Raw genomic sequence first — 55567 nt, forward strand, 5'->3', positions numbered from 1 at the left:
GCGAGGCTTCGCCTCGCCAAGGCCCGGCCTTTGGCCGGGGTCCCAGGCGCTGCGCGCCTGGGAAGTGAGGCGCGTCTCGCTGCGCTTGACGGGGCCCGGCTTCGCCGGGCCTGGGCCGGCCCTTCGGGCCGGGGTCCTGCGCTTCGCTTCGGACTGGTTCGGGGCCTCGCTTCGCTCGGTCCCGAACGGCCCGCTGCGCGGGCCGGGGTGACCCCGTTTCACGGGGTCCGGCTCACGAGAGGGGGTCTGGCGGGGCTCTCAAGGGCGCAGCGTGGGCCTCCATGGAGCCGGAGAAGGGGGCGGGGCCTGCACGGCACTGCGGAGTTTCTCCTTCAAGGACTTCGGTGGGGCCTCACTGGCGTCCTGGAAGTGCATGTGTCGGCCGACGGTCACCCGTATGTGACACCCGCGACCTCGCTGCACGATGGACACCACCCATGCCCCATCCCTGGTCAGGAAGGCGCTACGCCCCGGCATATCCCCGGGCCTGGAGTGATCCGCGAGTTCCTTCGGCAGGTAGTTGCGAGCCGCGTCCTCGGCTACCTCCGCGGCACGATCCTCACCGCCATCGATGAAGTAGCTGCCCGCCAGCCTCCACCGATACATCTGCAGTTCCGTGCCCTCGACCCGTCTGGCCTCATGCATGTTCTCCTCGATGAGGACATACCACTCGTCAGTCATGGCCGAAGGCTAACTCCCCATGTGACGAGCGGTCGGGGCGGGCCAATCGATAGCAGTGGGGGGCCGGCGTCAGTCAACCGACTGTCGGTGGGCTCCCCCGTCCTGCTCATTGTTGGGGCGATGGCCGCTCAGGGCAGTCGCAGGTATCGCGACCGTCCGGCATGGGTCGCCGGCACTGCGGACAGTGGAAAGCCGGCGGCCCCGAAGGAGGAACAGTCGGAGGAGGACTGGTCGGCCAGCCCCGACGACGCCACCAAACCGCATTGAAGATCCGCATACCTCATCCTGCGCCGCGACAACGAAGAACACCACACCCGATCCCCAGCACGGTCGGCGGCGAGCGACTGTCCCTACTCCTTCAACGCCTCGGCCTCCAGCCGGTCCAACTGAGCCTTGGCCGACTCCTTGCTGCGCAGCAGCCTCCACGTTTCCTTACCGCACTCCCAGAACGCCGCCAGGGCGCAGAGCACGGCCAGCAACCGGAACGGAAGCCACCAATCCTCACTGGTCACCGCTGTCTCGCACGCGATCAATCCCAGGAACAAAGGACCCAGAATCTTCCGCAGCCACAGTTCGACCCCGTCCAACAACTTCCCCACCCCAACCACGAACCCAGCCACCACTTTGATGCCTGCCTTCATGATCAGGCACTCACCGGGCCCCTCCGACTCCGCCTCCAAGACCAGGGCCTCCAAGCGGGCCAGCAGGCATGGCAGGGGCGGCATCTGTCGCCGACGACCCATGAGGTCCCTCGCAAGGGAGGTGGTAGCACTGCGGATCAGCGGCGGTCGGCGCTCGTTCGCGTCGAGCTCCGCTCCAACAGCTGCATCCGATTGATGCAGCATGTACCGTTGGCAGAAACAGGTGACATGTGGTGGATATTTGAGGAGCTGGGTACTGGATGCCTGTCTATGAATACCATCCGGATGAAATTGCGCGGCTTTCCGTGGTCAGGCGGGCCACCGGCCTCACTCTGAGCGAGGTGGAGGAACAGCACCTGGCTGCCCAGGACCGCGAAGACCGGGCCCTCGCTGCACCGCAGGAGCCGCGGAAGCCGACCGAGCTGGACATCGCAATGTCTCAGAGATTCGAATGGACCCGGATCAAGCACGTCATGACGAAGCAGCACATGGACGTGTACTCACCGGACCAGGACCCCAAGGTCGCTCGCAGGGAAGAGCTGCGTGCGCAGCGTAAAGCTGTCGAGGCTGCCTGGAGCGAACAGGCCGATGGCGGGCTGCCGGTGGAGGTGCTGCGGCACCGCGTCTACCGGATCACAGCCCGACCGGACACCGCCCCCGCGGGCGAAGGGGCGCTGGTTCGCCACGTCTTCGCGGCCTCCGCGGGTTCGGCCGTCGAGCACGCCCGGCACCTGTTCGACCGACCCGGCAGCACCTACCAGGACGGCGAGTACAGGATCACCTCCGTCGAGCAGGTCCTTCCCGAACCAGGGGAATTCTTTTGATCCAGCTCCGAGAACATCAGATGGACCAGAAATCGGCATTCCGAAAATGGGTCGGATTCCCTGCAAGGTCACCTGTCCCCCCGCAAGGAGCCCGCGGGACGATCGTGTCGGCGACCGGATCGGGCAAGACCATCACCGCCGCCGCCGGCGCGTTGGAGTGCTTCCCCGACGGTCGGATCCTCGTCACCGTCCCCACCCTGGACCTGCTCGCCCAGACCGCCCAGGCCTGGCGCCTGGTGGGCCACCGAGCGCCGATGGTCGCGGTGTGCTCGCTGGAGAACGACCCGGTCCTCAGCGAGCTGGGGGTGCACACCACCACGAACCCGATCCAGCTCGCCCTCTGGGCCGCGTCCGGGCCGGTCGTCGTGTTCGCCACGTACGCCTCCCTGGTAGACCGCGAGGACATCGACGCACCGGTGGGCCAGCGGAAGGTTCGCGGGCCGCTGGAGGCCGCTCTGGCGGGCGGGGAGCGGCTTTACGGTCAGCATCTGGCCGGCTTCGACCTCGCCATCGTGGACGAGGCCCACGGCACCGCCGGCGACCTCGGACGGCCGTGGGCCGCCATCCACGACAACACCCGGATCCCGGCGGACTTCCGGCTCTACCTGACCGCGACCCCGCGCATCCTGGCCGCGGCCCGGCCGCAGAGGGGCGCGGAGAGGCAGGAGGTGGAGATCGCGAGCATGGCCGACGACCCGGAGGGGACGTACGGCGCCTGGCTGGCCGAGCTGGGGCTGTCCGAGGCGATCGAGCGCGGCATCCTCGCCGGGTTCGAGATCGACGTCCTGGAGATCCGCGACCCCTCCCCCGTTCTCCGCGAGTCCGAGGCGGCGCGGCGGGGCCGGCGCCTGGCGCTGCTGCAGACCGCGCTCCTGGAGCACGCGGCGGCGTACAACCTGCGTACGGTGATGACGTTCCACCAGAAGGTGGAGGAGGCGGCCGCGTTCGCGGAGAAGCTGCCGCAGACGGCGGCCGAGCTGTACGCCACCGATGCCTCCGACGCCGACCTGGCGGCCGCGGGGCGTCTGCCGAAGTCCTCGATCGACGCGGAGTTCTACGAGCTGGAGAGCGGCCGCCATGTCCCGCCGGACCGGGTGTGGTCGGCGTGGCTGTGCGGCGACCACCTCGTCACCGAGCGGCGCGAGGTCCTGCGGCAGTTCGCAGGCGGCATCGACGCGAACAACCGGCGCGTACACCGAGCGTTCCTCGCGTCCGTGCGCGTGCTCGGGGAGGGCGTCGACATCACCGGCGAGCGGGGTGTGGAGGCGATCTGCTTCGCCGACACCCGCGGCTCCCAGGTCGAAATCGTCCAGAACATCGGCCGGGCACTCCGACTCAACCGCGACGGATCCACCAAGGTCGCCAGGATCATCGTGCCGGTGTTCCTGGAGCCCGGCGAGGACTCCACCGACATGGTCGCCTCCGCCAGCTTCAAGCCGCTCGTGGCCGTGCTCCAGGGCCTGCGTTCGCATGACGAACGTCTGGTCGAGCAGCTCGCCTCCCGCGCCCTCACGAGCGGCAGACGCAAAGTCCACCTCCAGCGTGACGAGGACGGGCGAATCATCGGGGCCGGCGGCGCGGGCGACGACGAGGACCAGGTGGAGGACGACGACACGCAGGCCGCCGCCGAAGCCGCCCTGCTGCACTTCTCCAGCCCGCGCGACGCCGCGACCATCGCCGCGTTCCTGCGCACCCGGGTCTACCGGCCCGAATCCCTGGTGTGGCTGGAGGGCTACCAGGCCCTGCTGCGCTGGCGGAAGGAGAACGAGATCACCGGCGTCCACGCCGTCCCGTACGACGTGGAGGTCGAGGTCGGCGTCACCAAGGACTTCCCCCTCGGACGGTGGGTGCACCAGCAACGCAAAGCCCTGCGCACCGGGGAACTCGAAGACCGGCGCAAGGAACTGCTGGACGCCCCCGAGGCCGGGATGGTCTGGGAGCCCGGCGAGGAAGCATGGGAGAACAAGCTCGCCGCGCTCCGGTCATACCGGAAGGCCACCGGCCACCTCGCACCCCGGCAAGACGCCATGTGGGGCGAGGACGACGCCATGGTGCCCATCGGCCAGTACATGGCCAACCTCCGCCGCAAAGGCGCGAAAAACGGCCTGGGCAAGGACCCGGACCGCGCCGCGGAACGCGCAGCACAGCTCACCGCGATCGACCAGGACTGGGACTGCCCCTGGCCACTCGACTGGCAGCGGCACTACCGCGTCCTGGCGGACCTGGTCGACGCCGACGGACAGCTGCCCGACATCGCCCCCGGCGTCCTCATGGACGGCGACGACATCGGCAAGTGGCTCCAGCAGCAGAAACAGCCGGCCACCTGGACACGGCTCCTGCCCGAACAGCAGACACGGCTCACCGCACTGGGCGTGGCACCCGCCCAAGCGCCGCCACCGGCCCCGACAGCAGCTCGTGGAGCGAAGGGCCCGGGCAAGCCGCAGCAGGCGTTCCAACGCGGCCTGACAGCCCTCACACAATGGGTCGAACGGGAAGGCGCCCACCGGCCGGTCCCCCGCGCCCACAGCGAGGAGATCACCGTCGAGGGCGAAGCGGAACCGGTGATCGTGAAGCTCGGCGTATGGGTCTCCAACACCAAAACCCGACGCCACAAGCTCACCGCCGACCAGCTGGACGCCCTCGCGAAGCTCGGCGTCGACTGGGCCTGATCCGGTTCCGGCGTTGCCCTGGAGTCGCGAGGCCCCAGGGCCGCGATGGGGTCTCGTGCGGAGAGCGGGCTTCGTACTGGGTTGTGGGTGGGGCCGCGCCCGTCTGTGGTCAGAACGAGCGCGGCCGTGTTTCAGGCCCAGTCGAGGGAAGCCAGGGAGTCGGGGGAAGGGTAGGTGTAGCCGAGCTTGGCAGTGTCGAGGACATCTGCGGTGGTCATCTCGCAGTGGGGCAGGCGCGCGGCAGCGTCGGCTGCTCCTCCGTGCGCCGCCTGCCGGTCCGCGAATATCTTGGCGACGAGCTTGCGCGCGTCCGCTCGCGAGCGCGGCTCCCCGGCCTTGTGCTTGGCCTCGAGTCGCTGCGCGAGCTCGATCTCCTCCCGTGTGAGCGGTGCGACTGGGCTCACCGATCACCTGCGCGGAACTCGAGCGGTGCGTAGACGTCCACGGAGATGGCCGAGGCACCGGGGCCGCCGTCCGTGGTCCAGGTCTGGAACGACACCGACTGGCTCAGCGTGATGCAGGGCTGCCCGGGGACATCCGTCTCCGGCGCCCAGTAAGCGAACCGGAACGGGTTGCGGCTCAGCGCCCGTTCCTCACGGTCGCGCCAGTAGGCGAGATGGGGAGGCTCGGGGAAGTCGGGGGAGTCCCACTGCCCGGACCAGGTCGGGGCACCCAAGGCGGCTTCGGCGGCCTTGAGGTAGGTGGACCACGTCTCCGCCGCTGCCGTGTGTACGTCCGGGTTCTCCTCCCCGGAGCCTGCGGTGATGTGCCATCCCTGGTGTCTGAGGCTCGCCAGGGGGCTCCAGTCGCCGCCCAGCACAGGGAACAGCGTCCAGTCTCCTCCGCTGCGCGTGCGGACCCAGAGGCTGCGCTCGGTCGTCTGAGGCTCCCAGCCGTAGCGCTCGCACCATGCGTAGAATTCCGGCGTCCCGCCCTGCGGCGGGCCCGACCAGACCGACGGCCAGTCGTCGACCGCGCGCAGGCCGGTCAGTTCGGCGGCAAGGTCCTGGGGCGTCCGGCCGGTGGTCTCCGTCAGCATGTGTGGCTCCTTCGTGCGTGGCGTGCGGTTGACGGTATCTGGTCAGGAAAGCAAGATCCCCAACACGAAGACGGCGACGACGATCGCGCCCATGATGAGGCGGACCTTCGGGTCCTCCCGCTCCCACAGTTCGTGGACCACGGCCCAGCCGGTCAGTCGCGCCGCGCGGCCGTTGTGGATGCTCGGACCGTCTGTCGGGTCGTCAGGGCGCGCGTCGGTTGCGGAGTCCTCGGCTTCGGGGGCGTGGAAGGCGTCCGCCCCCGTCACCCCTTGCTGCTCCTGTGCGACCACCACCAGGCCCTCCAGGAGGTCCGGCATGGTGTGCGGCGTGAGGGGGTACGCGACCGTGCCGTGCGGGGTGCGCAGGCAGAGCTTCGACTGCCAGGGGTTTCCCGGGCGGGTGCGTTGCAGTCGCCGGTGCTGCGTCACCGCTTCGAGTGGCTTGTTCGTCACCGGCCCCGGGGAGCCTTGCGGGGAAGCACGCACCTCTGTGGTCCTCGTCGGCTATACCGGAGCGGGGCCGACTGCCCTGCCCGCCGTAGGAGAAGGAGTCCCCTGCCTCATGAGCGACGCCACGAACGCCCGTCCCACCACCCGTGCCGCCCTCGTGATCACGATCGTCGCCTTCGTCATCGGCATCGCCTACATGGGCTTATTGGCCTTCATCTCGGTTCCTTCGCTCACTGACTACATGGGAGGCCGGGATATCGACTTCCCGGTGGTTCTGGCCATCGCGGCCATCGCCGACCCCGCCCTGTTCTGGGCCTTCATCGGGCTCGGCAGCGGGCTGAGCAAGACGGGCTGGGCGGCCGGACTCGCCCTCACCGGCATCCTCACCACCCTCACCTACGGGTGGCTCCTCGCGTCCTCCCACGGCCACGGCTTCACCTACTGGCTATTCCTCACCATGATCGTCGCCTCCACCCTCGGTGCCTTCTGTGTGACTCCCTACGCCCTCGTCCGCGGCTCCGTCGGACGCCGCTGACCCACCGCGCCGGAGCCAAGGACACCGCACGGGCTCGCCCTACGACGGCCCCTCGTCCGGCGCACCCCACCAGCCGGCGAGCCGGCGCGTTCGCAGCTCAAAGCCGTGCGTCGGATATCGAATGACGACCAGCGGGTGTACGCCGACGCAGACGTCAGGAGTCCGTACACATCCGCCTGCGGAGAACCGCCAGGGGCTCAGGGCCTCAACACAGCCAAGGGATCGCCTGCGGGCAGCAACGCCAGGGACTCCAACAAAGCCAGCAGGCATGACCGAACACCCAACCGAGAATCAGACAACCGACCAACACCCTCGAGCAACCCAACAACCAGAAACCAACAGCCAATCAACTACCTACAAGCACCCACAAAGAGAAAGTCCGGAAAGTCACCACTCGCAGAACGGCACCTGACCAGCCAAAACGCGGAACCTCCCCGAAACGGGCTTCCCCCCATGGTTCCCCCCTTAGGTTCCCCCTCCATTTCCCCCTCTAGGTTCCCCCATTGTTTCCCCCTTGTTTCCCCCGTCCGTCGAGGAAGGGGCCGGGGGTTCAGGACGTGCCGCCGCGCCACCGGAACGGGCCGCCGACGGCATCGGCGTCGGGGGCGTAGTCGGCGCGGCCGCCCGGCCCGTACAGGCCGAGATCACCGAGCAGGAGCGCCTGCCGCCCGATCCCAGCCGTCCAGCCGGTCACATCGAGCAACTGACCATCGAGCCGGCCGCCGACCAGTTCGACGTACCCGTGCCGGGCCGTCGGCCCCGCCGGCTCCCACCCGTACACCCGCGGCTGCGTCCCCCGTTCCATCACGCCGCGTTCCCACCTCGCCCCGTTCCAGTGGGGCCCGTTGAGAACACCGGGGCGAGGACTGGTTCCTGAACGACTCCTGGCGAACGCGGGATGGGGACGGCTCCGCCGCCGGTCGCGCCGCCCCGGCCGGCCCTGCCAGACCAGCCTCTTTCTCCGGCTGACGCGTACAAAGAGGTGTCGTTTTACGAAAGGGGCTTGCCCACCACCCCTGACCTGCGGTTATGAAAGATCATCGACTTCGGGGGGTCCCACCTCCGGTCACACCCCCGATCCCCCGCCCAGAGCACCTCTGCAGGCAAAGGAAAGGCCGCGGCCGGGACGAGCGCCGGCCCGGTACCCCGCCGGGAACCGGTCCTGACACCCGACGCTGACACCGCCGCGCGCGGCGACACCCACCCCGGGGTGCAGGTCAGCAGGGGGCATAACGTGTCAGGAGTCAGGAACCGGGGCCGCGCCGGACAGGCCGAGGAGAACGGCAGGGCGTACCCGGAGCGGTGTGCATTCCCACCGCTCCCAACGACCAAGCACCCCGACAGTTCCGCGCCCGCGCCGGCCCCGCCGGCGCGTTACCGGTAACCGGAAACCGGCCGGGAGAACCGCCCGCCCCTGCCCCGAGCAGCGCGAACCCGGACCCTTTGACACCCGGCAGAGCCACATTGCCTCGGCCGCCAGCTGTGGTCGATCATGCGGGGATGAGACCAGAAGTACAGGCGTTCGTGACCGATGGCCCTCTCCCCGACTGGGACGCCGACGAGGAGGAGATCGACCGGCGCTGCGACCAGCTCGAAGCCATCGCCAAGCCGGTCACCGGCGAGGAGGCCCGGGCGCTGGTCGCCTGCTTTGGCCCGGACGATTGCTACGGCGTCGCCTGGACTCTGCTGCACCTCATCGAGACAGGCCCGAATCCGGTTCTGACCACTGAGCCCGCTCCCGACGCCAACGAGTGGCACCACAGGCTCTGGGCCCGCATCGTCAACAGCGGACTCGCCCCGACAACCTGACGCGCAAACCAAGCGGTGCCCGCAGTGGTCCATCTTCGCTGTCACGAACTGCGTTCGGTCCAACTTCACTGGCAACCGATCCAGGTTCACTGTCACAGGCGGTGAGCAACACGCGTCGCCGGCTCGGTACCGGCCCGAGTCCGATGATCCGCAGCCGTCCCGCGCCCGGGATAACGTCCCGCGGGCCGGGCTCGCCGCCGAGCAGCCGGCCGACGTCCAGGCCGTGACCACTCCGCCCGCCCGCGGCACCGGCCGACGCGGCCTGGGCCGCGGCCCGACCCCGTAGTGACCTCACCGGGTACCCGGTGAGGTTGCCGACAACCTCACCGAAAACCTCCCCAGTCCAGGTCAGCGGGCTCCGAGAACCCGCACTTCGCGGACGTCGACCGTGAACGCGGTCCGCCAGCTCTCGGCGAACGTTCCGGCGTCCCCGAGGGCCGGGGCCCACCGGCGGACGGTTCAGGTGGACGTCGCCGTACCGGCCGGCGCCATCAGATGCTCGGAATTGCCTTGTGCCGTTCCTGGCAGGCTTCGAAGGCGTTCTTCACCGAGGTGACCTGGGCGCGGTGCAACTCATTGTCGATTTTGTTGGTATAGCGGGTGGCTCCTCCCTTGCCGTCGCCCTTGGTGGCCGACCGTTCCGCGTGCCCCATGCAGTAGGAAGTGCTTACAAAAACACCCACCCCACCCCGCCCGCTTCGGCTCCGTCTTCACTGTGGGAGAGGGCTCGTAAGCTGACCGGCACACCAAACGACCGGAGGTTCCGTGTCCAGCCATCCCGGCATACGCGCGCTATCAGGCCTGCTCACGCCATGCAGACAAAGCAGCGAAGGAGCCCCCCATGATGTGGCCGGAGTGGCAGAAGCTGAACGGCGGCTCGGGATACGGCTGCCCTCGGACTACATCGCCTTCATAGACACCTACGGGAACAGGCCCCCCAGCACTTCTCGCGTTGGCTGCCCGCCGAAGTAAGCGCCGACATGCTGCTCCGGTGGGGTTTCACAGAGGACGGCACCCACCTGTTCTGGCTGATGACAGGCAGCGACAGTGACTCCTGGCCCATCGCCGACCTCTACGAGGACGGCGGCCCCCTCACCGTCCACGAAGACGGCTTCGCCGCCTACGTGCGAAGCTGGTGCACCCCTGCCTCCGGTCTCACCGAGGAAGCGGTGCAGTTCACACACTGGCGCGAATACGAGCACCTGATGAGCCAGGGCCTCAACCCCTCTACAGGCCTCACCTGGTTCTGAACGGAAGGGCTGTTCGGCGGCGGGCGCAGCCCGGAGCCCGCTGAACCGACGACAGGCGAACCCGGCGGAGGCTGGCTGCCGGGCCTCACGATGAGGCGCCCTTCATCCCTTCGCGGACGCTCGCTGCCACCAACCCGAATGGCCCCGGGCGCCGCGCGAGGTGCATGCACGACCGGCCTACGTGCGTGCGTGCGGATGCCCAGCCCGGCTGGCCTGGGCGTCCGGGGCGCGTCATTTAGATCTCCGGTAGTAGGCCAAGGTGACTGACCAGAGTGTCGATCGCGGTGTCGATTGGTGGCGTAGGCGTCGGAGCGGATGATTTTGCGCGATCTCACTGGAGCAGTTCGAAGTGAGGGTGGTGCGGGGAGGTAGGGCAGACGTGGAGCTGCAGGTTGTTGCCGCCGGTGATGTCGATCAAGGTGAAGTTGCCGTCGCGGGCGCCCAAGGGCGGCGGACCCGGGGTCGGCCGGTCCTCCTCGGCGATCCAGGTCGCGCTGCCGGCGTCCCATTCCGATGAGGCGATGGTGAGGAGCGGGACCGCCTCGGTGCCGCACACCGGGCAGGCGCGGTCGACGGGGTCGGTGGGGCTCCAGCGGGTCCAACCGCCGGTCTTCCAGCCCGGGGCGGTGCAGAGGTTGTTCAGGTAGAGCTCGCCAGGATCGTACGCGTACGCGTTGTACTGCGCGGGGTCGATCGTCGCCCAGCGGCTCTCGTCGTCCAGCTGGTCACGAAGCTCCTTGCTCAGCTCGCTGGGGTGGGGGTAGTCGGTGACCTGCTCCGGTGAGAGCAAACACGGCTCTGGGTGGTACCGGCCGGTTTGGACGATCGGCGGCTCGGGCGGTGCGTCGAGGACGTTGGTGACGTTGGCGGAGGACCGCCAGAACAGGGCGGTCTTGGGGTGTGCCATCTCGTGGTCGAAGGGGCACCAGAGGACTTGGAGCAGGTCCGCGTCGGGTGGGCAGGGGAGGGGGATGTCGCGGGCGTAGAGCTGGGCGACGGGCAGCAGGGGCATCGGGCCGTCGAACCACGGGCGGCCTGCCTTGATCCGCTCCCAGTTAGCCCGTTCCTCGGGGGTGACCTCGGGCGCCCCGGGGTCGAGGCGCAGCCGCTCGGTCGCTGCGGCGAGATCGCGGCGGAGGACCCGGACGTCGTCCGGGGAGTGGAACACCTGCGACGCTCGGCTGTCGTGCGGCTCGTCGCAGTGGGGCCACGGCTCGTCGGCGGGCCACAGGAGCGGACCGCCGACGGAACTGTCGTGCACGGTCGGCGATCCCGGCCGCGGGTGCAGCCGGGTCGCCGTCCGCGCCAGCGGGGCCAGTTGCGGGAAGAGCACGGTGACGTCGAACGGCCGCGCCGGGGTGGAAAATATGGCGTGCATAGCGATGATGCTGCCAGCCGCTGACAACGGGTGTACCGATCCCCGTCAGCTGACACCAGACAGGTCCCCTGGGTGCAGACAGCGCCCCGGCCTCCACTCGCGCCGGAGCGGGAGCAGCACGTCAATCTCCTCCGCGGGAAGAGCCACAGATCAGGCGCGGACAAAGGACAGATAACAACCCTGTCCATAACTTCTGTTATGCGCTGTTGAACAGTCCGTGAGTACTGTCCAGCTCCATGTCGATCACAGGCTGGGGGGCGCACTGCCTCGTGACACCGGCCGAGCGGGTGGCAATGCGGGATTGGCAGGGGGAAGGCGCGAAAACCTTTCCTCTCAAGGGGTGTGCGGGGAGACGGGCCGCAGGGCCGTGGCCCTTCCATGGCGAGGGTGATGTGACGGTGCCAGCCGGTGCAGCGGCGGACTCCGTACTGGTCCAGGCCGCACTCGTTCTTCGCGCTCTGGAAGCATTCGGATGGATCTTCCAGAATATGCATCCTGAACTTCTTTTCCAAAGGAAGGCATGGCTGTCAGGCAGTCACGTTACCGGGCATCAGCACGGGCCCTGCGGCTTGACTTCTCCATTGGGAAGCCGGTGCTTGTCTCGCTCCGCGTGCACACTGCCCTGTCTCTCCGTCGGCCGGAGCTGGGCGTTAGCCTCAGCGGATGATTCCTGCGCCCCCTCCGAAGGTCATCACGCGACACCGCGACGGGCAGATCCGTGCCTATCTGACGGACTTCGGCGCATTCGGGACGCTGGAACCCGCCGCGGTGTTCCAGCCGCGGGCCGGCGACGAGGTCGTGGAGTCGGCGGTCCAGCCCGATCTGGAGCGCGTCGTGTACACGACCCTGAACGGGGTTGTCTGCCTTACGCGCGCCGGCGACCTGGTGTGGGCGTCGGACTTCGAACCGCACTCCGATGTGCTCCACGGTCACCGGCCCGGCTGCGTGCTGTCCCGGGACGGCCGGACTGTGTGGGTCTACCGCCCGGACGCGATGGCAGGACGCGGGGGAGACCAATGGGTCGTGTACGACGCCGATAACGGGACGGTCGTCGCGCGCCGGGAACTGGAGACGGTCGGGCACGGCGCCGGCCACCACGTCCACCCCGTGGACGGCAGCATCTACCTCGACGTCGGTGAGGGCCAGGACGGTGCCGTCGTTCTCCGGGGTACGGCCGGGGCGAACGGCGAGGTGGAGTTCGTGACGTACCCGTGGTGGGACCGATGCCTGATCGACCTGGCGCCCGACGGTCAGCAGTTCATGACCGTCGATCACGGCCAGCAGGATGTCGCCTTCCACCGCCACCCCAGCGGGGACCAGCTTTTCACTCTCTCCGTCGAGGCCTTCGGATATGACCCGGAAGAGGCGTTCGTGGAATGGTGCGGCGGCTACCTGACCCCGGAAACGGCCGTCGTCACACTGGGTGGTGAGAGCGAGGGCGAGGGCGAGGAGTGGTTCCGCCACCACCTGGTCGACGTGAACACGGGCATGGTCGGCGGTGAGATCGCCGTCGAGATGACCAACCCGTACGAACTGGAGCCCTTGGGCGACGGCTCCTGGCTCACCGACGGCCCTGACGGTCACCCCGTCCGTTGGTCCCGGCCTCCGCGCCCGGCGGGTTGAAGGCGCACCTCCACGCGGTCACGGGTGACTTCACACCGCCGTCTCTGTGCCCTCGCGAGCCTCGCGCACAGGGGCCACCGAGCGTGCTCAAGGGCCAACTACAGCGCTCAGCCCTGATGGACAGCGGCCCCTCCGGTCAGGCGGTGGGGCCGAGGTCTCCTTCGAGGAGCGTCTGGACGATCTGCGGCCGGTCCCAGAGGGTCAGGATCTCGTTGGCGATGGCCACCACCGACAGGTGGTCCTGGTCCCGCACCTTGATTGCTGCGGCTTTCAGGGTGCGCGGTACAGCTCCGGCGTCCAGGAGGACACGCCATTCCAGCGCGCCGAGTTCCAGGAACTCCAGCCCGGTGAGCCTGGTGACTTCCACAGGGTCGGCTAGCGAGCCCGGAAGGGCGGTGAGAGTGCGCAGGCGAGGCATTCCGGCGACGGGCGCGAGGCTGAACGGCGCACCGTCCCGGGCCTCGATCGACAGGGCCTCCAGGGCGGGGTGGGCTGCAGCCTCGACCGTCTCCAGGTGCCCGGCGCCGACCTTGGCCACCGCCGGAAGCTGGTCCCCGCGGTGATCCCGCTGATCCTCGCTCATCCGACCCAGGACGAAGTCGGTGAGAGAATCGGCCACGAGCTCGGCACCGAGGCTCTGTTCGTGATCGACCAGGATGACCTGCCCGAAGTATCCGGCCGGGCCGGGTGTCAGGTCGACCGCGAATTCATCGCCGCCGTTGCTTCCGAAGCCGATCCAGCCCGGCGAGCCGGCCAGACCCTGCACCGCGGCGTCGGGCAGCGTGCTCGCCGTGGCCGTCGCGCCGAGGTCCCACCCGGGGTTGCGGATTTCCGCATCGACGCTGTACAGGTGCTCCAACGCGGAGAACTCGCAGCCGACCGCCGTGTTGACGCGCTCCATTGCCTCGTAGTCGTCGCTCCAGCCCTCCCAGCGCGGGGTCACCCGGTAGAGAACCTTCATCTCGTCGGAGAACGTGACGCCCAGGCGCGCTTCGGCGGCAGTGATCTCCTCTTCCGTCGCACCGACGGCGTCGGGCAAACGTTCACGCAGCGTCCGCTCCAACAACTCCAGATCAGCCGATGGCGCCGGCACCGTACCGAACACCGGGTCGGGACGACGGAGCCAGGGCTCGGGAAGGGCACCATCGGCCAGGACGAGCACCCCCAGGTCCGGGTAGCCCGAAGCCGGTTCCACAACCGGGCTTGGCCAGACGAGGCCGAGCGTGGTCTTTCCGTCCGGTTGAACCTCCGCCCTGAATGCGACCTCCTGCGCTGCGCCGCGTGCGAGCGCGCTCTGTATGTCCTGCACCGCCATCCGTGCTGTCGACGACATGGATCCCCGATAGGCAAGGCTCCAGCCGTCCTGGCTGATGCGTCCCGCGACGCGGGCCGGCCGGACAGCGGGCCGCTCTGTGTCGTCAGCCAGCATGAGCCGCAGCACGGGTTCCCAGGCCGCAAAATCGCATACCGATGACAAGGGAGTTCTCTGATCAACCATGCGCAGACCGTACGCGGGACCAGTGACAAAGGGGCGCCAGGCCTCCCACGTGCAACAGGTGAAACGACTGACACACCTATGGTGTGCCACTCGCGAGTGCGTGGCAGGCCAAGTAGAACGCTCAGAGGCCAAGTCTCGCCAGGCCGGTGGGCACCACTCGGTGGAGTGGAGTCCACCGCATCATCGGTGCGCACCACCGCACCGGGTGCACGGCATCGCATCGGGTCCACTCAGTGGCCGGCCTCCCGGCCACTGTGCGGTCCGGGCTCCTGCTGGCGGTGTGCCTGCTGGCGGTGTGCCTGCTGGTCGTCCTGGCGCACCGGGCGCACTACGTCGGCGTCGGCCTGCGTGGTGTAGCGGTCCGCTCGGGCGCGGGAGTCGTTGGCTGCCTTGGCGAACACGTCCTGGAGGTGGCGCAGTCGGTCGGCCGTGAGATCGAGGCCTTCCACGTCCGTTCGGGACTCCCGCAGGGCCCGCACAGCCGTCATGTCGATCGCTTCCCGGCGTCCGGACTCCGGCTCCTGGTCGTCGGGCTCGACTTCGGCGGCCAGGGGCGCCAGCAGCTGCTCGGGCATCGCCGCCTGCTGGTGCACGACGACGTCGTACGCCCGGCCCCGCACGGCGGCGGTAATGGTGGTGCGCAGCTTCTCCGACACCACCGCATCGGCGAGGACGGCACGGTCGTACTGGAGCGGGATGCGGGGTATCTCCCACGCCCGCGCATCCTGGCCCGGCGGCCGGAGCGCAGCCTGCTCGCCGGGATCGGTCGGGGGCTGCCGGTCCGGGTCGGGCGCGGGAGTAGGTGGGCGGGGCCGGGCGGGGAGGTCAGCCAGGTCCCACCGGGCGGTGTAGAGGCGGTAGTCCGCCAGCAGGCCGATCGTGGTCTTCGGCTCGCTGATGTCCAGGCAGTGCGTGGAGATGGCGGCGGCCACGATCTTGTCGTCCAGGCCCAGGTCGCGGCGGCGGCCGCGCAGGACCAGGGCGAGGTGACGGCGGGCTTCGGCGAGCAGGTGCCCGGGATTTCGCCACCGGAGCCTAGCTTCAGTCGTCGATCTGCACACGGAGGCTATTCACATCGGTGACCTGGTCGGTCACCCTGTTCCACAAACGGACTTGAGCGTACAGCTCCTCGTCGCCCACCTCGGTGTGGAGCTTTTCACTGTTTGCCTTGAACACCTGCGTCACCGTGTGGGGTTTCTCCCTGGGGAAAACCGTGGCTCGCTGCGCAAAGGTTCCCTAGATGAGGAAGTCATGGTCGCTTTCGTCTTGCTCCCATATGCGTGACCAGGTCTGGAATCTATCCCGGGCCCGCAGATCCCTTGCGTCATAGTTGATCTTCCATGTGACGGTAAGTGTCCACATGTCACCTTGAGGTTGTGCTGTGAGCTTAACGTTGGTGAGCAGCACTGCGGGATGGACCAGATCGGGAGCAGCCCGAGATACCCGAGATATGGGCGCGGTATCGGCTGCTGCGACAGATGACGCAACGGATACGCTCCCCAAAAGGGCCAGTACCGCCACCACGCATATACCTTTTCGATTGCGCATGGTAATCCTCCGGTAGATCTCCCGTCGCCCTCCAGAGCATCCCTGCTTGCACGCTCAGCCCTAGACTGCCGGGAGGGGCGGCCTGTCCAACATGAACAGTCTTCATCGGGGCCGAATTCCACTGACTGTCAACAGCCTTAACATTTTGCAAGCATCGAATAACCCCGAATCCCCGACCCGAGCTCCCTCTTCCCATTGCGCCTCACTCAACGTCGTGGCGCAACCTGCTCAGCGTAAGTCGGCGACGAGGACATGGTGGGGATTCGGCCCCGCCTGGTCAGGCCTCCAGCGACACAAGACAAACGCCACGCCCCGGTACGAGGCTTGCGCAATGTCCGGCCGCCGACTACAGGCGTCCGGCCGCAGCGCAACAGGCCTACCCTGCGGCCCCGGGGACGCGCGCCCCGGGATCCGGGGATCGTCAGAAGGATCTGTTCCACGGCGTGGGCGTTTGTCATTGGCCGCGTAGGCCAGATGCAGGAACAGCTGTCGCCGGATTTGGGGAACAGCTGCGGCCTACTACGCCGAAGAATGTCGGCGAGAGGCAGGAACAGGGGTCTGCTCTTATCACGTGGTGGCAGCCTGACGCGGCGACCTTGTCGCGCATTCAGCGGGTCGTGGTCGGGCCATGGGGACCGGGTGATGAGCGGAGCGGCTGAGCCCCGGACGCAGACCATATATTTGATCGTGTTCAAATATGATGAGGATGTGGACACGGGCCCGGCTGTTGGGGTGGAGTTGCTGTGGGATACACGGGTTGGCGACGTGCCGGGCTGATGGCGGCCCTAGGTGCGGTGACGATTGCCTGCAACTCTGCGGCGTACCACGCCGTAGGGCTGTCGGCCGACCAACTGGCGGGGCAGTGGCGCAGCAGGGAGGGGACGGTCCTGACCTTCCAGGAGAACGGAAGTTTCACCGGCGACGACGTTGCCCTGTTGTCAGCGGCAGATCCCTGCGGCGACAGGGCGCACCTGTCCGCCGGCAGATGGCACTTCGGTTCGGGGCTGGACGAACCAGTGCGACGCGATTCCTACCTGCAGCTCACGTTCTCTGGTCCCGTCTGCAGGGTTCCAGTCTTCCTGTTCGGTGACGTGGATGGTCCCGTGATGTGTCCGACCGGCGGCGATCCTGACGCCGGCTGCCAGTACGACGAATACCTCCGCCGCGTCACACCTGCCCCCGCGCCCTGACCGGGGCACCAGCTTCGTCGAGTCGGGCGGTGACCCGGGTGCCTGGGCATCTGTGAGTCGGTGGGCACAGCAAGGGCCGAGTGCTGCCGACGTGCGTCGTACCAAAGCACAACCACGGCCTGAGGCAAGCACAGCGGCGTTCTCAGAACTCGGCAACACCACTTCCCCGAGGAAGAGTGCGTTCGCGCCCCTGAACAACAGGCGTTCCCGAAAGCCGCCTACACAACGAGGATGCGCGTCTGTGGCCCGAGTGCTTCAGATGGCGGGATTGGCCAGGTACAGCGCTCCAGACAGGCGGGATGTGGCCAGAGATGATGCGAGTTCGTGCCCAGGCCCTGTGTCCGGATGGTGTCGGGCCGCTTGACGGTCGTGCGAGGCCACCACCGGGCGATGGAAGGCTTCCGAGGGTGCTTCGGATCGGTCACCATGGAGGTCCGTCGACGATCCGAGGGTGGGATGAGCGAGGGTGGGGACGTTATAGACGGGCAACCGGAGCAGGTCGGACCCGCGCCGTGGCTGGCGCTGGCCTGTCTGGTCGGGTTGCTTCTGGCATACGTCGTGCTGACGAACTTCACCGAAGAGCTGCGGGCGGCTCTGTGGGGCAGGCCCGGGACCGTGACCGAAGCCGACTGCCGGACGTACGACAACAGCGTGGCCAATGCGGGAATGTCGCGGTCCTGCTCGGGCGTCTTCACCCCGGACGGCGGTGGCTCGTCGTTCGACGTCTCCGTGGAGGGCGACATCGATTCGCAACCCGTCCGTGCGTGGCTGGTGGACGGTACGTCCGGTACCGCGTACGTCTCGCCAACGGTGTGGACCGGAGTGCTCCCGGTGGGGCTGTCCCTCCTCCTGACCGGTCTCCCGGCGGCGGTGACGGTGAAGTACGTGCGCCGCGTCCGCGCACAGCGCCCTGGGTAACCACTTCAAGGATCAGACCCAGAGTCGAGTGCGTGATCGACGACGAGCACAAACGGTTGCGGCGCAGGCCCCGCCAAGTGGGGCGCTCAGCCACACATTGGTCCACCGGTCCGGCAGCCCCTCCGAGCTCAGTAACCGAGGTTGAGGTAGTCGATGTCCGTGAGCTCAACCAGGAGGCCGGCGGCACGCCGTTGTCGGGTAGGGGGCCCGTGCTTGTGGTGGCGTCGGGTCAGCCGGCCAGAGGCCGCCAGGCCTCCTCATCGGCCGGGAACAGGCCGCTGCCCCACACCAGCCGGTCGCCGACCAGGCCGGGCTGGTCCCGTGCGGCCAGCGCCGGGTACTCCAGCATGTCGGCGGTCTCCTCCAGATAGGTGACCAGCGTGTCCCGCTCCTCAAGGTGGGTGTCGTTGTGGCGGGACCATCGCCCCAGGAATCCGGATTCCGTGTCCAGGTACAGGCCCGAGGTGCGATCGTCCGGACCGTAGGAGATCACTGGAATCCACGAGGCCTTCCACCAGTCGACCTCTTCGCCGTCAAGGTGCATCACGGGATTCTTCATCCGCTCCCGGTAGAAGACCTCCGCCTCCTCCAAGGGCATGAGGGCCATGTTGTCGGGCAGACAGCCGCACCGGCCCACTCCGTCGTCGCCGGCGATCAGACCCCACAAGGTCCGTAGTTCGGCAGGGATACGTACGCCGAGACGCCCCTCGAAGGCGTCGATGACTCCCTCGTCCACGCCGGCGCGCAGCGCCGCATACGAAGCCGGAGCATGAGTGGCCAGCCAAGCAGCAATCCGCGCCCAGACGTCCGAGACCTCCCGCCCTACGACCGCGGCACGAGCGGTATCGCGGTCTTGGTCCTCGTCTGGGCCCTGGGCCTGGCCCTGGCTCCGGTCGTTGTCGGCCGGCGTCTCGTGCTGAGCCCGGGAGACGTACCGGATCTCGATCCGGTCGGGCTCGTGGACGTAGCCCACGACCAGAGCAGGGCAATCCTCGAATGTGTCCCCGTCGATACTCACGTCGAGGACGCCGGAAAGCGGCGAGGGTTCGCCCATGTCTGGTCCTCGGACAACTGGCCGGCCAGGACCTTGAGTGCGTAGGGGACACCGTCACCGAGCTCCGCGGCGGCCTCGCCTATGAGTAGCGAAATTTCAACGTCCACGCTGCACAAACTCCTCACGCCTCAAGACGCACAACTGCGCCCCTCACGCCGGCCCGCCCGGACGCGCCAGGCGCTGCAACGGCGGTCAGCCGTCTCAGAGAATGATCTTCCATTCTGTCGCGTGATGCTCGGGGAACTGTCCAAATGCTTCCCTGACTGCTTCACAGCGCCAGCTCCAGCTCTGGAGCGTGCAGACCATGACCGCAGAGAGCGGGTTGTTGGGGAAGGGCTGCTGCTGGGTGCCGACCTGGGTGTAGGACCACGATTCGTTGGGCGCGGACCATGAGTTCCGAGAGGGCGTAGGTGCGGGTGGCTGAGGCCGGCTGTGGGGTCGCTTCGTGGCCCTGCCACCATTCGGCGCCTTCGCGCTGGGTGGCTCCGTAGGCGTAGCCGACGGGTTCGTCCTGGTCGTAGGCGACGACGCAGGTGAAGCCGGGGTTGTCGCTCCAGTGGTCGACGAACCAGGGGAAGCGCTGCACGAAGGGGTCGTCTATCTGGTCCGCGTAGACCTCGGCGTGCACGTCGATGAGGGTCTGGCGTATCGCCTTGGCGGTGGTGTGGTCGTGGCGGACGCGTTCGAGCGTCATGCGGGTATCCGGATGTAACCGTGGGAGCAGCGTGGACAGGGGTCGAGTTTTGGGCGGGATGCGCCTGGTGATGCCAGACAACGTCCTGGCGCTCCGCGTGCACGGCGACGCGGGACCGGTCCTTCACCGGCTGTGTGCCGGAGGAGGGCTACGACGAGATCATCGCGTCCATGAACGCCGCACAGCTGATGGAGCCGTCCATGCTCACCTTCGAGTCCTTCAGCAGCGCATCGATCTGTGCGGGGCTGAACCCGTCCGCGGCCGCGGGCCCTCGCGGAGCATGAGTGACATCCCGAGTGGAGACATCCGCCTCGCCGGGCGGTGCCGCGCTGGACGACGGTGGCCGTTCGCCGAACCCGCGAGGGGCCGGGAGGGATACTGACGGTGACCTCCGTCAGCACCGCTTCCACGTCAGGTCAGGGCCGGAACTGTGCACCTACGACGTTCACGGGCACAACTTGCCGTTGGGGTTGTCGATGCAGTTCATATACCAGTTGGTCCATGTGCCGTCGGAATTCCGCATACGGAACCAGGACTTGCCGTCCGCGCCGATCGCAGAAACGGTGATGGGTGAGGTGCTGCGCTCCTGCCTGGGTTCGACGCTGATGCGGCTCTGGACCCATCCGCCCAGGGACACCCAGCCGTTCCAGGAGCCGTTGGGGCGGTGCCAGTTCGTCCACACGGCGTGGTCGGTACCGACGACGAACTCCTGCACCGTCCCGTCGAAGAGGACCGACTGTGAGACGCCGTACTCACAGATGTACGCACCTCCGTTCCCGTGGCATGTCGAGGCCTGGGCCGACGGGGTCGACACCGCAAGTCCGACCACGGCAGTGACCGCGACGAGGGTGGCCTGCAGTTTTTTCGCTTTGAACAAGGGATGCTCCCGAGGAGGGTGGGGGGCTGTCATGTACGGAATCGGGCGGGGGTGCCGCCGGTATTGGTCCCAGTGTCCGGTTCGCCGCTAACGTTCCGCTGACGTTTCTCTGCCGCTCCGCCGACCTGTCGCTGATAGCAGCGCTCAGTAGTCGTCCCCGTCACCAACGTCAGCGCTTAGACGGCGTCCGTGTTGCCGGTGCCGTCAGAACAGTCACGCGACTGTCAGCTGGCGCCCGCCCCAGCTTCCGATGACCCTTCCTCCGGACTTGATGACCACATGGTCGACTTGCCGGAACAGCTCAGGCCGGCCGTGCGAATGCTGAGCACTCCTCCCCGATCATCCAGGGCGTCGCGTGGCCGCCCCTGCCGTACCTCATTGCGCTGGCCCTGGTGGCGATCTCCGGGAGGCTCTCAGCCTCACCAAGGCACGCGACCCGCGGCCTGTTCCTGGACGCGAGCAGCGCCGTGATCGCCCTGGTCTACGCGACCTGGCCGGCTTCGAGCCGTGCGCGCTGGCGCTCGTGTTGGGTCCCTCCAGGGCGGCGGTTGAGGCCGTCTTGGGCGAACGCGTGAGTCGATCCGCAACTCTTCCGGTTCCGTTCAGTCGCTCCAGAAAGTGCCTGGTCAAAGGCCTAGGAACACCAGAAGCGACTGAAGCGACCGAAAGTCCGACACTGGGAATCGGTTTTGTGCCAGTGGGGCGGCTCAGGCTTCGGCGGTCTGTGTCGGCCGCTCGGAGCGCTCGGTCTTTCGGCCCTTGCTGCCTGCCGTCACATGGTCGGGTCGGCGGCTTCGGCGGGGGCTCCTGAGGAATAGAGGCCGTCGGGGACGGTGTCTCGGTCGTGGGGAGGGAGCCAGAAAACACGTCGCCGAACGTACGCCATCCAGACCCTCCTCCTACGCACCGCCGCACAGCACATCTACCGTTGGGTTGCCCCCACCGGCACCGCATGCCCGCCGGAACCCCGGCATGCGCAGTCCCGCCCGCCCCTGAAAGGACCCGCGCCCGTAGATCACCGTGGCGCCCGTCGGCACGGCCAGGGAGTACTCCAACCTCGGATACGCCATTCTCGGGGCGGCCCTGTCCTCGGCGGCCCAGACGTCCTACGAACAACTCGTTCACGACCACGTCCTCACACCTTTGGGCGTCGGCGAGATCACCGCCAGCCCACCAGCAGAGCAGTGCTTACACCCTGCGGGGCTCTTCGGACGCAAACGACCACAATGGACCCTGAACGGAGCCATCCTTCCCGCCGGCGGCCTCTGGGCCACCCCCCGCGCCACCGCCGACCTACTCAGGGGCCTGCTCGTCGACCGGAAGCTCGGGGCTCCCGCACCCACATGGCAGAGCACTGGCCTGGTCACCTGGCACAACGGCGCGACCAGGACGTCATCCACCTTCGCCGGCGCGCTCCCCAACGGCTCCTGGGTCCTGATCCACCGAATCGGCGGAACCTCCGGCGACACCGACCGCATAGGTGTCGAACTGCTCAGACAGCAGCACGATGCCGGATGATCGGGAGCCGCGACGCGAGGTAAAACCGGGCAACCTTCCTGTTGTGCGTGCCCGTACGGGCCTCTTGAAGGGCTCGCATGGTGTGAGCAGTTGAATGCTGAGTCTGCCTGAGGATCACGTCCGGTCCACGCATGTGCTCAGGGACGGGGCTCGTGCTGTTCGGTGAGTTTCCGGGCATGTTCGGAGCGCGCGGAGTGCGGTTCGCCTGGCGTGAGGCACCAGGCTCCGGCCTCCTGGCCGCAGTGGGGGCAGGGCACGTCGTACGCCCGCCATACGGTCCGGACCGTCCCGTGCTTCTTCTGCTGCTCTTGGAGTTCGTCGATGACAGGCTGCAGCCGATCGGCATGTGGTATTTGCCGTACGCGGCCGGCACGTGGCCCGCTGTCGAACACGCAGTGCTGGCCGCGGTCCGCTCCGCACCGGGGGCACGGCCTCGTGGTCCAGTACGCGCGGCCGACCTGCTGGTGCAGCGGCACACGTTCTTGCGGCCTGAACGGCTTGGCCGGCCGGCGCGGGAAGGGCAGGTACCGCAGGCGCGTACTCCACAGGCTGAGCTGAGCCTGCCGGTGCTCGAGGACGCCGAATGTGAGCAGAGCGAGCGCCGGCAGCACGGCGACGAGGATTCCCATCGGCAAGGCGTCGGTGGCGCCACCCGCGCCGGCCAGCGGAGCAAGTGCCCCGCCGATCATGAACTGGCTGAAGCCGAGCAGAGCGGCGGCCGACCCGGCGTGTCCGCCGTGGTCGGCCAGGGCCTGGGCCGTGGCGTTCGGCATGACGAGGCCCACGCTGGAGACCAGGACGAACAGGCCCATCAGGAGCGCGGGCAGGGGTGCCCGTGTCAGCACCGCGGCCAGGACCGTGGTGCCACCGGCTGTCGCGGCCAGCAGACCGGCGAGCAGCAGGACGCGGGCGCCGGCCCGGGCCACCAGCCGGCCGCTGATCTGGGCGGCCGCAATGAGTCCGGCGGCGTTGACGGCGAACACGGCGCTGTACTGCTGCGGTGACAGGCCGTGGATTTCCTGTAGGACGAACGGCGAGCCGGAGATGTAGGCGAACATCGCCGCGAAGACCAGGCCGTTGGCCAGGACGTACCCGGTGAAGGCCCGGTCGCCGAGCAGCTGCCCGACGACGGCCGGCAGCGGCTGGCGTGACGCGGAGGACCGGGTCTCCGGCAGGCCTGCGGCGGAGGCCGCCAGCATCACGGCGCCGAGTACGGCCAGGCCCACGAAGATCCCCGGCCAGGCCGTGACGCGCAGTAGCTGGCCGCCGAGGACCGGCGCGAACACCGGCGCCAGGCCGGTGATCAAGGTCAGTGTGGAGAAGAGACGTGCGGTGCGGGTTCCGGAGGTGCGGTCGCGGACCATGGCGTTGGCGATGACGATGCCGAACGCCCCGCCGATGCCCTGGAGCAGGCGTAGGCCGACGAAGGTCCGGACGTCGGGCGCAACCGCGCAGAGCGCGCTGGCGATCGTGTAGAGGGCGAGGCCCGCCAGCAACGGACGCCGCCGGCCGTAGGTGTCGCTCAGCGGCCCGGCGATCAGCTGCCCGATGGCCAGCCCGGCCAGACAGGCGGTGATGGTGAGTTGGGTGGCCGCGGCGCTGGCGCGCAGGTCGCCGGCGAGGTCCGGCAGTCCGGGCAGGTAGCCGTCGATGGACAGTGGTCCCAGGGCCACGAGCGCTGCGAGCAGGACGATGAATCGGGTTTGCCGGCCGGCGGCGTCGTTGCTCATGGCTCAGTACGCCACGGTGATGCGGCGGCGGATCGCGGTGCCGCTCTCGATCGTGTCGGCCAAGGCGATCGCGTAGTCGGCGTACGAGATGCGGCTGTTGCCGTCGTCGTCGGTGAGCAGGGTGTCCCCGGCGCTGCGGTAGGCCCCGGTCCGCTCGCCCGCTCCGATGACTGCGGCGGGCGACACGTACGTCCAGTCGAGGTCGTGCACGCCGCGGTAGAGGTCGAGCGCTTCGGACTGGGCCTCGGCGTTGGCCTTCCACAGCGCGGGGAAGTCCGGGTCGTCCATGACCCGGGTGCCGGTCGGCGTGCGTAGGCTACCGGCGCCGCCGATGGTGACCAGTCGGGTGACGCCGGCTCGGCGCAGTCCGTCGATCAGCGCACGGGCGGCACCGACGATCGTGGCGCGGTCGTTCTCCTGGCCGATCCGGGGGCCGACGGCCGAGAGTACGGCGTCGTGGGAGGCGGCGAGGCCGGCGACCGCGGCGGGGTCGGTGACGTCACCGGTGGTCACGGTCAGGGCCTTGTGCCCCAGTCCGTCGATGTGGCCGGCTCGGGTGACCGCGGTGACGGTGTGGCCGCGACGCAGTAGTTCCTCGGTGGTGGGCCGGCCGATGTTGCCGCTGGCACCGAACAGGACGATCTTCATGTGTGGCTCCTTGTTTTCTGATGGTCAGAGGACGGGCTGGCCGTCGGCGACGATGGCCGCGGTGATGCCGCGCTCGTCGGCGGCGTGCTGGAAGCGCTGCTCGATGTCGGGTTGTTCGGTGTAGAACGGCGGGTTGTGGAACAGGCCGTAGTGCATGGCGCAGACGGTGCCGGCGCCGAGTGCGACGGCGGCCTCGACGGCCTGCTCGGGGGTCATGGTCGCCGGGACGTTGGCGGCGTAGCCCTCGAAGTGGGCGATGACGCCGTTGACCGGGACGAACGCGACGTCGAACGGGCCGTGGTCGCGGGCGATCTGCCACCAGCTGCCGTGCCACTGGGTGTCGCCGCAGTGGATGACCTTTCGGCCGGCGCCTTCGACGACCCAGGCGACCTGGTCACAGTCGTTGCCGCGCCAGTCCAGCGAGGTCACCGGGGTGACGGTCAGCTCTCCGATGCGCCGTGACTGGCCCAGGTCCTGGGCGACGGGGGTGATGCCCGCCTCGCGCAGCCCGGCCGCGCTGGGGGTGTGGCAGCCGATCGTGCCGGTGGCCGCGATCCGGGCGATCAGGTCGTGGTCGTAGTGGTCGGGGTGCAGGTGGGTGATGAGGGCGTGGGTGCCGGGCGGGGTGTCGACCGGGTCGACCGGCCGGTGCGGCGGCCCCATCACGGGCGCCAGCGGAGCGACGTTCTCGAGCGGGTCGATCAGCAGGCGGGTGTCGCCGAGACGGATCTCGACGCCGGCCCAGGCCAGCCGGCGTACGGAAAGGGTGGGGGTCATGGGCAGCGACGCTAGACCGACGTTGTTGAGAAAGTCAACAAGATAGTTTTGAATCTCAACACCACCATGTAGGGTGGTGGCATGCGCACCTATGGGCAGTACTGCGGCATCGCGAAGTCACTGGACGTCATCGGCGACCGATGGACCCTGCTGATCGTCCGCGAACTGCTCGCCCTGGGTCCTTGTCGGCACACCGACCTGCGCAACGGGCTGCCCGGGATCGCCAGCAACCTGCTGGTCGACCGGCTCCGCGAACTCGAGGAAGCCGGCCTGATCCACCGCGAGGCCGCCCCGCCGCCGGTGGCCACCACCCTGTTCGCCCTCACCGAGCGTGGCCGCACGCTCGAGCCGGTGCTGCGGGAACTGAGCCGGTGGGGCGTGCCGCTGCTGCGTGAGCCGGGCGGCAACGAAACCTTCCGCACCCACTGGCTGGACATGCCCGCCCGGGCACTGACCGACCACCGCCCCGACCAGCCGGCGATCGCCCTGCAACTGCACGCCGACGGCAACGAAGACCTGGTCATCGAAGTCAAGGACGGCTCGGTGCACACACACGCCGGCCGGGTCGACCACCCCACCGCGTCACTGACCGGACCGCCGCACCTGCTGGCCGCGACTCTGCTCGGCGACCTCGATCTGAGCGCCGCAGAACAGCAAGGCCTGCGGCTCAGCGGCGAACGCGAGGCAGTGATGCGCATCCTGCCCCACTGATCGACCGGCCGCTCGCGGGCCTGTCATTTGCTGTGGAGAGCTACGTGTCGCTTCGCCGCAGATTCGGGAGCACAGGGCCGTCACATGCACCATGCACGGCGGATGCACGGCGGCCTTCACCAACACTGAGCGTCACCGCTCCACAGAAGTCGGGCCAGAACCGGTTCTCGCGAACAACGCCGGCCGGGTTCATCCCGCTGGCCGTGATCGGCCGCCGCGGTCGAGGCCAGGGTGGAGCCGGAGACCCTGCTGGAGGGCAAGCCGTCTGGAGCAGTGCGGCGCCCTCGGTCGTCGCGGCCTGGCCCCGACGCTCGGGCCGCAAAGGCTTCTCCGGCGGGGCGCCGGCGTCGCTGCTCGCCGGGACGCCAGGCAGGGCAGAGGCGTTCGTCGCGTTCTGCGGCTGCCGCTCCTGGCCAGTTGCAACGACCTACTGACAAGTTCCTCCACGAGGTCCTGATCAATGGGCGGCAGTGCTGTGTCCGCCCCACAGCAGGGCGGCTTCGACCGGCGGTCTTGCAGAGGGGCTTCCATACCGGCAAGCAGGTACAAAGCCGTGTGGACGTCGATGCTCTGATCATCGTCCTTGTGTGGTCCGACGAGAAGGACCGCGGCGGTGTCCTTGGCTGTGAAACCGACGACGACCCGCAACAGGCCGCGAAGGTGCCTCACGCGCACAAATGCTCGACGATACGGCCCGTAAACGGTACTTGAGGGCCTTGCATCCTTGACTGCGCAGCTCGGGTCGTAAGACGCACGATCCGGCTTGCGTAGAGAGTCGATCTGCCGTTTGGCAGTGGGAGCAACCAGGACCGAAGTGGGCACCGAACCAGCCCAGTTGGCGACATCGGCGTCCTGTTCCGCTTTGGTCAGAGCGGGACTCGGTGCTCCACCGGTGTTCGGGGCGCTCACCGACCGGTGGGCGATGCCGTGGCTGCTGCCGGTCGGCACTCTGCTGGGCGGGGTGGGCATCGCGCTCAGCGGCCTGAGCGGCTCCTACCAGCTCACCCTGTTCTTCGTCGCTGTTGCCGGGATCGGGGTGGCCGCCTACCACCCGGAGTCGGCCCGCGTGGCCCGGCTTGCCGGCGAAGGCAGTCACAGCGCGATGGGCTGGTTCTCCCTGGGCGGCAACATCGGCTTCGCCCTTGCCCCGCTCATGGTGTCGGCCGTGATCGGACACGGCTCCCTGCGCTGGACGCCCGTCCTGGTCCTGCCCGCGCTCGCCGGCGCCGCTCTGTGTGTGCCCGTGCTCCGGATGCTCGCCCGGCCCGAGGCCGGCGCGTCCAGGACGGAGCCACCGCGGGGCGCCGATGACGTGGCCTCGTTCGTGAAGCTGTCCCTGGCGGTCGTCTTCCGCTCCATCGTCTTCACCGGCCTCAGCACCTTCATCTCCCTCTACGCCCAGCAGCGCATGCAGGGCAGCACCACCGCGGGCACGATCGCCCTGTTCCTGCTGTTCCTGGGCGGCGCAGTCGGCTCGGTCCTGGGAGGGTCCCTGGCCAACCGCTACGACCGCGTCCATGTCTCCCGCTGGTCCTACCTGCTCTCCGTCGCCGCCGTGACCGGAGTGATCTACGCACCCGGCTCGGCCATGTTCCTCTTCGTGGCCCTCACCTCCGTCGGCCTGTACGTCCCCTTCTCCCTCCAGGTCACCCTGGGCCAGGATTACCTGCCCTCCCGTATCGGTACTGCCAGCGGCGTCACCCTCGGCCTCACCGTCAGCATCGGCGGCCTCATCAGCCCCCTGCTGGGGCGCCTGGCCGACTCCACCTCCCTGAAGACAGCCCTCACCCCCCTGATCGCCCTGCCTGCCCTGAGCTGGCTCCTCTTCCGCGCCCTGCCCGAACCCACCGCCCCCAAGCCTGAAGCCGACGCACCCGCACCCGCATCCGCATCCGCATCCGCGCGGCAGGACGCCCGGCCGACCGTCGTCCGCGTTTCGCCACCTGGGCAGGCTCGTTCCGTCGGCGGCGCCCTTCTCCCACCTGGGCACGAGACGGCTACGACACCTCACCGCGAGCGGGAATCGGATCGCCACGACCGGAGTTGGTGAGGGAACTTAGCCGTTTCAGGAGGGGTCATGCGAGCGATTCAGGTTTCCGAAGTGGGCGGTCCCGAGGTACTGCGACTGGTCGACATCGACCAACCGATGCCGGGCCCTGGCCAGGCGGTCGTGGAGGTCGCCGCGTCCGGCGTCAACTTCCTCGACGTATACCACCGCCAGGGCCGGTACACCCTCCCGCTACCCTTCACCCCGGGCACTGAGGGCGCGGGCACGGTCCTCGAGGTCGGTCCCGGCGTCACCCACGTCGCTGTGGGAGACCGGGTCGGCTGGGTGGATATTCCCGGCACCTATGCCGAGCAGGCCGTCGTGGACTCCTCCCGGCTCGTTCCCCTGCCCGACGGCGTCGACTTCGAGGCCGCCGCCGCCGTGCTGCTGCAGGGCATGACGGCGCACTACCTCGTCAAGGACGCCTACCCGGTGCAGCCAGGCGACACGGTGCTCGTGCACGCTGCCGCCGGCGGCATGGGGCTCGTACTGACCCAGCTCATCACCCATCTCGGCGGCAGAGTGATCGGCACAACCTCGACACCGGAGAAGGCCGAGCTGGCGCGGCGCGCCGGGGCCGCCGAGGTGATCCTCTACTCCGCAGTGGACGATCTCGCGGCCGAGGTGAAGCGGCTCCATGGCGGCCAGGGTCTGCCTGTCGTCTTCGACGGCGTCGGCAGGGACACCTTCGACGCGAGCCTCGCCAGCCTGCGAACCCGCGGCCACCTGGTGCTCTTCGGCGCCGCGAGTGGTGCAGTGCCGCCCTTCGACCCCATCCGGCTCGCCCACGGCGGTTCGCTGACCCTGATCCGGCCAAGCCTCGGGCACTTCATCGCCGACCGGTCCGAGCTGCTCCGGCGCGCCGCCGACGTGCTTGAACTGGTGCGTACCAAGGCGCTTGAGACCACCGTGACGGCCCGCTACCCGCTCGCCGAGGTCGCCCAAGCGCACCGCGATCTGGAGGCCCGGCGTACCACCGGCAAGCTACTCGTCATCCCCTAGGGCAACCGACGGAACTGACTGACCTGGTCACCGAACCAGCCGATGAGGGAAGCGATCTGGAATGCGGGCACGCCCTCGTTCGCTGCGGTGCGAGCGCAGGCAGAGCCGAGATGCCCGGCCGACCGTCGACCGCGTTTCGTCACCCGGGCAAGCCCATTCCGTCGGTGGCACGACAAGGCCCGCTTGTCCGAGATCAACCCGGACACAATCCGCAGCCTCCCACCGCCCGACCCGCCCGGACAGTCCGCTGTCAAGCACAGTGGACCCGGGCGGCCGGATCAAGCCGGCCCGGCCTGTCGGCAAACGATCGTTTGACGACAGGCCGGGTCCGATCCTCCGTACGGAAGGGGCCCTTCGGTGGCGAACCTGGTCTACAAGCGGGTCTCGACCGACCAGCAGTCCACCGCCCGGCAGAACCTCGTCCTGGCCGAGGCCGGGATCGAGGACCCGGTCGTCTTCGAGGAGGACCCGGGCACCTCCAGCCGCCGCCACCCCTTCCAACGCCCGAAGTTCGGCGAACTGCTCACCTACGCGCGGCCGGGCGACACCGTGCCCATCTCCGAGATGTTCCGCCCTGTGCGCGGCACCGGCCACATCCTCGACGTGCTCGACGTCCTCCACCACGACCAAGTGGCGCTGCGCATCCACGACGGCGCGTTCTCCGCGATGGACCTCACCGCCCGCCACTCCCCGCACCGGCGAGCTGCCATCGACGACATTACCGACGACGACACCACCATCACCGTCCGGCGGGGAGACCCGCCCTCCCCGCTGCCGGATCCCGTCGCGAACCCGGTCAGCCTCCAAGTCCACCAGCACTGAAGCGCGGTACTCACGCCGGGTCTGCTGAGCCTCGTTTGTCCTCGACGTGGACGACGTGAAGCTCGGTGCCGTCCCGGTGGCGCTTGGAACGTCCGAACAGCCCGACAGCGATCTGCGACTGATCCTGAGGCTCATTGAGGCCGACATAGGTGAGAACGTCGTTGTGATGCCCCGTGACGACCCATCCCTCGACGTCCTTGAGGTCGATCACCCCAAAGTCTCCTGCCGAAGATCCGGCATGCGCCGGGCCGAACTTCTTCAGGAGGTCGGTTGCCTGTTCAGCAAGCTCCCCCTCCGGAGCGGTCAGCACGACACAAGTGCCATGCTCGAACAGCACCCACGACTTGCGAGGGTCGGCGAGAAGCCGCTGCCAGACGTCTATGAGTATCTCGGTGTTCACGCCGATCATCATGCCGGAGAGCGCCGACACAGGGTGCCGATCGACCGACGGCTACGGCGAATACGCGACACCTCACCATGCGCCCCTACCAGTCCCGAGGCCGGCCTTCCGTGGGCTGAAATCCGTCCTCCTCGCGCATGCGCACCACGTGCGCCAGCGACCTCGATGCATGGGGCAGAGGCAACCCGGTCGGGGCGGCATCCCTGCGCGCAGCGCTCTCGCCTCCCCCCGGGTCTCCTTGGTCCAAGACGTCCGTACCCACTGCACGGTGATGTCCACGCCGTCTCACTCTTCCCGAGGTGCTCCAAGAGGTTGTCCCGCTGGGATGGTCAGACCAGCCCTGCCCCGCCCCACGTCCGTCCGCGACCGAGCCGTCCGGCCGGCACTCGTCCAAGGGCGCCGCCCTTCCGTCCCTTGCCCCCCGCCGCCGTGCCGGCTGCGATCACCGCCGGCGCGGCGGCGGGGAAGAGCATGAGACCCAGCCCCTCCCTCGCTCAGGAGGCCGGCGGCCGGATCAGTGGCCTTCGGCCAGGGGCACCCCCAGCAGGGCCTCGAGCTGGGAGATCGTCTGCTCGGGGTCCTGCGCGTGCACCACGGCGAAGCCGAGGTCCTCTGCCGGCTTCAGGTAGCCCTCGGTGTCGTCCACGAAGACGCATTCCTCGGCGGACAGCCCCAGAAGCTTCAGCGAGACCTCGAAGATCTCCTGGTCGGGCTTCCGCATCCCGTGCTGCTCGGAGATGACCACGCTGTGATAGAGCACGTCGAGTTCGTATCCGTCGTACAGGTTCCAGGGAGAGAGCCCGACCGAGTTGGACAGGATGCCGACCCTGATTCCGGCCCGCTGTGCTGCGGCGGCCGCGTCGATCATGGCCTGCTCGGGACGCAGGTCGGCGAAGATCCTGCCCATCAGGTTGTCCGGGGCGACGCCGAGCTTGGGGGCGGCCGCCTCGTTCCATTCGGCCTGAGTGATCGCACCACGCTCCAGCGCGTTGGTGAGCCGCACGCCTTCCGGGTCCCTGTACAGCGCGCTGATGCAGGCTCCCTGCGCCAGCCCTTCGCGCTTCTCGAAGTTGAGTACCGCGGGAAGCAGCGGTGTGGTGAGCACTCCGCCGAAGTCGAGGACGAGGCCGGTACGGTCAGACATGCGGGTACTCCAGAGGTAATCGGGATTCGGGTGTCGGCCGTCGCGGCGGTGGCGAGCCCGGCTCGGCCGAGATGCGACGGATGCCATGGGGTGGCGGCTGCCAGCGCTTCAATACCAGTAGCGGCGGCCGGTCAGAGCTCGGTCAGACACGGATGTAGCACACGGGTCCAAGAGCGGACGCCTGCGACGTCCTTTTCGTTTCCGGTGCCGACCTGGCGCGCTCTGCTCCTGCCCTGCCCTGCCCGCACGCTCGCGGGCATGGCAGCGTTCACAGGGGCTGACGCATCAGGCGGTGCGGCGGCGGTGACGGCCGGTGCCCCTCCCCGCCGACGTACAGCTCGAAGGCTCCGGCAGGGGTGTCCGCCGTGAACGCGATGCGGACTTCGGCCTTGATGTGCTTGGCCTTGACGTTCCCGGCTTCCTGCGCGACTCCCACCGCCGCGACGAAGTCGTCGACACGCAGCCCGCCGCGGTTGTCGGTCGTCACGGTGAGCTGTGTCCAGCCCCCACCGGCCTCGAAGGTCTTCGGCACGCCGGTCATGGAGAGCTTGGGGCCGTTGTTGCGGTACCCCGGGCTCGCCAGCGACTTCGCGGCCGGACCCGATGCGGCCGCCTGTCCTTCTGCCGTTGCCTCGGCAGCCGCTCCTGCAGCCTGTGCTCCTGCCTGCGGGAGTGTGTCAGGGCCTGAGAGCGCGGGCTTCTCCTGAGCCATGGCCGGCGTGACGGTCAGCACCGTCGGGCCGACCACTGCGGCGGCAGCCACGACGGCCATTCGCCTGAGCTCCATGTTCGTTTTCCCCTCGATGATCCCCGGTCGCGAAGACGCGCCCGGCCCACCCCGACATCTGTTTGAACCTGCTCAGATTAGTCCGGTCGCGGGAATCGCGACCGGACTCGGCATCAGCCCGGGCAGGCCTTGGTCCCTGGGTGAAGGCGCAGCTCAGGGACGCTTTCCCGGAACGGCAGGGACTGAAGGGACTGGATCAGGCACCTGGCTCGCTGGTTGCGAGTCCGCGCTGGGAGCGCGGCGTTTTGAGGCCGACCTTGCGGGGCGCGATGGTGCGCGGGTCGACGGCCTCTCCGGGGGCGCCCTCCTTGTAGAGGCCGTGGGGTTCGGCGTCCCGGTCGTGCGGGAGGAGGTAGAAGACGCGGCGTTTTTGCAGGCCGCTGTCAGGGTCTGCCTCTGCCGTGTCGCCGAGCTCGGTGAAGCCGATCATCCGGCCGTCCCGGTAGTAGCGGGGCTTGCCGCGGCGGCGGGGGGTCTTGTCGAGGGCTTGACGTACGTAGTCGAGTTCGTCGGGGTCCTCCAGCCACACCACTTTGTCCTCGTGGGCGAGATCGCTCGGTTCGAGTAGCGAGCTCATGGCCTTCGTCCCTCCTCGGTCTTGCGTTCCTGTCCGGTCGGGCAGGCGGCCCTGTGCGCGGCAGGTTGCCGTGCGCCGGCTATGGCGAGCCGGGCGTGGGTCATGGTTTCTTCCGTCCATCGTAGGGGGCTGGGATTGCCGCGGACAGTACGCAGGGGTCGGTTCACGTGCGGGCTGCTCCGTTCGCCTCGCCCGGCGCGCTGTCCTCGGTGAGGAGAGCGAGGCCGGGGTAGAACTTCTGGCCGTTGGACCGGAGCATCTCGCTGGGTGAGGAGATGCCCGCTTCGGCGCGGATGCGGGTGGCGAACGCGCGGGTGGTGGCGGGGCGCAGGCCTTCGCCTTCCTGGCACCAGGTGCTGTAGGCGCGGTACAGGGCGCCTTGCTCGACACGCAGGTCGCAGGGTTCGTCGAGGCTGGCGGCCGTGGTGCAGCATTCGGCGAGGAAGCGGCCGATGTGGTCCTCGGTGGTGGCGTAGGCCTGGGTGGCGGTGCGGACGACGGTGGGTCCGCCGAGGGACGGCTTCGTGGCGAGGTAGGCCATGGCGCCGTGGACCATCCATTGGAGGATGCCGGGGCCTTCGTCGGCGACGAGTTCTTCGGCGAGGTTGTCGATCTTCCGGTGGTCGGGGACGACGCGGTCGAAGGGGATCAGGCGGATACGGCGCCAGAAGGCGTGGCCGCCGGTGCCGACCTCGGGCCGGTGGTTGCCGAGGAGCCAGAGTTTGTGGGTGGGTTCGAAGCTGAAGAAGTCCTGGCGCATGCGGCGTGCTTTGAGGCGGTCGCCGCCGGTGAGGAGCTTGACGCGGGCCTCGTCGAATTTGTCGTGGGGCTTGAGCTCGCTGCAGACGAACAGGCGGCGGCCGTGCAGTTCGGTCAGCTCGGTGGAGTGTTCGTTGAACTTGCCGCGTTCCATGAGGAAGCCGGGCGGGGCGACGTCGGCGTAGTCCCCGAGGATTTTGATGACCACGTCCATGAGGGCGGATTTGCCGTTGGCCCCGATGCCGTAGAGGAAGGGCAGGACCTGGCCTCCGACGTCTCCGGTGATGGAGTACCCGAGGAGCAGGTGCAGGAAGTTGATCATCTCCCTGCCCTTGTCGTCATCGCCGAACGTTTCGGTGAGGAAGCGTTCGAAGCGGGGCGTGGGCATGGCTTCGGGTGCCACGTACGTGGCGCGGGAGTGCAGGTCGCGGCGGGGGTCGGGTTTGCGCAGGTCCCCTGTGCGCAGGTCGACGACGCCGGCGGGGGTGCACAGGGCGTACTTGTCGCCGTCGAGGGTGTCGGGGTCCAGGGCGAGTTCGGGCGAGGCCTTCGCCTGGGCGAGCATGGCCTTGACCCCGGAGGTGGACATCGCCCGCTTGCGGTGCTGGTTCAGCTCGCGGTCGGTGAAGACGCCGCGCGGGTCGTGCACGGGCATGTCCTCGGCCATGTCCCCGGCGGCCCAGATCGCCGACTTCTCCCCGCCGGTGCGCTTCCACCGGTACTCGTCCCAGACGTACCAGCCCAGTCCCTCGACGTGGCGGAAGCGGTGGCTGTGCAGATGGGCGAAGAGCTTGGCGTTCCCCCGGTCGGTGAGGTTGCCCAGCAGCCCCGACTGGATGAAGTCTCCCGGCCTGAAGCCGGCGGCGAGGGCGCTCTGCTGGGCGGGCAGCTGCGGTGCGGCGGAGGGGGCGGCTTCGGCATTGAAGACGGCGAGCTGCTCGGCCGCGGCGTGCGCGTCGAACCCGGTGCTGCCTGCGCTGCTCATGAACGTCCCTTGGGATGGATCGGGCGGTTGCCGCCGGCGCGGAGTGCGGAGTCGATGACCAGCTGGTTTCTGCGGCTGTGCTCGGGTCGTGCGGCATCGGCGGCTTCGGCCAGCAGGCCTGCGCATTCGGCCTGCGTGATGTGTCCGGCGGCTGACAGGCCTCCCGCGGTGAACGCGGCGCGGTTGAGTTTTTCGGTGAACGCCGTCCCGGAGGGGGTGGTCGCGCAGGCGCGCACCTCGTCGAGGAGGGGCTTGAGGATGCGGTGGGCGTCCGAACCCTGCGGCCGGGTGCGGCGGGCAGGCTCCGGGGCGGGGACGGCTGGTGTCGTGGCGGTTGCTGTCGTGGGGGCTGGTGTCGTGGGGGTGCCGGTGTGTCCGGTGCGGATGAGTTCGGCGCTCAGCCACAGGGGCAGCGCGGCAGGTGTGCTGGAGCCGGGCAGTGCCTCGTAGGTCCCGGCGAGGGTGCGGGTTCCGGGCGCGACGATGTAGCCGCCGGTGGCCCGGACGTCGATCTGCCAGGCGAGCGCGACGCGAGGGCTGGAGCCGCTGGAGGACCGGTAGCGGGGTCCGGCACATGGCACCCGGTACCAGACGTGCAGTCCCCCGGAGGGCGTCCGTACGCGCAGGGTGGCCGTGTCGTCTGCCGGGTTCGGCTGTGAGCGGCAGGCGGCGAGGAGCGCGAGGGTGTCGAATCCGGAAGCCAGACCTTCCAGGTCGACACGGTCGTCTATGCGGATCCCGGGCAGCAGCCGCTGCCGGTCGGGCAGGACCGGCGAGTGGGCGTCGATGTCGATGACGAGGAGGCCTGCCGGGCCGCAGGAGACGCCGACGCCGAACTCCGGCTGCTGCCGCCACCACGCCTCGATCAGGGTGTGATCGGTGGTCGCTGCGTGAAAGCCGTGGCACCAGCGGCCTGCGGGGAGGCACGGGCACGTCTGCGGCTCGTGGTGCGCGGTGGCCGGGCCGCAGTTGGAGCAGTTCGCGGGCGGGGTCTTCGTCCCCGGAGCCAACGGGTGTACCGGGTAGCCGTGTGCGGCGAACCAGCGCGCCACTTTCAGGGGCTGCTCGGAGGCAGGGGCGGAGTAGGTCCGGTTGCCGGTGTGGGCTGGCACGTTCTGCTTCCTCGACAGGTTGCCTGGCTTCGTTGCTGGTTCTGAGCACGGCCTCCTTCTCCCCGGCCAGGGACTGAAGGGACCGAAGTTTCGGTATTGCGGAGCCTAGCGCAGCACTCTGACAGTGCTCTGCAGGTCGCTGGCCTCGTAGTTGTTTTTCAGTCCCTTGAGTCCCTTGGGTCCGGGGGCAGATTGGGGGTTTGCGAAGGACCTGAGGATTTGTCCCACTTGGGATTCCCGGGCGCGTCGCCCCTCCGCAGGGACCCACGGGCTCGGCTCCGATCGGCGAGCTGTGACTGCTCCCGGCCGCCCTGGCCTCCGGTCCCTGGTCCCTGCTTCCCTCTCCCCCTGGATCCCTCTCCCCCTGGACCAGGGTCCGAGACCCTCGTTCTTCGTCTTCAGTCCCTGGAGCTTCAGTCACTGCCAAACCTGCAGCTCAGGGCCGTTCTCGCTCCCCAGGCAGGGACTGAAGGGACTCAATTCTCTAGTTATGACTCAACCAGAGAACAGGCTCTTTACGCGCTCGCACATACATACGCGCACACGAAGAGTGGAAGAGTCGAAACTGAGTCCCTTCAGTCCCTGGGACTGAAGCAAGAAGGCTCTGACCTGCACTTTTAGAGAGGGACTGAACGGTGAGGGACTGAAGGGACTCTTCGGGGTGGGGGAGGTCCGATGCCAGCCGATGATGAACCAGGCTCGTAGCCCTTCAGTCCCTGAGGGACTGGGAGAGCACGGGCGGGAAGAACCAGTTCGAGGCGTGCACTTGGTGAGGCTGGTCTGAAGCGACGCCCGGCTGACCGGCCATCCAGCCATCCATCCCGGATGGGGTGCTCACAGCGATGTGGAGGCGTTCGAGAAGGTCACGGTGGCGATTGCGGACGGTCCCCGCCCACTTGGGGAGACGAGGCTCCCGTGCTGGTCTGACTCCAAGCCTCCCGGAGCAAGGCAGGGGCGGGGCTTCGGGCCGTTCCGCCACCGTCGTGGTCGGCTCGGTCGAACATGGCCGGTGGGTCAACTGGACTCTGGAAGCCGCACGTTGGCCGACCGCCGCCGCCTACGGGTGAAGGCTCCACCTATGATCATGAGCGTCGGCGGGCATCCCACCACACTGCTAGGGAGGAGTTCTGTGACCCCTGCGCCCGATCCGTTCGAGAACACCGATACCGCCATGGTCTACGACATCTTCGCCGAGACCGGCAACCAGCTCATCGGCCTCTACATGGTCCGCTCCGACACCGCCGTGGACGAGGTCGACCGCGACGAGTGGTGGAAGATGGTCCTGAAGATCAGGGACGACCGCCGAGCAGTGGATCCGCACGACCGTCAGGCCCTGTTGGAGCACATCTCCGCTTGGAAGCGGGACATCGCCGAGGTGGCGGAGACCCTGTGACTGACCCGAGCGCCTACTTCCTGACCGAAGAGCAGTTACGGTCTCGCTTCGACCAACGCGTCCGCGAGTTCGTCTTCGGCGCTTACCAGCCGCAGAACGATCCCGTTCTGGTGCTCCTGGGAGGGCAGCCCGCCGCCGGGAAGAGCTCGGCCTTGGCCACCACCGCCAGGCGGCGCCAGGGCACGTGCCGCTCACCGGGGACGAGCTGCGCCCGCTTCACCCGTCCTACCAGGAGCTCCTCACCAGGGACGCGCAGACCCGCGAGACCGCGACCGCTCAGGCCTCGGGTGCCTGGGTCAGCATGAGCATCGAGCACGCGCTCCAGAACGGCTACGGGCTGCTCCTGGAGGGCGTTTTCCGCGACCCGGCCATGACGATCAGCACGGCTGAGAGATTTACCGCCGCGGGTCGCAAGGTGGAGGTGGTCGCCCTCGCCGTGCGGGAGGAGCGGAGCAGGCTCGACGCCCTCCAGCGCTTCCTCGAAGGCGGTCGCTGGACCCCGCCGGCGCTCCAGGACCTGGCCTACCGGATGGTGCCGGAGACGCTGACTGCGGCCGAACAGAGCCCTGCCGTACATCGCATCGCCATCACCAACCGGTCCGGAGCCGACCTGTACTCCATGGAGCGAGGTCCCGATGGCCGGTGGCCCGGGGAACCGGCCGCGGCCAGGGCTCTGGATGAGGAGCGTCGGCTGCCTCTTCCACCGGAGGAAGCCGCGGACTGGCTGGCGATGCGCCAGACGGTCCTGATCCACATGGCCGCCCGCGGTGAGATGAACGAGGAGAGCCGTCCTGTCCTGCGGCGCCTGGCCCAGGACGCAGGCGCCGTCGCCTCCATGGTCTCCCCCGAACCCCGTCGTCCCGAGCAGATCGCGCACCAGGCGGAGGCACCGAGCCCACTGGTGGCTGACGGCCGCTCAGGCCATTCCTGACAGGAACCTGCTTCGCGTCGAACCTGGCCCGTCTCCCCACCGAGGATCGTCCGCCAGGAGGCGTTCAGTGATCCGGATGGACGGCCTGGACGCCGGTGCCCTCGTACAGCTCGGGCTCCAGGGTGAGGAGGTAGCGGCCGGCGGGAAAATCCGCGGAGGGGCGTGCGGCGTGGATGGCGTGGACGGCCGCCCAGGGGTGCCCGGTGCGCAGCAGTTCCGTGGCGGTCAGGGCAGCGGCGGTGTCGAACGGTTCGATCTGGATGAACCGCAGTCCGTCGATGTAGGCGAGCAGGCCGGGCCGCTCGGTGCTGCCGGCGGTCAGGGACAGTACGGGCGCGTAGAGGGTGCCCAGGCCACCGGAGGCTTGGACGTAGAACGCGGCGACGGCCTCGTTGTACGGATCCTTGGGATCGTGGAGGGCGGTGGCGGTCGTGTGGTCCAGGACGACGGCGATCGGGCCCACTACGCGGCTGCCGAGCCCTGACGGGCGCCGAGACGCTCCAGGAGGCCGCGGGCCTTCGCCTCGGCCTCCTCGCTGGGTACGGTGCCCAGTACTGAGGCGAGCTCGGCCCGGGCCTGCTCGGCGCGCTCCGCGTACTCGGCCTGGGTCGGCTGCCCCTCGGCGAGCTCCTCGACGAGCTGCCGGATCGTGGTGCCCTGCTCGCTCGCCAGCGCAGCCAGCCTGTCGCGGGTCGCCGCGCTCACCTTGATGCTCGTCTCGTCTGCCATACCTCGACTCTACCCGCAGTAGAGGAGCGGCGCAGAGGGCTTGGCGCCGACGAGTCCGTCGCGCCGGGAGTACCTGGATCCCGAGCTCATGGACCCGGCCAGCGGTACCAACGGCTGGGTGGAAGCTCGCTGCGGTTGAGCGGGCCCCGAGCGTGACCGATGGTGAGGGAGCTGGTCCGGGCTGGCCGGGGCGAGCAGCCTGTCCAAGGCTGACCTCTGAAGGAAGCCGGCCGCCACCCCTGCTCCCCCGTCGCTCGGACATGATCCGCGACGATCTGGTTCAAGCCCCATCCGGGCATGACGCAGGCCGCTCCAGGCCGGCTCGCTGAGACGGCACCTCGGCACCTCGGCACCCCGGCGGCGTCGCGGGCGACGCGTCCGTCGTCGAGGCGGCCCTGCCGGAGTGCTGCTCCTCGTCGGCGTTGGCGGGTGTCAGTTGAAGATGTCCAGGACGTCCAGCCAGGAGCCCGCGTCGTCGGTGGTGCGGCGTCGCATCGGGAGGGGATCCGGGTAGGTCTCCGCCGCGGCCCTCGCGCGGACGATGTCGGGGCCGCCGCACGCCGCGACCGCGAAGGCGCCGAAGACCTTGGCGAACGCGGCCGGGTCGCGGAACTCCACGCCGAACGCCCGGCCGTCCCGCAGCGGCACCCACACCACCCGGTCGAACCGCCTCCATTCCTGCACCGGCTGGTCGTCCGCGGTTGACCGTCCCTCCAGCCACAGCCGCGCCACGTGCAGCAGGTTCACCTTCTCCATCGGCAGCCGCTTGCGCCGTACCCGCAGTTCACGAGTGGTCAGCTCGACGCGCTGGTCCTTCTTCGGGTACCAGACGACGCCGATCCCGAACGGCACCCACAGCAGGAGCCAGATCAGCGGCCAGACCAGAGCGTCGCCCCACGACCGGATCAGCCCGCCGTCCAACAGGTACAGGGCCCCGAAGAGCAGCACCCACTTCGCCGTCATCCGCCAGAATCCGGTGCCCTGCCGGTACAGGACCCGTCGTTTCCCCGTCATCGCCATGCCCGCACGCTCCGGCCGGTTCAGGCGGATGCGGCGGACAGCACCACGTCCACGAGCCTGTCGGCCGCGTCCGGCCGCCCGTACGTCCGTGCCCGTTCCGCCATCGCCGCCCGTCGGGCGGGGTCGGTCAGGAGCGGGCCGACCGCGTTCTGGAGGGCGGGGCCGGTGACCTCGTCGAGCAGCGCGAGCGCCGCCCCCGCGTCGGCCAGGTGCCGGGCGTTGTGGGCCTGCTCGTTCCCGGCCGACGTAGCGAGCGGGATGAACACCGCGGGCTTGCCGAGCGCGGTCAGCTCCGCCAGAGTCCCGGCCCCGCTGCGCGACACCACCACGTCGGCCAGCGCCAGGACGTCCGGCAGCTCCGCCCCGAGGAACCCGGTCAGGTGGTAGCGGCCGGCGAGGACCGGGTCCAGTGCGGCGGCGGCTGACCGGAGGCCGTCCACGTTCGCCGGGCCGCACTGGTGGATCACGTTCGCGTGCGTCAGGAGCCAGGGCAGTACATCGCGGACGACATGGTTGATCTGCTGGGCGCCCTGAGCGCCGCCGGTGACGTACACGGTCGGCAGTCGCCGGTCGAAGCCGTACAGGGCCAGCGCCCCGACCGCCTTGTCCGGGTGTCCGCCCAGGACTTCCGGCCGCACCGGGTTCCCGGTGACGACCGCGCGCTCGCGCACCTCGGCGGGCAGCAGCGGCAGCGAGGACTCCGAGGACACCGCGATCCGCGTCGCGGAACTCGCGAGCTTCCGGTTCGCCAGGCCCAGCCGGACGGTCTGCTCGTGCAGGACCAGCGGAACCCGGCACAGCCGCGCGGCCAGCCCGGCCGGCACGGCGACGTATCCGCCCGTTGCGAGGACCACGTCCGGCTGGAACTCGGACACGATCGACCGGGCCTGGGCCACGCCGAGCGGCACCCGCGCCATGTCCTTCACGTTCGCGGCGGACAACATCTTGAGGGGGTTCGACGAACGTCGGATCTTCCCCGTGGCCACCGTCTTGAACGCGATCCCCTCCGCCGGGGCTACACGCGCTTCGAGACCGTCCGCGGTGCCGATCCACAGGACGTCCAGCGTGGCGCCCGCGGCCGCGAGACGGCCTTGCAGGGTACGGATCGCCGTCAGGGCCGGGTAAGTGTGGCCGCCCGTGCCTCCGCCCGTGACGAGCAGCCGGAACGAACGCGGGAGTGCGGGGGAAGTGTTCACCCACTCAGCCTACTGGCTGCCCAGCCGCTCACTCGAAAGTGCGCCGGATGACAGAACGCACGTCCGATGCTCGTGGTGCTTGCCTCGCTCGTACGGTCCCTCGCCGGCACGGTCCCTAGCTCCGGCGGCAGAACTTCGTCTGGAGGAGATCGGTGAAGAGGGCGATGGGGTCGTCCCAGTCGCCGTCGCTCCAGTCGCCGTTGACGTTGGTGGTGACCGTCTGCTCGCCGTCGCGAGCGCCGTAGGCGTAGGACCACGATCCGAAGAGCGCACCGCCCATGCCCCAGACCGTTTCCCCGCAGGGCAGTCTCACCGAGGAGACGCCGAGGCCGTAGGCGGCGTCGGGAATCCAGTCACGGGTGGTCACGGTGGCGAACATGTCGCGTTGTTGGTCCGGTGGCAGGATTCGGCCCCCGAGCAGGGCGCCGAAGAACCGGTTGAGGTCCCCCGGCGGTGGAGATCATGCCGCCGGCCGCCCAGAACATGGACGGGTCGAGCTCGGTCGCGTCGTGGACCGGCGCGCCGGGGTCCGTCCGGAACAGCTTCGTGTAGTGCCGGGAGTGCGGCCCGCGGATCGTCGGGTCGCTGCCGTGCGGCAGGTACGTACCGGCCAGGCCGAGCGGGCGGGAGATCCGCTCCGTGATCTCCTCGGCGAGCGCGCGGCCGGTGACCCGCTCGATGATCATGCCGGCGAGGACGTAGTTGGTGTTGGAGTACGCCCAGCCCGAACCCGGCGTGAACGTGGGCGGATGGGACATCGCGATCTGCACCAGCGCCTCGGGCGGGTGCGTCTCGCGACGGTTCAGTGCTTCCTGGTCATCGGTGTAGTTGAAGATCCCGCTGGTGTGGTTGAGCAGCGTCCTGACGGTCGCCCCTGCACCGTCGTGGTGACGGCCGTGGACCACGCCCGGCAGCCACTGTTCCACGGTGTCGTCCCGGCTCAGCCTGCCTTTCCGCCACCAGCTGCATCACGACGGTGGCCACGAACGTCTTGGTGATGCTGCCGATGCGGAACCGGTCCTGCTGTGAACGCCTGCGGCCGGTTCGGGTGTCGGCGACTCCTGCGGACCCGAACCACTGCTGGCCGCCGTCGCGAACCTCGGCGAGAATCCCGGGAAGGCCGCCGTGCGTCACGGCCCGCTGGAGTAGGTACTGGACCGCCTCGTAGCGCTCGGCCCCTGCGGTCGGCGCGGATTCAGGGGCCACGCCCCCTGCTTCGGCCGGTTCGGCTCCCGGTCGGCCGTTGTCCGCACGAGTGGTGTGCCGGTGCATGTGGTCCTCCTCGCATCCCGGTGTTCGGTCACTGCTCCTGGCTGGTGAGCGTCTGCCGTACGCGGTCCGCCAGCTCGGCCTGATCGACCCCCGCCAGGGCGAGGGCGCGGGGCACGGTACCGACTTGAGCCTGCAGGATCCCGAGCAGCAGGTGCGCTGACCGCAGGTCCTTCTTGCGGGCGGAGGCGAAGCTCCGATCCAGGGCGAGTCTGGCGGACGCACCCATCTTGGGCTGGTGGGAGGCGTGGCTCGGCCTGGGAAGGGCATAGGCGGCCGGAGACACTCCAACCACGCTGAGGCTGTGCTCGAATTCGCGGTCCAGTGCCTCGCGGACAGCAGCGCGATCCAGCCCGGCCGAGGCCAGGGCCTGCTGTGCGGTGGACCCCTGATCGGCGGCGAGCGACAGCAGAAGATGGTGCGCGTCGATCGTCGCTGACCCGTCACCCCGGGCTTCGTCCATCGCCCGCACGATGACCGCATGCAGGTACTGGTCAAACGCGCTCATCGCCGCGCCTCCTCAGCTTGACTCCGGCGGCGATGAGCCGCTCGGCGTGCTTCGTGTGGACGGCTTGGCGGGTGACACCGAGCGCCTCGGAGACCTGCGGCCAGCTCCAGCCCGCCCGCATGGCCTGCTCGACGACGGCGTCCTCCAGTTGATCGGCAAGACGCCGCAACGCCACAACAGCCGCCAGGGCGTCAGCGCGTCCAGGGGGGAAGGGTGGCGGAAGGTGACACCCCTACCGCGAACGGCGTAGCAGCCTGTCCCGTCCGGGGTACTTCTTGTCAGACCGGGTCTCTGCCGTCCGTCGCGGACGAGGGTCCGCCGCGCAACGAAGGAGAGAAGGAGAGAGCGATGGTGTTCGTCGGGGTGCACGGAGAATGGGGGCGGATCGACGCCACCCAGGCCGACCTTGGATGCGGACGGGCCCGGGAGAGCATCTACAAGGCCACCCCTCCCGCACCCCTGACCTGCTACGAATGCGCCTGGCGGCTGCACCTGGTCCACAAGACGCACGGCGCGTACGACCTGTGGTTCCTGCGCCATGCCGGCAACGCCCCGCATTGTGAGGCGCGGCTCGCGGGCGAAGGCATGGCCCACCACCTCCTCAAGCTCGACCTCGCCCATCACGCCCGCGCGGCCGGGTGGAGTGCCGAGTACGAAGTCGCCGCCCCGGACGGCTCCTGGCGCGCGGACGTGATGGCCACTTCCCCGGACGGCAGCCGCCGCGTGGCCCTGGAGGCGCAGATGGCGGCCATCCCCATCACCGACATCGAGGCCCGCACCGACCGGTACCGTGCCGCCGGCGTCGAGGTGTGCTGGTTCACCGACCGCAAGACCGTCCCCTGGCTCGACCACGTGCCCTCCGTGCGGATCGCCCGGCCGGACGACGGCGGACCCGTCCAGATCACTGCCGGAGCCGCCCGCTTCGTACCCGAGTGGTGCGAGGACCGGGCCGACTGCGGCCTGTGTGAGTGCGAGGACTGCGGCCCGGGAATCGACGGACCGCTGCCCTGCGGCGGCCACGGCACATGGACGACGGCCGACCCCTTCCCGCTGGACCGCTTCGTTGCCGCCATCTGCGCGGACACCACCCGCCCGCACCGCCTGCGGGCCAAGGGGCGGGGCGATGACGGGACATGGCGGTGGACAACCCGCTCGTACCTCGAAGGTGAGGAAGAACAGGTCCGGGCGACGGCCCGGAGAGAGCAGGTCATCGACCGGCTGACCGCCGTGCAGCGGCGCCGGCGCGAAGCGCGGAAGGCCGCCGAGCAGGAACACTTGGCGGCGATAGAGGCATTGCTCCAACGCCAGAAGGCGTTGGTCAAGCCGGTGGTGGAGTTCGTCTACCACGAGGCCGGTGCGTACCCCGGTGTTGCCCGCGAGAGCAGTCCCGAGTACGCCATGGGCGTGCCCGTGTACCTGCGCGGCAAGCCGTACGCGGTCATCTGCCCGGTGGCGAGCCGCGTGCCCGCCCTGCGTAACCGCCTCGCCCCGCTCGTCCTCTTCGCCGCCTCCGAGCGGGAACGCGGCCGCATCGCCGCCCAGGCCGCCCCCGGGCAGCGCGTCGAAGTCATCGCCGTCGATCTCCCCCCGACTCCCCCACCCGCGGTTTCTCAGCCGCGGGATCAAGGCGGCCGCACCATCAGGCATACCGTGAGCCGGATGGTCGGCCTCGACCGGATGTGAGACCCCCGCGCCACCGGCTTCTCCGGGGCGACGCCGGACAGGGCCAGAGGGCCGGCGGGCACTAGGGGGTGGGGAGGAAACCGGCGACCAGGACGGCGAATTCCTCGGGGTCGAGGATGCGGATGCCCAGTTCCCCGGCCTTGGTGCGCTTGGAGCCGGCCTTCTCGCCCGCCACCACGAGGGTGGTGCGCTTGGACACCGACGACGACGCCTTTCCGCCGGCCCGCTCGATCAGCTCGTTCATCTCGTTCCGGGACAACACCGCGAGGGGGCCGGTCATGGAGCCGGTCACCACGACGGCCTGCCCGGCCAGCGGGCCGCCCGCCGAGTCCTCGACGCCGGTCGCGGCGGTCGCTCCGTCTCCTTCGGTCGCAGCAGTCGCGGGCTTCTGCGGCTCGGTGACCTGCGTGCCGACCTGCTGGGCCTGGAGTCTGTCGAGGAGCGGGGCGAGTTCGACGAGTTCGGCCGCGATGACGCGGGCCTTCTCCGTGCCGATGCCGTCGACCCCGGCCAGCGTGTCCGCGTCGGCGGCGCGGATGGCCGCCATCGAGCCGAAGTACGCGGCGATCCGGCGGGACATCGTGCGCCCGGTGCCGCGGACACCGAGGGCGCAGAACACGCGGCTCAACGCGGCCCCGCGGGCGGTCTCGATCGCGGACAGGAGGTTGGCGGCGCTGGTCTCACCCATCCGCTCCAGACCGAGGAGCTGCTCGCGGGTCAGCGTGAACAGGTCGGCGACGTCCTTGACCAGACCGGCTTCCACCAGCTGGATCGCGCGCGTGCCGCCGAGACCTTCGATGTCGAGCTGGTCCCGGCCGGCCGCGTAGATCACCGAGGCCACGGCCTGACAGCTCCGGCCGCGCACGCACCGCCACCGCTGCTCGGAGGTGTCGATCGCGTCGCCACAGCGGGGGCACGCCTCGGGGAAGACGATCGGGCTCTCGGCGCCGGTGCGCTGGTCGGCCAGCGGTGCCTCGACCCGGGGGATCACGTCACCGGCCCGGTACACGAACACCTGGTCCCCGATCATGAGCCCGCGGCGGGTGATGTCGGACGGATTGTGAAGCGTGGCGTAGGTGACCGTCACCCCGTCGATGACCACCGGCTCCAGGACGGCGCGCGGGGCGATGATCCCGGTCCGGCCGACGTTCCACTCCACCGCCAGCAGGCGCGTCACCTTGTGTTCGGCCGCCAGTTTCCGGGCCACCGCCCACCTCGGGGCGCGCGATCCGTTGCCGGCCTGCCGCTGGTCCTCGGCCGAGTCGGCTTTGACGACGACACCGTCGATCCCGAACGGCAGGGCTCCGCGCAGACCGGCGATCACGTCGATGCGTTCCTGCACCTGCTCCACGGTCTCGCAGCGCATGGGGGCGGCGGCCGTGCTGGCGGCCGTGTTCGCGCCGAGCGCGGCCAGGGTCTCCAGCAGGGCGAAGTGACCGAGGTCGTCCAGGCCGATCGCGCTGTAGGCGAAGAAGGTCAACTCGATCCGGTAGGGGCGGTCCTTGGCCCGTAGCGTGCCGGCCGCTCCGCTGCGGGGGTGCGCGAAGGCCGTGGCCTCGTGGGCGAGCCGGATCCGGTTGGCCTCCTCGAACTGCGCGGTCGTCAGCAGCACCTCGCCGCGCAATTCGACGTCGATCGGCTGGGTGAGTACCGGCGGCAGACCGAGGACGGCTTCGGCGGCGTGGGTGATGTCCTCACCGGCCGAGCCGTCGCCGCGGGTGAGGACCTGAACGAGCCGGCCACCCCGGTACCGGGCGGCCACCGCGAGGCCGTCGAGCTTCGGCTCCACGCACCACCCGGCCACGGGGTGCCCGAGACGCCGTTCCAGCCCTGCGGCCCACTCGGCGAGCTCGTCGGCGTCGAAGACGTTGTCGAGGGAGAGCATCGGCACCGAGTGGGGCACGTCGCCCTGCACGGCCCCGCCCGCCACCTTCCCGGTCGGCGACTCGGCGAGCACCTCGTCCGGGTGGGTCTCCTCGTAGGCCGCGATGGCGCGCAGCAGCCCGTCGTACTCGTCGTCACCGAGCGGGGTGGTCCCGTCGCCGTAGTACGCGGCCGATGCCGCCACGGCGGTGGTCACGGCCTCCACGTAGGCGGCAGGAGAGAGGAGGGCACTGTTTTCGGTCATGAACGTCATCATGCTGCCCGGCACTGACAACGCCACCGCCCGACCCCGCCTTGCCGCGGCAGGCGGCCGACCCGACTGCGGCACCGGGCGGGGACGGCGTCAGCCTGCCGGTCAGCGCCGCCCTCGCGGCCGATCGCCCGGACCGGGACCGGCTCTCGGCGGATCGCCCAGTCACACCTCGTGACCTGCGCAGATGCCGCTCGTCTCGATGTGTGGCGCCCTTCTCACCGGCAGGCCACGAGGGGGTATCTTCGTCCGGTCACGGACGGCAACCGGAACGTCCGCTCAACCCAGGGGAACCCACATGACTGAACTGAACTCGCTGCGGACAAGCCTCGCGTCCGGTGAGCACGAGTTCGCCGACACGTTGGCCTTCGTCGCCGCGCACTACGCCTACCAGCCGCAGGCGTTCCGCAACGGGGACCTGGACAATGCCGCAGGGGAGAACGAAGGTTCCTGCAAGACCCTGGGACTGGCCCTGCTGGAAGGGCTGAGCGACCAAGAGGCGCTGCTGGCATTCGGTGAGCACTACCGCAGCGTGCTGGCGACGCCGAACGGCACGGATCACGCCAACATCCGCAACCTCATGACCCATGGCCTGGCCGGGGTGCGCTTCGCCGGGGAGCCGTTGACCCGCGAGAACTGAACGGCGGAACCCCCAGCGGCGGCGCGCAGTCAGGCTCGGGCTCGCGACCGGTCATGTCACAGCTGGCCGCCCATAGACGTGCCGCGGTCGTGGTGTCGGCGAGGTTCGCCCAGAGGGATTCGACCCTGGGTGTGCCGCGCAGCCCGAACCGTCGGGGGCCCACATCTGAAGCGGACGTTTCCGCTGCCCCGACGCTTCGGACCGTACTCAAGGCAGCGATTCCAGCGAGCCGATGGAGCCTGGAGGGGCGTCGCAGCAGCAGTCGGTGAGCTGGAGGCAGAGGTCTCTACCCTGAAGGAACGGGGATAGTACTGATGGAGGGGCAACGGGTGAACCGGGCAGAGGTTACTGACGTTTTCGTCTTCGCCAAGGGGGACAGTGCGGTTTACATCGATCCCGTCGACGGGGATTTCAAGGCGGGCGATCACGTACGCATCATTCGCAAGGGAATCGAAGCGGCCGAGGCCGTCATTTTCCCGCGCGACGGCAGTGTGAGTGCCGCGGGCAAAACCGGCCGGCGGCCACACGTACTCGTGAAGGGGTTCGCCTGCGTCGTCGGGGATGTTCTTGAGCGGATTGACCGGCGGAGTACCGACTGAGCCGGCGCACCCGCATTCCGCAATCCGTGAGCGGCCTCAGAGCAACGCCGGCTCCGGACCGCGCCGGATCCGGCTGACCTGCTCCAGCGGCGCGGAGGCCCGGGCGGTGATGGTGCAGAGGCGCTTGGTGGCCCGGGTCAGGGCTACGTACAAGTCCCTCTCCCCACCGGGGCGGGCCGTGATGATCTCCTCGGGGTTCATGACGACGACCCCGTCGAATTCCAGGCCGCGCGCTTCGGACGCCGGCACGATACGTGCGTGGCCGGCGACGCCTCGGGCCGTCAGCTCGCTCACCCTGGCGTCCGCGCAGATCACTCCCAGGAGCTCGCCCGGGTGCGCGGCGCTCTGGGCGCGGAGTTCCCGGACGACGGCGGTGACCAACCCGTCCGGAGGTGCGGTCACGGTACGAGGGGGCTCACCGCTGCGCAGTGACCGGGTGGGCCTCTGGTCCGGAGCGATCCGCGTGAGCAGGTCCCGGACGCTGTCCAGGATCTCCTGCGTGGTGCGGTAGCTGACGGTCAGGTGGTGCAGTCGGAACCGCGGTCCGACGTGGGGGCTCAGCGCTTCCTTCCAGTCGCGTGCGGTCGCGACCGGGCCCGCCTGGGCGAAGTCACCCACCAGCGTCATCGCCTTCGCCGGGCAGCGGCGGACGATCATCCGCCACTGCATGGCGGTCAGTTCCTGCGCCTCGTCGACGACGACGTGCCCGTACGTCCGCTCGGGCGGCCCGTCTACCAGGCTCGCCGCCTCGTCCAGCAACGGCACGTCGGCATCGGTCCACGGCTCGTCCGGGCCGCGCAGCAGAAGGGACCGCTCCTGCGTGGTCAGGCGGGGCAGGTGCTCGGCGAGAGCGCCGGCGTTCGTCAGGAGCGCGTTGACGAGGTCACCGGGTACCAGCCGCGGCCACAACGCCTCGACCGCTCGGTCGACGCCGGGGTCGTCGAGGAGGTCGGCTCGGATGGCGTCCAGGTCCAGTTCGTGGGCCGGACCCGGGCCGGCCGCACCTTCGGCACGGCGCTGGGCCGCTCCCGTGAACCGGTCGAGGTTGATGCCCGTCGCCCTTTCGGTGTCGGCGTCGATCTGCTCCAGGAGGTCGCCCATGTCTCGTCGCATCGTGTCGGTGACGGCGTCGACGAGGAGCTCCCTGAACACCTGGCGCGCGGGGTTGTGCCCCGGTACGGCCGCCACGGCGGCGTCGCGTGCCGTGGCGACTTCCTCGCCGGACAGGTGCACCCGTTCCTGTCCGACCCGCACCGTGAACTCACCGGCGGGGGCTTGGTGGGCTCGCATCAGGCCGGCCAGGGCGTCGGCGAGGTCGGAGCTGCCCTTGAGACGCGCCGTGTCGAACGGGTCCAACGCGTGCGCGTCCGAGTCCGAGTCCGTGTCCGTGGGCACTCCGGCTCCGGCCAGTTCCCGGCAGGTCGCCAGGACGACGTCGTTCTCTCCGAGCGAGGGAAGGACCTGGGAGATGTAGTCGAGGAACCGGGCGTTCGGCCCCACGACCAGGACACCCTCCTCCGCGGCGCGCGGGAACGCGTACAGGACGTAGGCCGCCCGGTGCAGGGCGACCACCGTCTTGCCGGTGCCGGGCCCGCCCTGCACCACGGTCACCCCGCGGTGGGCGGAGCGGACGATCTCGTCCTGCTCGGCCTGCAGCGTCGCGACGGCCGCGTGCATCCTGCCCGTACGCCGGGCCGACAGGGCCTCGGTCAACGGGCCGTCCCCCACGACGTCCTCGTCGGTCGGGGCGGTCCCGTCCAGCAGTTCGTCGCTCACCGAGACGACCGTGCGCTCCTCAAGCCGCAGGTGCCGGCGCCGCCGCAGGCCCATCGGGTGGACGGGTGTCGCCTCGTAGAAGGGCCGCGCCGCGTTCGCGCGCCAGTCCACGAGCAGAGGCAGGTCGTCCTCCTCCGTGTGCAGTCCGATCCGCCCGATGCGCAGGGCCGTGCCATCCGTCCGGTCGATGCGCCCGAAGACCAGGCCCTTCTCGGCGCCCTCCAGCCGGCCGATTTCCTTGGCCAGACGCTCGGCGGCGATTTCCCTCTCGTATGCCTCACCGGCGCTTTCCGCCGGCGCCTTCAGCACACTCGCCCGGTGTACTCGCGCCTCGGAAATCCGCTCGGTGAGCAACTCGTATAAGGAGGACACATAATCCCGCTCCGATTCAACCGCACGCGCGGCGGGATCATTCATCTTCGACAACAGGGGCTCCTTCGATTCGAGCCACACCATACGGTCGAATTTCCCCGAAGGTAAGTCTTGACTTACTTGGCAGGCCATGGCCGCCTTACGGTTCAATTCAGGACGCCTGACCGTATGGAGTCCCCTGCATTCCGCCGCTCCCCCGTTCCGCACACGTACCGGAGGTGTCACGCTTGGGTCTTGCTGCCCAGGCAGCTCAGCGCCTGCATGGCCTCGGCCTCGATACGTGAGAGGTCGCCGAGAATTGAGCCGGCCTGGACGAGGAACTGCCCATCTCCCGATTCGCCGGCCCTCGCGATCATTGCCGCTGCTTCCGTCCACAGGGCGGCTGCCTCGGCGTACAGCCCGTGGCCGGTGCGCAGGTGGCTGTCGTCCAGCAGGTCGGCGCATTCGGCGAGGAAGTCACGGTAGAGGTTGCGGAACAGGGCGCCGCCGGTGCCGGCCTTCTCCATCAGCAGAGCGGCCTGGGGCAGGTCTCGCTGTGGATCGTCGGTGCGCTGGAGCCATGCGGGTACCAGCTTGGCGGCCTTCGCGATGCCGCGGTGACCGACGTTGGCGATGGGCGGGTGGAGGAAGGCGTCGGCGCAGGCGGTGATGGCGGGGACGATCTGTCCGTGCGGGGTGGGCAGGCCTCTCGGGGCGGTGACGGTGAACGACCGGTGCCTGGCGGTCATCGGACCGCGCGCCGCCCTGGCCTGCGCGAGGCTGGTCAGGCTGGTGGATACCGCTCCGCCTTGCGGGTCGGTGTCCACCAGGTAGGCGGCGTGCTCGTCATAGCCGTACATGGCGACGACGTGGCCGCCGAAGTGAACCTTCGAACCAAAGTAGTCCAGGTAGTAGCTGTCGAGCTGGAGTCCGACGGGGTGGCCGGCATCAACGGCGGCCGCCACCCTGTCCCACGCCTTGCGCGGGGACGTGGTCTCCTGGACTTGGAGCTCCAGCCCGAGCCGGGTGGTCAGGTTCCTGGTGAGTTCGAAGGGCTTGACCCGTCCCCCGAGGAAGGGGAAGCCCATGTTCTTGCTGTCCCAGTAGATGAAGGACAGACCGGAGCCGAGGCCGAACAGCATGGGCTCGGACAGATCGAGTCCTTGGTGCCGCAGCAGCACCCCCAGGACCGTCGTCTCGCAGTGCTGCGTGCCGCGGGCGTCGATGCCTACTATCTTGGTCATGCCCTGCTCTCCTGGGTGGGGACGATCAGGCGGCGCTCTGTCCGCCAGAACGGACTTTGGCTCAACTCGTGTGGTGCCGGCCCGAAGCCAGAGCGGCGGCAAGCCGCGCCCCCGGGTCGCCGGCGACGTGATGGACGGACCTGCCGGCCGGCCAGGTCGAGATTCCTGCGTAATGGACCGTCGGAACCACCAGCGTGTGACCCGGCGCCAGCGGGTCCAGCGGGGTAAAGGCACAGGCCACCGGCCCACGCGCCACCCAGCTCGCGGTGTCTTCATGGATGAGCTCGCAGAAGATGCAGTCCATACGCCGGACCCTGCCAGAAACGGGATGCTGCCCGCCAACCTGTTCGGGGTCTGGCCGGTGGTTTGCTGTGGACCTGTCACTGCTCCTGGTAAGCTGAACGACCTCGATCCGCAGCCTTGGTTCTGCGTCCACGCGGCACGGCAGAGGCCGTCCGCACCCGGGCCAGGTGCAAGATCCACGCTCACGCGTCGAAAGGTCTTGCTGTGAAAGCGTTCGGGCAGAACGAGCAGAACAATCAGAACGAGACGGTACCGAAAACCGAAGGCGTCTACCTGCTGACCGCCGTCAGCCCGCGCCGGGACGAAGGCAACAGCCCGACCGGGATGGTCGGCCGGTGCATGGCACGACAACTGCTCACCTCGGGCCGGCAGGTGCGGGTGATCGCCGAGCCGGACCAGTGCGACGGCTGGCCTGACGCGGTCGAAGTGGTCGAAGGCTCCATCACCCGGCCGCTGGAGTCCGCCCGAGCCTTCGACGGTATCGAGGCCGTGTTCCTGGCCGGCGCCCATCCGTCCACGGTCCAGGACGCCTTGACCCTGGCGCGGAACGCCGCCGCGAGGAAGATCGTCCTGTTGTCGTCTCATGGACCGGAGTACGAGCAGGCGAATCCGCCGGAGACCTGGTTCTGGCTGGCGATCGAGAAGGCGGTGGAACGCTCGGACATCGCCTGGACGCACATCCGGCCGTCGGCCGTGATGGGCGCCGTCATCGAGGGGACCTACCCGGCGACAGGGTCGGACTGGGCCGACACCGTCCGCGCCGACGGCGTGGTCCGTGAGGCGTTCCTCAACCAGGGCCACTACCCCTTTATCCACGAGGAGGACCTCGCCGCCGTAGCGGCCGCGGCCCTGATCGGCGATGACTACGCCGGGACGGTCATCGAGGCGGTGGGCCCACCGCTGAGCACACGGTCACGCGTACGGAGCATCACCACCGCTCTCGGCCGCGACATCGATACCGTTGAACTGACGCCGGACGAGAGCCGGACGACCTGGCAGCACCTCGGCTGGCCCGTCGGTGCGATCGACGTGACGCTCTACGCCCTTGAAGAGTACGGCGCCCGATTCGCCGAACTCGCCCAGTGGACAGCCGACCAGCAGCCGTCCGTGCAGGACATCACCGGCCGTCCGCTGCGCACCTACGACGACTGGGTACGCGAGAACATCGACTCATTCCGCTGACCTCGCCACGTCGTGGTATCCGCCCCCGGGGCGCGGACGCGCGCCCATTCGGTCCGTCAAGAGCCGCATCGTTCTTCAGGCTTAGTCATCACGGAAGCTGAGCCAGAGCCCAGAACGGTCCTGGCCCAACTTCTGTGGCCCCCGCCCCGGCCTCTGGCTGACGAGGCAGCTCCAGGCGCCGGACCAAGTCCGGGTCAGCTGCGGTGCCGACGGGATTCGAACCCGCGGACAGAGGGGAGCAGACCCGCCCCGTCTCCGTCAGTCGCCGTGAGAGGGGCCTCCCCCACGTCGATCGCATTGGGCCGCTCTGCCACGGCACCGCAACCTGCGGGAAGGCGCGCCGTCCCGTTCGGATCAGAGTAGGGACATCGGCCTCCGGGGACGAGTCCTTATCGGGGACAAGGTCATGACTGAGATCGTTGGTATGAGCATTACAGTGTGCCGCCATGGACGCTGCTGATCTTGACCGCCGGGCCCGGACCCACTCCGGCTGGATCCCTCCGCTCGTCGTCTCCCGTCTCCTCGAGCTCGGTTACGAGGAGGTGGTGGAGCTCCGGGCCGGCCGCGGTGAGTGGTTCTGCGCGCTGGAGTGGGCGCGGCTGCTCGGTGACCGGGGGCGGCAGGAGGAGGCGTTGGAGGTGCTCGCCCCGTACGTCGCCACGGACTGGTGGACGGCCGTCCGGGCTCGGGTGGAGCTGCTGGAGCGCTGGGGGCGGGTGGAGGAGGCGATCGCCCTGGCCCGGCCGTACGCCAGGGGCGGAGGGTTCAAGCTGGAGTTGTTGGCGCGTCTGCTGGCCCGGTACGGACGCCAGGAGGAGGCGGTCACGCGGCTGACCGCCGGCATCGAGGACCCGTGCCTCGCCCACGCTCTGGTCGAGCTTTCGGAGGGGGCGGGCCGGGACGAGGACATCGCCGTGCTCCTGGCCGCCCGGACAACGGCCCCCGGGCACCGGTGCGAAGACCCGTGGTGCTGCCCGGGTCTCGACCCCGACACGGCAATCGGCCTGCTCGCCGCGGTTCGTGAGCGCCAGGGCCGCGTCGACGAGGCGATCGCCCTGCTGCGGACCCGGCAGATCACCTCCGTCAACGACCGCGACGAGCTGGCGGAGCTCCTGGCACGGCAGGACCGGATCGAGGAACTGCGCGCGTATGCGGCGTCCGAACCCAACGGGCTCGCCGCACAGCGACTGGCCGAGCTGCTGGAGGAACGCGGCGACGTGGACGGTGCGATCGCCGTGTACCGGCTGCCGGACGACTCTCCGGTGTGCCGGGTTCACGTGGCGTGGGAACTGGCCGGGCTCCTGGCCCGGCACGGCCGGGGCGACGAGGCGATCGAGGTGATGCGCGCGCTCGCGGACTCGGCCGGCGGCGCCGACGAGTGGATCGTCGGCGCACTGTGCACCCTGTACGCCGACCACGGCCGCGCCCTCGACGGTTTGGCGTACCTCGACGCCCTCACGACAGCCCGCGGCGGCCGGGAGGAATGGGAGTTCTTCAGGCCGAGGCTGCGTCTCATGGCTGCCGGCGGACTGCTGGACGAGGCGATCGGGCTGGCCCGTGAACGCCCCGAGGGCGACAGCGGGTACGCGGCCTGGACCATCTCGGACCTGCTCGCCGAGACCGGCCGGACCGAGGAGGCCGTCGCCGTCCTGGAACCCCACGGCGCCGACCACCCCACCCTCCTGGCCGGCCACCTCATCGGCCTCGGCCGGATCGAGGAGGCCGTGGCCCTCTTCCCGCAGCGCGCAGGTCAGCCGTTCGTCCCGGTCTGGTCGGGCACCTTCACGGCCGAACCCCCGCTCTGACGCTGGCCTCGGCGTATGCGGACGGGGCGCCGGCGACTGAGACGGGTTCCGCCCGCATGGAGGAGAAGACCCTGCCCAGCGCGTCGCCACGGTCCCGGAGCGCCCCGTCGGAGAACGCCGCCCGTGCCCGGTCGAGGTCGTCGCGCCTGATGGGGCTCGGCACCTGTGGGGTCAGCCCGATGACCATCGGACGGACCCCCGCCTGCTCGTACGCGGCGAGCTTGTGGTGCCCGTCGAGGAGGTAACCCACCCGGCTTTCGGCGGTGGGGAACAGCACGACCAGCGCCGGCAGGCCGTCCCCCGCGCGGATGCGGTCGCGGTAGCCGCGCACCGCCCTGTGGTCGCGGGGCGGCCACACGTCGGTGGTCACCAGCGCGAGCTCCTCCTCGGCGTACCAGCCCTGGACCTGGAGGGCGCGCGGGTGGACCACCCGCAGGTCGTGCGGAGCGAGCGCGGCCGTCATCACGTACCGCCCGGAGGCGAGCAGCGACGTCAGCGGGCGCAGGCGTTCCGGGTCCGGCGGCCCGGCCCGGCCGGTGCGCGGATCGGGCACGAGGTTGGGGGCGCCGAGCCACTCGGTGAGGTACTTGACCTCGGAGAGCCCGGGGCCGCCCGTGCCCGCGCGGGCTGCCAGCCGGCCCACGCTGCCGCAACCGTCGCCGGCTTCCAGGAACACCGGATCGCCGGCGAGCAGGAGCAGGCTGCCGCCCTCGTCGCCGGTCACGTCGATGACGCCGTGTCCGTCGGGCACGTCGAAGGGCACGGAGGAGGGAGGCGGCGGCGACCGTCGGAGCATGCGCCGATCCTATGGGCGGCCTCCCGCGGCCTTCCGCGGCCTCCCGTGGCCGCACCGGACGGAGCGAACGCCGGACCCCTCACCGCCACCCCGGCGGCGACACCGTCCCGGCCGACGAAGTCCAGTACGGCCTCCGCGCCATCGACACCGGCCATGGCACTCCCGGCTGACACACCGTCACGTCGTCGGCCGCGACGACGACGCGCAGTTCGTCGGCGGTCGTGTCTCCACCCCGAGCGCACCAGGTCACTCGAGCACTCCGAGGGCGGTGTCCGGGCGGCAGTGCGGGCAGGCCGGAATCCCCTCGGCGA

54 protein-coding genes, 1 tRNA gene and 3 pseudogenes (1 of these 58 cut by a window edge) are annotated in these 55567 nt (G+C 69.3%); 19 read left to right on the top strand and 39 right to left on the bottom strand.

What is annotated here, in order from left to right; translation table 11 throughout:
* Positions 1-258: 258 nt before the first annotated feature.
* Positions 259-681: a hypothetical protein gene (locus tag AC07B0_RS33535; protein ID WP_478899736.1), complete on the bottom strand. Its 423-nt coding sequence runs from the start codon at positions 679-681 to the stop codon at positions 259-261.
* Positions 682-1031: 350 nt separating this feature from the next.
* Positions 1032-1526, bottom strand: a complete 495-nt coding sequence (locus tag AC07B0_RS33540) for a hypothetical protein (RefSeq protein ID WP_478899737.1) — start codon at positions 1524-1526, stop codon at positions 1032-1034.
* A 56-nt stretch (positions 1527-1582) separates the two neighbouring features.
* On the opposite strand from AC07B0_RS33540, the gene AC07B0_RS33545 reads away from it, so the two are divergent.
* Together AC07B0_RS33545 and AC07B0_RS33550 are read left to right on the top strand one after the other, a co-directional pair.
* On the top strand, positions 1583-2146 hold the full coding sequence (locus tag AC07B0_RS33545) for a hypothetical protein (RefSeq protein WP_478899739.1): 564 nt from the start codon (positions 1583-1585) through the stop codon (positions 2144-2146).
* Positions 2147-2166: 20 nt separating this feature from the next.
* Positions 2167-4815 carry a helicase associated domain-containing protein gene (locus AC07B0_RS33550; RefSeq protein ID WP_478899741.1) on the top strand — a complete coding sequence of 883 codons (2649 nt, stop codon included), beginning with the start codon at positions 2167-2169 and terminating at the stop codon, positions 4813-4815.
* 131 nt (positions 4816-4946) lie between these two features.
* Here the strand turns inward: AC07B0_RS33550 and AC07B0_RS33555 are convergent, their stop codons facing one another.
* Genes AC07B0_RS33555 through AC07B0_RS33565 form a run of 3 tightly spaced genes read right to left on the bottom strand, consistent with a single transcriptional unit; the run spans position 4947 to position 6307 of the window.
* Positions 4947-5219, bottom strand: a complete 273-nt coding sequence (locus AC07B0_RS33555; RefSeq protein ID WP_469383994.1) for a hypothetical protein — start codon at positions 5217-5219, stop codon at positions 4947-4949.
* Positions 5216-5854, bottom strand: a complete 639-nt coding sequence (locus tag AC07B0_RS33560; protein ID WP_478899743.1) for a hypothetical protein — start codon at positions 5852-5854, stop codon at positions 5216-5218. The genes AC07B0_RS33555 and AC07B0_RS33560 overlap by 4 nt, the downstream gene beginning before the upstream one ends.
* Before the next feature lie 42 nt (positions 5855-5896).
* Positions 5897-6307: a hypothetical protein gene (locus tag AC07B0_RS33565; protein ID WP_469383990.1), complete on the bottom strand. Its 411-nt coding sequence runs from the start codon at positions 6305-6307 to the stop codon at positions 5897-5899.
* A gap of 109 nt (positions 6308-6416) precedes the next feature.
* Between AC07B0_RS33565 and AC07B0_RS33570 the strand changes: the two genes are divergently transcribed.
* Complete coding sequence (locus AC07B0_RS33570) at positions 6417-6839, top strand: hypothetical protein (protein WP_478899744.1); 423 nt, start codon at positions 6417-6419, stop codon at positions 6837-6839.
* Between the two features lie 550 nt (positions 6840-7389).
* Here AC07B0_RS33570 and AC07B0_RS33575 read toward each other — a convergent pair.
* Positions 7390-7644 (bottom strand): hypothetical protein, encoded by a 255-nt coding sequence (locus AC07B0_RS33575; RefSeq protein WP_478899746.1) that lies wholly within the window; start codon positions 7642-7644, stop codon positions 7390-7392.
* 719 nt (positions 7645-8363) lie between these two features.
* On the opposite strand from AC07B0_RS33575, the gene AC07B0_RS33580 reads away from it, so the two are divergent.
* The gene (locus AC07B0_RS33580; RefSeq protein ID WP_469383984.1) at positions 8364-8648 is read left to right on the top strand and encodes a hypothetical protein; all 285 of its coding nucleotides are present in this window, start codon (positions 8364-8366) and stop codon (positions 8646-8648) included.
* 491 nt (positions 8649-9139) lie between these two features.
* Here AC07B0_RS33580 and AC07B0_RS33585 read toward each other — a convergent pair whose 3' ends face one another.
* Complete coding sequence (locus AC07B0_RS33585; protein WP_478899747.1) at positions 9140-9301, bottom strand: hypothetical protein; 162 nt, start codon at positions 9299-9301, stop codon at positions 9140-9142.
* Positions 9302-9628: 327 nt separating this feature from the next.
* Between AC07B0_RS33585 and AC07B0_RS33590 the strand changes: the two genes are divergently transcribed.
* Positions 9629-9898: a hypothetical protein gene (locus AC07B0_RS33590; protein WP_469383980.1), complete on the top strand. Its 270-nt coding sequence runs from the start codon at positions 9629-9631 to the stop codon at positions 9896-9898.
* A 331-nt stretch (positions 9899-10229) separates the two neighbouring features.
* Here AC07B0_RS33590 and AC07B0_RS33595 read toward each other — a convergent pair whose 3' ends face one another.
* Positions 10230-11276, bottom strand: a complete 1047-nt coding sequence (locus AC07B0_RS33595) for a hypothetical protein (RefSeq protein WP_478899749.1) — start codon at positions 11274-11276, stop codon at positions 10230-10232.
* A gap of 663 nt (positions 11277-11939) precedes the next feature.
* Between AC07B0_RS33595 and AC07B0_RS33600 the strand changes: the two genes are divergently transcribed.
* The gene (locus tag AC07B0_RS33600; protein ID WP_478899750.1) at positions 11940-12899 is read left to right on the top strand and encodes a hypothetical protein; all 960 of its coding nucleotides are present in this window, start codon (positions 11940-11942) and stop codon (positions 12897-12899) included.
* A 136-nt stretch (positions 12900-13035) separates the two neighbouring features.
* On the opposite strand, the gene AC07B0_RS33605 is transcribed toward AC07B0_RS33600, so the two are convergent.
* The 3 genes from AC07B0_RS33605 to AC07B0_RS33615 form a co-directional block, all read right to left on the bottom strand.
* Entirely contained in the window at positions 13036-14397 is a 1362-nt protein-coding gene (locus AC07B0_RS33605) for an SMI1/KNR4 family protein (RefSeq protein ID WP_478899752.1), read from the bottom strand.
* Positions 14398-14627: 230 nt separating this feature from the next.
* Entirely contained in the window at positions 14628-15458 is an 831-nt protein-coding gene (locus AC07B0_RS33610) for a hypothetical protein (protein WP_469383973.1), read from the bottom strand.
* A complete protein-coding gene (locus AC07B0_RS33615) occupies positions 15439-15582 on the bottom strand; it encodes a hypothetical protein (RefSeq protein WP_478899754.1) in 144 nt (47 codons plus the stop codon). The genes AC07B0_RS33610 and AC07B0_RS33615 overlap by 20 nt, the downstream gene beginning before the upstream one ends.
* Positions 15583-17591: 2009 nt before the next feature.
* Here AC07B0_RS33615 and AC07B0_RS33620 point away from each other — a divergent pair.
* On the top strand, positions 17592-18053 hold the full coding sequence (locus AC07B0_RS33620) for a hypothetical protein (RefSeq protein WP_469383969.1): 462 nt from the start codon (positions 17592-17594) through the stop codon (positions 18051-18053).
* A gap of 229 nt (positions 18054-18282) precedes the next feature.
* Here the strand turns inward: AC07B0_RS33620 and AC07B0_RS33625 are convergent, their stop codons facing one another.
* From AC07B0_RS33625 to AC07B0_RS33640, 4 genes and pseudogenes are all read right to left on the bottom strand, one after another.
* Positions 18283-19107 carry an SMI1/KNR4 family protein gene (locus AC07B0_RS33625; RefSeq protein ID WP_478899755.1) on the bottom strand — a complete coding sequence of 275 codons (825 nt, stop codon included), beginning with the start codon at positions 19105-19107 and terminating at the stop codon, positions 18283-18285.
* Between the two features lie 268 nt (positions 19108-19375).
* Positions 19376-19801, bottom strand: a complete 426-nt coding sequence (locus AC07B0_RS33630; RefSeq protein ID WP_478899756.1) for a hypothetical protein — start codon at positions 19799-19801, stop codon at positions 19376-19378.
* Between the two features lie 445 nt (positions 19802-20246).
* Entirely contained in the window at positions 20247-20678 is a 432-nt protein-coding gene (locus AC07B0_RS33635) for a DUF8189 domain-containing protein (protein ID WP_356882812.1), read from the bottom strand.
* 707 nt (positions 20679-21385) lie between these two features.
* Positions 21386-21552: pseudogene (locus AC07B0_RS33640) on the bottom strand (DUF6009 family protein); the annotation flags it as partial.
* Between the two features lie 146 nt (positions 21553-21698).
* On the opposite strand from AC07B0_RS33640, the gene AC07B0_RS33645 reads away from it, so the two are divergent.
* Positions 21699-22196 carry a serine hydrolase gene (locus tag AC07B0_RS33645; RefSeq protein ID WP_478899757.1) on the top strand — a complete coding sequence of 166 codons (498 nt, stop codon included), beginning with the start codon at positions 21699-21701 and terminating at the stop codon, positions 22194-22196.
* A gap of 137 nt (positions 22197-22333) precedes the next feature.
* Here AC07B0_RS33645 and AC07B0_RS33650 read toward each other — a convergent pair whose 3' ends face one another.
* The 3 genes from AC07B0_RS33650 to AC07B0_RS33660 are packed head-to-tail and all read right to left on the bottom strand — an operon-like array spanning position 22334 to position 25351.
* Positions 22334-23926, bottom strand: a complete 1593-nt coding sequence (locus AC07B0_RS33650; protein WP_478899758.1) for a multidrug effflux MFS transporter — start codon at positions 23924-23926, stop codon at positions 22334-22336.
* Between the two features lie 3 nt (positions 23927-23929).
* Positions 23930-24574, bottom strand: coding sequence for an NAD(P)-dependent oxidoreductase (locus AC07B0_RS33655; RefSeq protein ID WP_478899759.1), 645 nt, complete (start codon positions 24572-24574; stop codon positions 23930-23932).
* 24 nt (positions 24575-24598) lie between these two features.
* Positions 24599-25351: an MBL fold metallo-hydrolase gene (locus tag AC07B0_RS33660; protein ID WP_478899761.1), complete on the bottom strand. Its 753-nt coding sequence runs from the start codon at positions 25349-25351 to the stop codon at positions 24599-24601.
* Between the two features lie 81 nt (positions 25352-25432).
* Here AC07B0_RS33660 and AC07B0_RS33665 point away from each other — a divergent pair, with 81 nt between their 5' ends.
* From AC07B0_RS33665 to AC07B0_RS33680, 4 genes and pseudogenes are all read left to right on the top strand, one after another.
* Entirely contained in the window at positions 25433-26062 is a 630-nt protein-coding gene (locus AC07B0_RS33665) for a winged helix-turn-helix transcriptional regulator (protein WP_478867100.1), read from the top strand.
* A gap of 835 nt (positions 26063-26897) precedes the next feature.
* A pseudogene (locus AC07B0_RS33670) lies at positions 26898-27968 on the top strand (MFS transporter); the annotation flags it as partial.
* A gap of 171 nt (positions 27969-28139) precedes the next feature.
* Positions 28140-29111 (top strand): quinone oxidoreductase family protein, encoded by a 972-nt coding sequence (locus AC07B0_RS33675; protein WP_478899762.1) that lies wholly within the window; start codon positions 28140-28142, stop codon positions 29109-29111.
* A 357-nt stretch (positions 29112-29468) separates the two neighbouring features.
* A pseudogene (locus tag AC07B0_RS33680) lies at positions 29469-29826 on the top strand (recombinase family protein); the annotation flags it as partial.
* 117 nt (positions 29827-29943) lie between these two features.
* Here AC07B0_RS33680 and AC07B0_RS33685 read toward each other — a convergent pair.
* The 6 genes from AC07B0_RS33685 to AC07B0_RS33710 all read right to left on the bottom strand — a co-directional run bounded on the left by AC07B0_RS33685 (position 29944) and on the right by AC07B0_RS33710 (position 35637).
* A complete protein-coding gene (locus AC07B0_RS33685) occupies positions 29944-30345 on the bottom strand; it encodes a hypothetical protein (RefSeq protein ID WP_469384020.1) in 402 nt (133 codons plus the stop codon).
* A 502-nt stretch (positions 30346-30847) separates the two neighbouring features.
* On the bottom strand, positions 30848-31477 hold the full coding sequence (locus AC07B0_RS33690; protein WP_469383954.1) for an HAD-IA family hydrolase: 630 nt from the start codon (positions 31475-31477) through the stop codon (positions 30848-30850).
* Between the two features lie 268 nt (positions 31478-31745).
* Positions 31746-32264, bottom strand: a complete 519-nt coding sequence (locus AC07B0_RS33695; RefSeq protein WP_478899764.1) for a hypothetical protein — start codon at positions 32262-32264, stop codon at positions 31746-31748.
* A gap of 196 nt (positions 32265-32460) precedes the next feature.
* Positions 32461-32841 (bottom strand): DUF6009 family protein, encoded by a 381-nt coding sequence (locus AC07B0_RS33700; protein ID WP_356882773.1) that lies wholly within the window; start codon positions 32839-32841, stop codon positions 32461-32463.
* Positions 32842-33004: 163 nt separating this feature from the next.
* Complete coding sequence (locus AC07B0_RS33705) at positions 33005-34585, bottom strand: DNA primase family protein (protein WP_469383949.1); 1581 nt, start codon at positions 34583-34585, stop codon at positions 33005-33007.
* Positions 34582-35637, bottom strand: a complete 1056-nt coding sequence (locus tag AC07B0_RS33710) for a bifunctional DNA primase/polymerase (RefSeq protein ID WP_478899845.1) — start codon at positions 35635-35637, stop codon at positions 34582-34584. Before AC07B0_RS33710 ends, AC07B0_RS33705 begins: the two co-directional genes overlap by 4 nt.
* Before the next feature lie 1189 nt (positions 35638-36826).
* On the opposite strand from AC07B0_RS33710, the gene AC07B0_RS33715 reads away from it, so the two are divergent.
* Positions 36827-37090, top strand: a complete 264-nt coding sequence (locus tag AC07B0_RS33715; protein ID WP_478899765.1) for a hypothetical protein — start codon at positions 36827-36829, stop codon at positions 37088-37090.
* A 184-nt stretch (positions 37091-37274) separates the two neighbouring features.
* Positions 37275-38021 carry a zeta toxin family protein gene (locus AC07B0_RS33720; RefSeq protein ID WP_478899766.1) on the top strand — a complete coding sequence of 249 codons (747 nt, stop codon included), beginning with the start codon at positions 37275-37277 and terminating at the stop codon, positions 38019-38021.
* Positions 38022-38085: 64 nt separating this feature from the next.
* Here AC07B0_RS33720 and AC07B0_RS33725 read toward each other — a convergent pair whose 3' ends face one another.
* The 9 genes from AC07B0_RS33725 to AC07B0_RS33765 form a co-directional block, all read right to left on the bottom strand.
* Positions 38086-38484, bottom strand: coding sequence for a PIN domain-containing protein (locus tag AC07B0_RS33725; protein WP_478899767.1), 399 nt, complete (start codon positions 38482-38484; stop codon positions 38086-38088).
* Positions 38484-38750, bottom strand: a complete 267-nt coding sequence (locus AC07B0_RS33730; protein ID WP_469383941.1) for a hypothetical protein — start codon at positions 38748-38750, stop codon at positions 38484-38486. The genes AC07B0_RS33725 and AC07B0_RS33730 overlap by 1 nt, the downstream gene beginning before the upstream one ends.
* Positions 38751-39182: 432 nt before the next feature.
* A complete protein-coding gene (locus tag AC07B0_RS33735) occupies positions 39183-39770 on the bottom strand; it encodes a hypothetical protein (RefSeq protein WP_469383939.1) in 588 nt (195 codons plus the stop codon).
* A 20-nt stretch (positions 39771-39790) separates the two neighbouring features.
* The gene (gene murG, locus AC07B0_RS33740) at positions 39791-40966 is read right to left on the bottom strand and encodes an undecaprenyldiphospho-muramoylpentapeptide beta-N-acetylglucosaminyltransferase (protein ID WP_356882759.1); all 1176 of its coding nucleotides are present in this window, start codon (positions 40964-40966) and stop codon (positions 39791-39793) included.
* A gap of 115 nt (positions 40967-41081) precedes the next feature.
* Entirely contained in the window at positions 41082-41333 is a 252-nt protein-coding gene (locus AC07B0_RS33745; protein ID WP_478899769.1) for a hypothetical protein, read from the bottom strand.
* On the bottom strand, positions 41320-41892 hold the full coding sequence (locus AC07B0_RS33750) for a serine hydrolase domain-containing protein (protein ID WP_478899771.1): 573 nt from the start codon (positions 41890-41892) through the stop codon (positions 41320-41322). Before AC07B0_RS33750 ends, AC07B0_RS33745 begins: the two co-directional genes overlap by 14 nt.
* Positions 41783-42238: a serine hydrolase gene (locus tag AC07B0_RS33755; protein ID WP_469383934.1), complete on the bottom strand. Its 456-nt coding sequence runs from the start codon at positions 42236-42238 to the stop codon at positions 41783-41785. The genes AC07B0_RS33750 and AC07B0_RS33755 overlap by 110 nt, the downstream gene beginning before the upstream one ends.
* 28 nt (positions 42239-42266) lie before the next feature.
* Positions 42267-42743 carry a Clp protease N-terminal domain-containing protein gene (locus AC07B0_RS33760; RefSeq protein ID WP_478899773.1) on the bottom strand — a complete coding sequence of 159 codons (477 nt, stop codon included), beginning with the start codon at positions 42741-42743 and terminating at the stop codon, positions 42267-42269.
* Positions 42730-42918, bottom strand: coding sequence for a hypothetical protein (locus AC07B0_RS33765; RefSeq protein WP_469383930.1), 189 nt, complete (start codon positions 42916-42918; stop codon positions 42730-42732). Before AC07B0_RS33765 ends, AC07B0_RS33760 begins: the two co-directional genes overlap by 14 nt.
* 173 nt (positions 42919-43091) lie before the next feature.
* On the opposite strand from AC07B0_RS33765, the gene AC07B0_RS33770 reads away from it, so the two are divergent.
* Complete coding sequence (locus AC07B0_RS33770; protein WP_478899775.1) at positions 43092-44426, top strand: competence protein CoiA family protein; 1335 nt, start codon at positions 43092-43094, stop codon at positions 44424-44426.
* Positions 44427-44487: 61 nt separating this feature from the next.
* On the opposite strand, the gene ligA is transcribed toward AC07B0_RS33770, so the two are convergent.
* On the bottom strand, positions 44488-46563 hold the full coding sequence (gene ligA / locus AC07B0_RS33775; protein ID WP_478899846.1) for an NAD-dependent DNA ligase LigA: 2076 nt from the start codon (positions 46561-46563) through the stop codon (positions 44488-44490).
* 295 nt (positions 46564-46858) lie between these two features.
* Between ligA and AC07B0_RS33780 the strand changes: the two genes are divergently transcribed.
* Positions 46859-47200, top strand: coding sequence for a HopJ type III effector protein (locus tag AC07B0_RS33780; protein ID WP_478899777.1), 342 nt, complete (start codon positions 46859-46861; stop codon positions 47198-47200).
* 329 nt (positions 47201-47529) lie between these two features.
* Positions 47530-47799, top strand: a complete 270-nt coding sequence (locus AC07B0_RS33785) for a hypothetical protein (protein WP_469383925.1) — start codon at positions 47530-47532, stop codon at positions 47797-47799.
* A gap of 36 nt (positions 47800-47835) precedes the next feature.
* Here AC07B0_RS33785 and AC07B0_RS33790 read toward each other — a convergent pair whose 3' ends face one another.
* Positions 47836-49947, bottom strand: coding sequence for a HelD family protein (locus tag AC07B0_RS33790; RefSeq protein ID WP_478899779.1), 2112 nt, complete (start codon positions 49945-49947; stop codon positions 47836-47838).
* A 221-nt stretch (positions 49948-50168) separates the two neighbouring features.
* On the bottom strand, positions 50169-51170 hold the full coding sequence (locus tag AC07B0_RS33795) for a BtrH N-terminal domain-containing protein (RefSeq protein ID WP_478899781.1): 1002 nt from the start codon (positions 51168-51170) through the stop codon (positions 50169-50171).
* Positions 51171-51590: 420 nt separating this feature from the next.
* Here AC07B0_RS33795 and AC07B0_RS33800 point away from each other — a divergent pair, with 420 nt between their 5' ends.
* Positions 51591-52655, top strand: coding sequence for an SDR family oxidoreductase (locus tag AC07B0_RS33800; protein WP_469383919.1), 1065 nt, complete (start codon positions 51591-51593; stop codon positions 52653-52655).
* A gap of 201 nt (positions 52656-52856) precedes the next feature.
* Here AC07B0_RS33800 and AC07B0_RS33805 read toward each other — a convergent pair.
* A tRNA-Glu gene (locus AC07B0_RS33805) sits at positions 52857-52975 on the bottom strand.
* Positions 52976-53101: 126 nt separating this feature from the next.
* On the opposite strand from AC07B0_RS33805, the gene AC07B0_RS33810 reads away from it, so the two are divergent.
* Entirely contained in the window at positions 53102-54460 is a 1359-nt protein-coding gene (locus tag AC07B0_RS33810; protein ID WP_478899782.1) for a tetratricopeptide repeat protein, read from the top strand.
* On the opposite strand, the gene AC07B0_RS33815 is transcribed toward AC07B0_RS33810, so the two are convergent.
* Positions 54438-55256, bottom strand: coding sequence for a hypothetical protein (locus AC07B0_RS33815; protein ID WP_478899783.1), 819 nt, complete (start codon positions 55254-55256; stop codon positions 54438-54440). The two genes, AC07B0_RS33810 and AC07B0_RS33815, sit on opposite strands and share 23 nt — an antisense overlap.
* Before the next feature lie 246 nt (positions 55257-55502).
* A protein-coding gene (locus tag AC07B0_RS33820; RefSeq protein WP_356877606.1) for a DUF6233 domain-containing protein crosses the window boundary here: on the bottom strand, positions 55503-55567 show its 3' portion. 271 nt of this gene lie beyond the right edge of the window; the window shows 65 of its 336 coding nt (coding positions 272-336); the start codon falls outside the window, past its right edge — the gene reads right to left on this strand; it ends in the stop codon at positions 55503-55505.

This window comes from Streptomyces sp. NPDC044704, assembly GCF_056433525.1.

Coding starts and splice junctions, on each gene's coding strand:
- AC07B0_RS33605 (WP_478899752.1), bottom strand. CDS start 14,397: ATGGTTGATCAGAGAACTCCCTTGTCATCGGTATGCGATTTTGCGGCC.
- AC07B0_RS33730 (WP_469383941.1), bottom strand. CDS start 38,750: ATGGCAGACGAGACGAGCATCAAGGTGAGCGCGGCGACCCGCGACAGG.
- AC07B0_RS33770 (WP_478899775.1), top strand. CDS start 43,092: ATGGTGTTCGTCGGGGTGCACGGAGAATGGGGGCGGATCGACGCCACC.
- AC07B0_RS33560 (WP_478899743.1), bottom strand. CDS start 5,854: ATGCTGACGGAGACCACCGGCCGGACGCCCCAGGACCTTGCCGCCGAA.
- AC07B0_RS33755 (WP_469383934.1), bottom strand. CDS start 42,238: ATGCACCGGCACACCACTCGTGCGGACAACGGCCGACCGGGAGCCGAA.
- AC07B0_RS33795 (WP_478899781.1), bottom strand. CDS start 51,170: ATGACCAAGATAGTAGGCATCGACGCCCGCGGCACGCAGCACTGCGAG.
- AC07B0_RS33690 (WP_469383954.1), bottom strand. CDS start 31,477: ATGTCTGACCGTACCGGCCTCGTCCTCGACTTCGGCGGAGTGCTCACC.
- AC07B0_RS33545 (WP_478899739.1), top strand. CDS start 1,583: ATGCCTGTCTATGAATACCATCCGGATGAAATTGCGCGGCTTTCCGTG.
- AC07B0_RS33695 (WP_478899764.1), bottom strand. CDS start 32,264: ATGGAGCTCAGGCGAATGGCCGTCGTGGCTGCCGCCGCAGTGGTCGGC.
- AC07B0_RS33760 (WP_478899773.1), bottom strand. CDS start 42,743: ATGAGCGCGTTTGACCAGTACCTGCATGCGGTCATCGTGCGGGCGATG.
- AC07B0_RS33655 (WP_478899759.1), bottom strand. CDS start 24,574: ATGAAGATCGTCCTGTTCGGTGCCAGCGGCAACATCGGCCGGCCCACC.
- AC07B0_RS33665 (WP_478867100.1), top strand. CDS start 25,433: ATGCGCACCTATGGGCAGTACTGCGGCATCGCGAAGTCACTGGACGTC.
- AC07B0_RS33625 (WP_478899755.1), bottom strand. CDS start 19,107: ATGGGCGAACCCTCGCCGCTTTCCGGCGTCCTCGACGTGAGTATCGAC.
- AC07B0_RS33705 (WP_469383949.1), bottom strand. CDS start 34,585: ATGAGCAGCGCAGGCAGCACCGGGTTCGACGCGCACGCCGCGGCCGAG.
- AC07B0_RS33700 (WP_356882773.1), bottom strand. CDS start 32,841: ATGAGCTCGCTACTCGAACCGAGCGATCTCGCCCACGAGGACAAAGTG.
- AC07B0_RS33810 (WP_478899782.1), top strand. CDS start 53,102: ATGGACGCTGCTGATCTTGACCGCCGGGCCCGGACCCACTCCGGCTGG.
- AC07B0_RS33585 (WP_478899747.1), bottom strand. CDS start 9,301: ATGGGGCACGCGGAACGGTCGGCCACCAAGGGCGACGGCAAGGGAGGA.
- AC07B0_RS33595 (WP_478899749.1), bottom strand. CDS start 11,276: ATGCACGCCATATTTTCCACCCCGGCGCGGCCGTTCGACGTCACCGTG.
- AC07B0_RS33535 (WP_478899736.1), bottom strand. CDS start 681: ATGACTGACGAGTGGTATGTCCTCATCGAGGAGAACATGCATGAGGCC.
- AC07B0_RS33675 (WP_478899762.1), top strand. CDS start 28,140: ATGCGAGCGATTCAGGTTTCCGAAGTGGGCGGTCCCGAGGTACTGCGA.
- AC07B0_RS33600 (WP_478899750.1), top strand. CDS start 11,940: ATGATTCCTGCGCCCCCTCCGAAGGTCATCACGCGACACCGCGACGGG.
- AC07B0_RS33685 (WP_469384020.1), bottom strand. CDS start 30,345: ATGATGATCGGCGTGAACACCGAGATACTCATAGACGTCTGGCAGCGG.
- ligA (WP_478899846.1), bottom strand. CDS start 46,563: ATGACGTTCATGACCGAAAACAGTGCCCTCCTCTCTCCTGCCGCCTAC.
- AC07B0_RS33780 (WP_478899777.1), top strand. CDS start 46,859: ATGACTGAACTGAACTCGCTGCGGACAAGCCTCGCGTCCGGTGAGCAC.
- AC07B0_RS33570 (WP_478899744.1), top strand. CDS start 6,417: ATGAGCGACGCCACGAACGCCCGTCCCACCACCCGTGCCGCCCTCGTG.
- AC07B0_RS33540 (WP_478899737.1), bottom strand. CDS start 1,526: ATGCTGCATCAATCGGATGCAGCTGTTGGAGCGGAGCTCGACGCGAAC.
- AC07B0_RS33630 (WP_478899756.1), bottom strand. CDS start 19,801: ATGACGCTCGAACGCGTCCGCCACGACCACACCACCGCCAAGGCGATA.
- AC07B0_RS33735 (WP_469383939.1), bottom strand. CDS start 39,770: ATGGCGATGACGGGGAAACGACGGGTCCTGTACCGGCAGGGCACCGGA.
- AC07B0_RS33815 (WP_478899783.1), bottom strand. CDS start 55,256: ATGCTCCGACGGTCGCCGCCGCCTCCCTCCTCCGTGCCCTTCGACGTG.
- AC07B0_RS33620 (WP_469383969.1), top strand. CDS start 17,592: ATGAGCGAGGGTGGGGACGTTATAGACGGGCAACCGGAGCAGGTCGGA.
- AC07B0_RS33660 (WP_478899761.1), bottom strand. CDS start 25,351: ATGACCCCCACCCTTTCCGTACGCCGGCTGGCCTGGGCCGGCGTCGAG.
- AC07B0_RS33575 (WP_478899746.1), bottom strand. CDS start 7,644: ATGGAACGGGGGACGCAGCCGCGGGTGTACGGGTGGGAGCCGGCGGGG.
- AC07B0_RS33650 (WP_478899758.1), bottom strand. CDS start 23,926: ATGAGCAACGACGCCGCCGGCCGGCAAACCCGATTCATCGTCCTGCTC.
- AC07B0_RS33550 (WP_478899741.1), top strand. CDS start 2,167: ATGGACCAGAAATCGGCATTCCGAAAATGGGTCGGATTCCCTGCAAGG.
- AC07B0_RS33590 (WP_469383980.1), top strand. CDS start 9,629: ATGCTGCTCCGGTGGGGTTTCACAGAGGACGGCACCCACCTGTTCTGG.